The organism is Rubrivirga marina (assembly GCF_002283365.1).
GTDB lineage: Bacteria > Bacteroidota > Rhodothermia > Rhodothermales > Rubricoccaceae > Rubrivirga > Rubrivirga marina.
The window spans coordinates 601,127-658,797 of record NZ_MQWD01000001.1; the positions used below are offsets into that span (position 1 = coordinate 601,127).

Here is a 57,671-nt window from a genome sequence, read left to right on the forward strand (position 1 = left end):
CCGACCCGAAGAACAGGGCGAGCGTCGTCACGAGGCCCGTCACGAGGACGCTGTTCCAGAAGGCCCGGCCCAGCGGGATCGTCTCGAACACGAGCCGGTAGCTCTCGGCCGTCCACCTCGAGGGGAGCGGGTTGAGCGCCGCGATCTCGGCCTCGGGCTTGAGCGTCGCCAGCGCCATCCACACGAACGGGTAGGCGAAGACGACGGCGCCCACGACGAGCGCCGCCTGCGCGAGGAGGCGGGGGAGGCGGCCGCGCATCACGTAGCCTCGGCCTCGACCACGCGGCGCTGCACGAGCACCACGACCAGGATGAGCAGGGCGAATGCGAGCCCGAGCGTGGCCGCGTAGCCCATGTGGTTGAACGTGAACGCCTGGTTGTAGATGTAGAGGAGCCCCGAGAGCGTGCTGTTGAGCGGCCCGCCGCCCGTCAGCACGTACGGCTCGACGAACAGCGAGAACCCGCCGATCGTCGACAGCACGACGACCGTGACCATGTGCGGGTTGAGCATCGGGAGCGTCACCCACCGCCACGTCTGCCAGCGCGTCGCGCCCTCGACCTCGGCCGCCTCGTAGAGCGGCGCCGGGATGTTCTGAAGCCCGGCCAGGAACAGGAGCACGTATAGCCCGACGTTCTTCCAGGTCGCCACGAGCGCGATCGCGGGCATGGCCCACGCCGGCGACACGAGCCACGGCACCCGCTCGCCGCCGAGCGCCACGAGCACCTTATTCACGTAGCCGCTGTCGAACGCGAACAGCTGCGCGAACAGGATCGTCACCACGACGCCGGAGACGACGACCGGCAGGAAGTAGATCGCCCGGAAGAAGCCCTGCCCCGGCAGCTTCTTGTTGAGGAGCTCCGCGAAGAACAGCGCGACGACGATCTGGAGCGGGATGTGGATGATTAGGAACAGCCCCGTGTTCAGCATCGCCCGCGCGAACAGGTCGTCGGCGACGAGACGGCCGAGGTTGCCCAGGCCGACCCACTCCATCGGCGTCACGAGGTCCCACCGGTGGAACACGAGGACGATCGCGAAGACGAGCGGGTAGCCGAAGAAGACGGCGAGGTGGAGGAAGTACGGCGCCGCGAGGAGCGGCCCGCGCCAGTCCCGCGGCGCCCGCCTCGGCGTGGCGACCGAGGCGGGCAGGGCCTCGGCGTAGGCGACGCGCTCGACCGAGTCGATGGTAGGGAGCTCGGCCGCCATCAGTGGGCCCACTCCTGGATGACCCGGATCCGCTCGTCCGCGCTGGCCACGGCCTCGGCCGGCGTCTCGACCCCGTAGATCGCCCGCTCATAGCTCTGGGCGACGGCGTCGAGGACCTCGGTGAGCGACGGGACCGCGTCAACGCCGCGCGTGTGGGGCGCCTGCTCGGCGAACCGGCGCATGAACGGGTTGGCCTCGAAAAAGTCCGCCAGGGCGGGGTCGTCTAGGAGGCCGGCGCGGATCGGGATCTGACGCGTCGTCTCGATCAGGAGGCGGTCAGCCTCGGGCGAGACGAGGTACCGGGCGAATGCCCACGCCGCCTCGGGGTGCTGCGTGGACGAGAACACGGCGATGTTCTTGTAGTCGCCGTAGGTCACGGGCTCGCCGTCGAAGCCGTCGGGGACGGGGACCGGGGCGAAGTCGAACCGGAGGTCCGGGGCGTTCTCGACGAGCCACGCGGCCGTCCACGGGCCGGTGAACTCGGACGCGATCCGGCGCTGGGCGAACGCGTTGCCCTGCAGCGTCGAGAGCGGGAGGTGGCCCCGCTGGTAGAGCGTCTGGAAAAAGCCGTAGACCTCGCGGAGCGCGTCCTCGTCGATGGCGAGGTCGCCGTCGACGTCGAAGAACGTCTGCCCGCCGGACGCCGCGAGGTAGAGCGGGTAGACGTCGAAGTAGCGCTGCCACCAGATCGGGCGGATGTCGCGGGCGCTCATCCAGCGGTCCGTCTGCCCGTCGCCGTCCGTGTCGCCCGTGACGCGCTCGGCCGCGGCGAGGTACTCCGAGTAGGTCCGCGGCGGGCGCGTCACGCCGGCCCCCTCGAACAGGTCGACGTTGTAGATCATCAGGATCGGGTTCGTCTTCCAGGGGAGCTGATAGACGTGGCCGTCGGCGCTGACGAACCGGTCGGCCAGTTCGGACGGCGTCCGGGCGGCCATGAGGCTGTCGAAGCCCGGCATCTCGTCGAGCGCGAGCACGCCGCCGGCGCGGATAAAGTCGTTCAGGACGCCCGGCCAGATGTTCGAGCAGAGGTCGGGCGTGGTCCCGGCCACGACGGCCGCGAGCAACACTTCTTCGCTCGACTGGCCCGCCGGGATCGGCTGGGCCTCGACCTGGATGTCGGGATGCTCCGCGTTCCAGCGCTCCACCAGCACCTCTGCCCACGCGCGCTCCTGGGGGTTCTGGCTCGTCCAGTAGGTCAGGACGATCGGTCCGCCCGCCTCGGGGCTCGTCTCGGGGGTGCCGTCGTCGCACGCCGCGAACGCCCCCGAGGCGGCGGCGACCAGGAGCAGGAGCGCGACGCGGCGCATCAGAACGTGACGCTGAGGCCGACGGTGTGGACGCGACCCAGCCGCCCGCCGTCGCGGAAGGCGTAGTCCAGCTTTGCCATGCCATCCGGGTACGGGAGCGGCTGGCGGACGCCGAGGCCGAGGGCGAGGCCGCCCTCACGCTCCGGCAGGAACAGACCCTGGAACCCGCCACGGAAGAAGACCCGCTCGCGGAAGCCGTACTCGGCGCCGACGTTCAGGCTCTCGTAGTTCGACGACGGGTGGAGCGCGTCGACGGACACGCTGAGCTGGTTCATCCGCGACGCGAGCGGCCGCGAGACGACGCCGATCTTGAAGTCGAGCGGGAGGCTCCACGTGTCGAGCGCGTAGTCGGCCGGGATCTGGCCGTTCGTCCCGTCCTGGCTCGGGTCGGGGTCGACGAACGTGCGGAGGTCGCGGCCGTCGAGCTGGAGGTCGGAGCCGAAGTTGGAGATCGCGGCGCCGATGGTGAGCCCGCCGAAAAAGTCGGTCTGGAACCGCGTCCCGATGTCCACGGCGACGGCGCTGGCCGTCGAGTGCCACACGCGCTGCTGGATGTACTTCGCCGTCCCGCCGATCGAGAACCGGTCCGAGATCTGGCGGCCGTAGCTCAGCCCGACCGCGAGGTCGGCCGCGTCGAACGTCTCGCCGGTCCCCTGCTGGTTGAGCTCCGTACGGACCGTCATCTCCGGCACGCCGAGCATCGTCACCGACGCCCCCACGACGCCGCCCGCGAGCGGCACCGCCACGCCGACGTAGTCGTGACTCACGTCGCCGAGCCACTCGCTGTGGGCCGAGACGAACTCACCGGCGCGCATCTGCGCGAGCCCGGCCGGGTTCCAGTAGAGCGCCGTCGCGTCGTCGGCCGAGGCCGTGAACGCACCGCCGAGGGCCATGGCCCGGGGCCCGACGCCGATCTGGAGGAACGGCGCGGCCGTCGTGCCGGCCCGCGACACGCTCTGGGCGCCCGCCTCGGGGAGCCCGCCGCCGAGGCCGAGGAGGACGAGCGCGAGACCGACCCGCGCCCTGCGAACGAGGGGCTGTGTGGCTGGCATGGCGCTACTTGATGAGGGCGAACCGCCCGACGGACTCGCCCACGCCCGGCGCGTCGACGTGGAAGAGGTAGACCCCGTAGGCGACGTCCATCCCGTCGCGCGAGGTCAGGTCCCACGGCTCCTGCCCGTCGTCGACGGCGGCGCTGTGGGTGAGGGTCTGGACCAGATCGCCGGTGATCGTGTAGATCCGGATGGTGCACTCCGGCGGCAGGTTCATGAAGTAGATCCGCCGCTCGCCGCGCCCCACGAGGTACGGGTTCGACGGCTCGAACCGGCTCGTCGCGACGTACGGGTTGGGCACGACGTACACGTCGTCGAGCGCGTCGGCGGCCGCAGCCTCGTCGAAGGCTGGCGGCGTGAACGCGAACGCCACGCGGTCGCCGGTCGCGAACGGCTTGACGGTGTCGAAGCGGAGGACGGCGCCGGGCTGCGGCGGGACCGGCACCACGCCCGGCTCGGCGACGGGGTCGGGCGGGCGGATCCGGACCGCCCAGCCGGCCCGCCAGCGACCGCCCTGCTGCGCGGGCTCGGCGCCCGGCGTCTCGCCGTCGACCAGGATGATGAGGTCCCCGTGGTCGTACTGCCCGTTGCGGAGCGAGTCGACGTCTTCGACGAGGATCACGTCCTGCTGGCGGTCGAGCGTCCGGTTCCAGACCTGGAACGGGAGCGGGAACGCCTGCTGGCCGAACGCGAGGATGAGGCTCGTCTGCGGCGTCTGCCCGGCCTCGGCAAACCGGACCTCGAAGTCGTACGGGAAGGGGACGTAGCGAGCCGGCGTCACGACGGCCGAGACCGTCCCTGGCTCGACGATCGTGCGATAGGTCCCGCCATCGCCCTGCACGTACCGGACCGTCGAGTCGGGCACGACGATCTCGCCGGGCGCCTCGACCGCGAGGGCGAACCCGTCGGTGAGGGGCAGCTCGTTGAGGCCAGGCCGGATGGTCCCGCTCTCCCGCATCTCGCCGCTGGCGGTGTCGACCAGCTCGTAGGTCGGATTCAGGTCGGTGTCCCACACCGAGGGGTTCGTGAACCGGACCTCGTAGCGCGGCGCGTCCCGGAGCGCCGACGGCGAGACGATCGTGAGATCGACCGCCCCGGTCCCCCGCATGTCGGCGTCGTAGGAGGCGACCTCCGGCGGGACGTAGCCGGCCGCCGGCGCGCGCGGCGTCGCGACCGCCGTGTTGATGTCGGTGACGACGTTCCCCGCGATGTCGTTGTTGATGACGGCCGTCGTGATCGACGGCGAGAGCCCGTCGACGCTGCCGTCGGGCGTCGAGGGGAAGGACCCGTCGTCGTTCCGGTTCACGAGGCCTCGGTCGTAGGCCACGAGCGCGTAGTAGTACGTCTGCCCGTTGACCACGTCGCGGTCGACGTACGAGTGCCGCAACCCGGAGTCGTTGCCGAGGTTGAACTGGACGCCGTTGACCGGGACGGGGTGGAGTCCGCGGAGCCCGTTGGGCAGGTCGAACTGGGCGAGGGGCCGCTGGTAGACCGGGTTGCCGTAGGCGTCGGTGACCAAGAGCCGCTCGCGGAAGTTGGGCTCGGTGCTCTTGTAGAGCATGTAGCCCTCGAAGTCGTACTCGCGGAGGAACGGGTCGTAGCTCCGCTCCGAGCGGGAGTCCCACGAGAGCGTGACCTGCCCGTCGCCCGAGACGGCCGTGAGCGTCGGCTTGTCGGGCGGCCGTGCGAACCGGTAGTTCGCGTTGTAGATCTGCTGGACCGTCTGCTTCTTCCGTGCGAGGGCCGAGTTCTCGACGTCGCGCGGGTCGGCGAAGTCCTTGTCGGCGAAGAGGAGGGCCATCGAGAACCGCTCGGTCTGGCCGGCCGCGAGGGGGAACGGGCCGCTGGCGAAGAACATCCCGAGGTTGCGCCCCCCCTCCAGGATCACGTCGACGGGCGGGAGCGCCTCGCGGAAGACCCGGTAGTTCTCGGCGTCGTCCGTCAGCTCGTAGCGGTGGACGTCGAAGACGGAGAAGCCCGTGAGCCCGATCTGGTCCGACTCGTCCTTGTCGAGCGCGTCGAAGTTGGGCTCGCCCGCCGTCGGCCGCCCGTCGCCCTCGCCGACGTCGCGGCCGGGGTAGTTGTCGGCCTCGGGCCCGAGCCCGTCGGCGCCCACGTCGTCGAGGAGCGGCTCGCCCTCGGACCACTGGCCGTCCTCGTTGAGGTCGAGGAACTGCTCCCAGTTCATGTTCTCGTCGCCCGTCCACCAGCGGCCGTTCCGGTAGGCCACGGTCTCCTCGACCGGGCCGTAGAAGCGCTCGAAATCGTCGACGTTGTAGCGGGCCTCGACGGCGGCGCGGATGGCCTCCGCCCCCTCGACGAGGTCGCCCGGCCCGCTCTCGCGCGTCTCGTCGGTGATCCCGTCCTCGTCGTTGTCGGTCCCGTCGGTCGAGTTGCCGGGCGACTCCAGGAACGCGTAGCCGGCCGTCCCGACCGGGCTCCACTGGCCCGGCGAGCCGATCCCGTCGGCGTCGTAGGCGAAGGCGAGGTCGAGGCGCGTGTTGTAGGCGCCCTCGTCGTCGCCCGAGTCGTCGGTCCCGCCGACGCCCCAGTCGATGTACTGCGCGAACACGACGTCGTCGTAGTCGACGCCGCACTCGTTCGTGATCTCGTAGACCCAGAAGATGACGTCCTGGGCGAGCGGGTGATTCCACTGGAACCCGCGGACGGCGACCTCCAGACCCAGCCCGCCTCGGGTGTCGCCCGGACACGGGAAGAAGCGGTGCGGCTCCTGGGTGTACTCCCGGTCCGGCGCGTCGTCGAACACGAAGTAGGTCTCGACGTCGGCGTTGCGCACCCCGCGGCCGAAGAACCCGTTCCACTGGCCGGCCCAGTCGATCGGTCGGTCGGGCCACTCACCGGGCCACGTCCGCTCGTCGTCGCTGCGGGCCGGGCTGGCCTGGTACGGGTTCGAGTAGCCGGGGACGGGCGCCCAGCCCCACGGCACGCGCGTCGTCGGGTCGCGGTCGATGAACTCGCGGTAGTTCGTGCTCATCGGCGTGATCCGGTTGCCCTGCGCATCGGTCGTGGCGGCCGAGACGATGAACGCGATGCCGTCGACGTAGCTGTGGCCCGAGCCCTTGGGCCACTCGCCGGACGGCTGGTCGGGGTAGCGCGAGATCTCGCCGTAGTTGGAGTAGAGCGTCCGGACGCGGTTGCCGTCGAGGACGCCCCACTGCGTGAGTTGGGGGTTCCCGTCGTTGGGGTCGGGCTCGCGCTGCGCCGAGGCGGGCACACTCGCGGCGAGGGCGAGCAGGAGGAGCGCCCCGTAGCCCAAGCTTGTCATCCTGAGCGAACGCGAAGGATCTCGACGCCCAGGAGTGTGCCCGATGAGCCGGGGGCGACGAGCCCAAACGGTTGCGTTGAGATCCTTCACTGCGTTCAGGATGACAGGGTGGGGGGAGGGAATCATGCCGATCGTGCCTAGAGGTCGAGGCTGACGCCGACCTGGACGAGGCGGGGGGCGACGTAGAAGTCCGGGCGCCGGAGGAACTCGTCCTTCGAGTTCAGGCCGAGCGCGGCGCCGCTGTAGTAGCGGAGGTTCGGCGTGGGCAGGCCCGTGTCGGTGTAGACGTTGGTCACGTTCCGGGCGTCGAGCAGGTTGTAGACCCGGAGGAACAGGCCGGGCTCGAGGCCGCCGAGGCGGACCACGCGCGTGGCGAACAGGTCGACGGTCGCCACCCCGGGCCGGCGGGCCGAGTTCTCGACGCCCGTCCGCTGGTCGGCCTGCGTCGGCGTGTAGGGGAGCCCGGAGCCGAGCTGGGCCACGAGGCTGACGAGGCCGAACGACCGGTCGGCCTGGCCGACGGCGGCGCGGACGTTGAGCTGGTGGCGGCGGTCCCACTCGACCGGGACGAGCTGCTTGACGGGCTCGTTGCCGGCCTGCTCGGCGAGGAGCCGGTCGCGCGGGTCGGAGGCGTTGGCCTCGGCGATCTGGTACGTGTAGTCGACGTTGAGCCCGAACCCGTCGAGCGGGCGGCGCTCGAACGAGACCGTCACGCCGCGGACGTTGCCGTAGTCGCGGTTCACGTAGCGGCCGTAGCGCGAGAGCTGGAAGTCCTCGCCGACGCCGGCCGCGATCGTCTCGATCCGCGTGCCGAGGAGGTTCCGGATGTCCTTGTAGTAGACCGTGAGGTCGAGCCCGACCGTGTTCGAGAACCCCTGCTGGAGCCCGACCTCGTAGGCTACGGTCTGCTGCGGCTCAAGGTCGGCGTAGCCGAACGGGCGGCCCAGGCCGAGCTCCGGGTCGAAGATGTAGTCCGGGTTCGTGAACAGGAAATCGAAGGGCGGCATCTGGAAAAAGTGCCCGTAGGCCACGTGGACCACGCCCGCCTCGGAGATCGGGTAGGCCAGCCCGAGGCGGGGCGAGAGCTGCCACTTCGCCTCCGTCGCCCGCCGCTCCGACGTCCGCGGCTGCGTAAAGTCCGAGGGCACCTCGGTCCGCGCGTCGAAGTAGTCGAGGCGGACGCCCGCGTTGACCACGAGATAGTCGAACTCCATCTTGTCCTGGACATAGACCGAGGCCTCGATGGGCTGCTGGTCGTAGCTCACGTGCGCCGGCGTCCCGGCCGGCGGGATGTCCGGCTCGAACCCCGTCGACGCGTTGTTGAGCACGTCGAACCGGTCGAGCGCGAGGTCGTGGAGCTTGACCTCCGCCCCGCCCTTCACGAGGTGCCGCCGCGTGACCTGGCTCGTGACGTCGAACCGGCCGACCGACGTCCGCGTCTCGCGGGCGAACTGGGTCGGGCGCGCGCCGCCGAGGTAGAAGCTGAAGTTGGGGCTGAGCTCGCGGAGCGCCGTGTCCCGCGGGTAGCGCGAATCGAGCGGGTCCTCGTAGACGTATTCGTCGACGGCGTTCTGGAACGTGGCCGCCTTCAGGTCGAGAAAGGTGCTCCCCGAGAACAGGAGCGTGTAGGTCCCGATGATCGAGGCCGAGCGGCCGTGGACCGTGGTCTGCCCGTCGGGGTTGTAGCGGAAGAGGTGGTCGTAGTTCTGGCCGCGGTCGGTCTGGAGGAGCCCGTTGAGCGCGAGCCGGCCGCCGAAGACCTGGCCGGTCAGCTTGAGCTGGGCCGTCTCCTGCTCGCCCCAGTTGAGCGAGGCGAGCGTGCTGTCGCCGAGGGCCGGCACGTAGACCGTCCGCCCGTCGACCTCGACGGGGACGCGCTGGTCGGTCTCGGCGTAGACCGGCTGGACCACGCGCCGACCGTAGAGGTAGCCGTCGTTGCGGACGACGCGGCCGGACGCGAAGAACGTGAGCCGCGACCCGAAGCCGGGGACCGGGCCGCTCAGCGACCCGTTGGCCTCGACGTTGCCGGTCGCCGAGACCGATTCGGGCCGCTCGAACAGGTCGCTGGCGCCCGTCGCGTAGCCGCCGCCGTAGGCGGTCAGGCTCACGGCGTAGTCCTCGCCGCCGTCCTTCGTCACGATGTTGACCACGCCCGACTGGGCCTGGCCGTACTCGGCGTTGAACGTGCCCGAGATGACCTCGACCTCCTGGATCGCCTCGTTCTCGACCTGGAACGCGAACGACTGGTCGTACACGTCGTTGACCGGCACGCCGTCGACGAGGTAGGCCACCTCGCCGGTCCGCCCGCCTCGGAAGTGCCCCTCGACCACGCCCGCCTGGAGGTTGACGACGTCGGAGAACGACTGGACCGGGAGCGCCTCGAGCTCCTCGGACGAGATCGACGCGGCCGACGACGTCAGGTCGCGCTGGACGATCGGCCGCTCGGCACGCACGATGACCTCCTCGGTCTGGGTCGTCTCCTCCGCCAGCTCCACGTCGAGGTCGGTCGTCCGGTTGATCTGGACGCGGACGCCCTCGACCACGCGCGTCCCGTACCCGATGGCGGAGACGCGGACGCTGTACGTCCCCGGCCGGATGCCGATGACCGAGTAGTAGCCGTCGACGTCGGTCGAGGCCCCGCGGTCGGTGTCGACCACGAGGACGCTGGCGCCGATGACGGCGCCGCCGGACTGGGCGTCGACGACGCGGCCGGCCACCTTGCCGGTCTGCGCGGAGACCGCGCCGGCCAGGAGCACGGAGAGGGCGAGCATGGGCAGGGCCCACGCACGGAGAGGCGATCGCATGACGGGTCGGGCGGGTGCGTCCGGGGCAGCCACCACTGGCCACCCCGGACGGATCGACGAGGGAGCGCTACCGGACGACGGTGATCGTGAGGGCCTCCGAGTGCGAAGGCGTCCGCAGCACGAGGAGGTAGGTCCCGCTCGTCAGGTCGCGGCCGTCGAGCGCGAGGGCGTGCTCCTGGGCCGCCATCGGCTGGCGGTCGGCGAGGACAGCGACGCGGCGGCCGACCATGTCGTAGACCTCGAGCGTGACCTCGGCCGCCTCGGGCAGGGCGAACCGGACGGTCGTGCCGGCCCCGAACGGGTTCGGCGCGTTCGGGCGGAGCCAGCGGTCCTGCGCGCCCGCGACCGGGCGGTCCGGGCCGCCCTCGCCGGCGGTCGCGAAGAGCGCACCGCTCCCGATGTTCGTGATCGAGACGTCGTCCCAGTAGGTCGAGCCGGTGAACGCGTGCCAGTACCGGAGCCGGAGCTCCATGCCCACCGCGTCCTCCCGCGGGTAGACCACGAAGGCGTAGTTCGTCCAGTCGTTGTCCGCCGTCTGCGGGTAGAGCGGGATGACGTTGGGGTTGTACTCCCCGTTGAGCCGGATGTCGAGGCCCCCGAGCTCGTTGTACCCGGCCGCGCCGGACTCGAGGCTCGAGTACCACAGCGCCGTCAGCCCGACGTTGTTGTCGCCCTGGCCGATCGTCGACGGGTCCGCATTGCCTTCCGTCTTCAGCCAGTACGAGATGAGGACCGGCTCGCCCGGCGTCACCGGCACGCGCTCGGAGATGGCGACCGCCTCGGGGGCCTCGGCCGTGTTCTGCTCGATGAGCAGGCTCGACTCGCCCGTGTGGGCCTCGGCCGTGGTCCGGCTCAGGAAGAATGGCTGGGTCTCGGGCCACCCCTCCACGCCGGTCCCGGCGTCGGGGCTGTAGAAGTACCAGCCGCCGGGCACGTCGACCGTCGCGTTGAAGATGTCGCCGGGCCAGACGCCCTCGGTCCCCGTCCGGACGAAGAAGTCGTCGACGTACACCGTCCCCGTCGCGCTCGCGCCCTTGCGGAGCACGATCGTCGCGCTCGTCGCGTCGGCGGGGAACGTGATGGCGCCGAGGTCCGCCGTCGAGACGCGCGTCCAGCCGCCCGTCGAGGCGGCGTCCTGCGGGAGGTCGAGGACGATGTCTTGGCCGAGGAGGTCGTTGCCGGCCGCGTCGCGGAACGAGTAGACGAGCTGGAACTTCGCGTCGTCGGAGGCCGGGGCCGTGTTCACGCCGTCGGCCCACACGAACGCGCCGAACTCGAGGTCGGCGTTCGCCGGGAAGGCCGGGACCCAGTTCCGGATCGCCTCATCCATGGTCCACGACGACTCGCCCGACCCGGACAGCTTCAGGCTGTAGCTCGGCGAGCGCGACTGCTCCGCCGACCACGCCGCCCCGCTGCCCGAGGCGGACCAGTACGACGGCACGTCGCCCTCGAAGCCCATCTCCGAGACGAGGTTGGGCAGCTCCGCGGCGACGTCCGGCGCGTCGCCGATGAACACGTCGTCCCAGTAGGTCGTGCCCGTGAAGCTGTGCCAGTACCGGAGCCGGAGCTCCATCCCGACGGCGTCCTCGCGGGGGTAGACCACGAAGGCGTACTGCGTCCACCCATTGTCGGCTTGCTGGGGCAGGAGCGGGATGACGTTGGGGTTGTACTCCCCGTTGAGCCGGATGTCGAGGCCCCCGAGCTCGTTGTACCCGGCCGCGCCGGACTCGAGGCTCGAGTACCACAGCGCCGTCATACCGACATTGTTGTCGCCCTGCCCGATCGTCGCCGGGTCCGCGTTGCCTTCCGTCTTCAGCCAGTAGGACACGAGGACGGGCACGCCGGGCGTCACCGGCACGCGCTCGGAGATGGCGACCGCCTCGCTCGCCGTGGGGTCGAGTTGCTCGATCCGGAGGCTGTGGCCGCCGGTGTGGGCGTCCGCGTCCGTGACCGTGACGTCGAAGGCCTGGGTGTCGGGCCAGTCGCCGCCGCGCGGGAAGTTGTCCCAGTAGTAGTACCAGCCGCCCGAGACGTCGACGTTGGCGTTGAAGATGTCGCCGGGCCAGACGCCCTCGGTCCCCGTCCGGACGAAGAAGTCGTCGACGTACACCGTCCCCGTCGCGCTCGCGCCCTTGCGAACCGTGATCGTCGCGCTCGCCGCGGCGGCGGGAAACGTGATGGCGCCGAGATCGGACGTCGAAACCTCGACCCAGCCGCCCGTCGAGGCGGCGTCCTGCGGGAGGTCGAGGACGATGTCTTGGCCGAGGAGGTCGTTGCCGGCCGCGTCGCGGAACGAGTAGACGAGCTGGAACTTCGCGTCGTCGGAGGCCGGGGCCGTGTTCACGCCGTCGGCCCACACGAACGCGCCGAACTCGAGGTCGGCGTTCGCCGGGAAGGCCGGGACCCAGTTCCGGATCGCCTCATCCATGGTCCACGAGGCAGCGCCGGAGCCGGAGAGCTTGAGGCTGTAGCCCGCGGTCCGCGCCTGCTCGGCACTCCAGGTGGCCCCGGCGCCGGACGGCTGGAAGTAGGACGGAGCGGCGGCCTCGAAGCCGCCATCGCTGAGCTTGTTCTGTGCCGCGAGGCGGGCGGTCTGGGCCTGGGCCGAGGGGAGGCTCCACGCCAGAAGGGCGAGGGCAGCCGCGGGGAGTAGCAGTCGATGCATGGGAGTGGGGAGGATGGGAAGCGCTTCCAAGAGCGGACGCGCCGAGAACATGCGAGCGGTCCCGCTAGGAGGACTCGCGGACGACGAGCTGAGTCGGAATGAGCGTGGCGTCGGGAATCGAGGCGTCGGCCGTCTCCACGCCCTCGGCCAACACGCCGAGGGCCGCTTCGCCCAGCCGCTCCTTGTGGACGTGGACGGTGGTGAGGGGCGGGAAGGCGAGCGCTGCGCCCTCAACGTCGTCGAAGCCGACGACGGCGAGGTCTTCGGGCACGCGGAGTCCCCGGTCCCGGGCGGCGTCCAGGAGACCGAGGGCGAGGGCATCGTTGGCGCAGAACACGGCCGTCGGCCGGTCGGCGGGGTCGCGGTCGAGAAGCGCACTGCCGGCCCGGGCGCCCGTCGCGCGATCGGAGGGGCCGTCGTCCGTGACGAGGAGCCCATCCGGGATGGGACGGCCGGCGTCCCGCATCGCTTCGGCGAACGCGTCGCGGCGAGCGTTGGGGCTGGGGTGCGTGGGGTCGGCCCCGAGGAAGGCCACCCGTTGGTGGCCGCGCTCGACGACGTGCGCGGCCACGGCGAAGGCCCCGCCCCGGTTGTCGATCGAGACCTGCGGGGCGTCGTCCCACGCGAAGTCCGCGAGCACGTGGGGGATCGCTCGGTCGCGGAGCTGCTCGATGAGGGCCCCATCGACGCCGCCGGCGACGACGACGCCGTCGACGGAGTGCTCGGTGAGAAAGCGCGGGGCGTGCTCGCCGGGAACGTACGGGTCGGGCACGGTCGAGAGCAGGACGTAGAGCCCGCGCCGCCGCGCCTCGAACTCGGCGCCGAGGAAGACGCGGGTGTAGAACGGCTCGCTCTGGCGGAAGTGGTCCTCCCGGAGGACGAACCCCACGTTGCCGGTCCGCCGCGCCGCCAGCCCCCGCGCGCTGCGCGACGGCGCGTAGCCGAGGCGGTCGGCCGCGGCCTGGACGCGCTGGCGGGTCGCCTCGGCGACGGGCCCCTTCCCGTTCATGACGAGGGAGACCGTCGAGATCGACACGTGGGACGCCTCGGCGACGTCGGAGATGGTGGGGCGAGCGGCCATGGGGGCGAGTCGAAGCGCTTTGATCGAAGCGCTTCGAGGATAGTGATTACCTTCGCCTTGCGCAAGGGCCTGAGTGCGTGACCGGCCGCATTCGGCATGATGGAAGCCCTACCGGCCCGGAGCGCCTCCCGGCCTTTCTCTGTCCGCCTCGATGGCGAGCTCGACCGGCGGCGTCGTCTTCGCGCAGACGGTCCCCCCTTTCCCCTGTCCGCCATGCCTGGTGCCCCCTGGTCGCCCCGTTCCACCGGTCTCGTTGCGAGCTGCTTCCTGGGGCTGCTCTTCTGGTGGGGACCCGCGACTCACGCGCAGACGCTCCAGGCCGACTCGCTCGCGGTGGCGTTCGGCCTGGGCCGTGGGCAGGTCGAGGTGGGCGGGGTCTACGCGGGCGCCGAGTTCCACGACAGCCGGCCGGTCCCGGCCCGGATCAGCTTCTACGCGCCAGTCGCCAACAGCCTCGACCTGAGCACCGACTACTGGACCCGCGGCGACTCCCGACCGCTGACGCTCGTCGTCCGCGTCGACGGCCGGGCGGACTCGCTGGGGGCGACGCCCTGGGCCTACCGCTGGACGCCGTACGCCGTCACGTTCCACGAGCGGACGGCGGACTACGACAGCCGGCTGGCCTACCGGTTCGCCGACGACCTGCCCGGCGTGGTGATGCAGCTGATGCTGGTGAACCGCACCGGCCGCCGCGCCTCGTTCGAGGTCGATGCCCGCCTCACGACGACGCTCCGGACCTCGCACACTTACGCGACGCGAGCCCCCCACCGGACCGCGTTCGTGGACGACGGCGCGACCTTCCTCGCCTCGTTCGACGCCGCCGACACGGACTCCGTGGCCCTGTTCGTCGCTAACGTGGGGGCAACCCCGGACGCGACGGGCCGGCCGGCCGATGCGACGGCGGCGTTCACGTACGCGGCCTACCTCGCGCCGGGCGACTCACTCGTCGTCACCCAGATCATCGGGACGAGCCGTCAGCGGGAGAGCGCCGCGGTGCGGCGGCGGGCCGTGGCGACGTGGGCGGATGCAGTGGAGGCCACCGAGGACGGCATCCGGCGGTACGTCCGGGATCAGGGTCGCTTCGACGGGCTGGACCCGGCGCTCCGCGAAACCGACCGGCTGGCCCGCGCCCTCCTCCGCGCCGACCGCCACCACCTCGATGGGCAGGTGGTGCCGATGCCGAGCCCGGCGGAGTACAACTTCTTCTTTACCCACGACCTCCTGCTGACCGACCTCGGGGCGGTCCACTTCGACCCCGCCCGCGTCCGCGACGACCTCCGGTACGTCCAGTCGCTCGTCCGCGCCGACTCGGTGCTGCCGCACGCACGCTACTGGAAGGACAGCACGTACGTCGTCGAGTCCGCCAACGCCGACAACTGGAACCACCTCTGGGCGGTGATCCTGTCGGCGTCGTACCTCAAGCACAGCGGCGATACGGAGACCGTCGACGCGCTCTACCCGACGCTCCAGAAGAGCCTGGCGCTGATGCTCGGCAACGAGCGCGACGGGCTGATGGTCGCCGAGCGGCCGGACTGGTGGGACATCGGCCACGTGCCCGGTCCGCGCGCCTACCTGACGGCGCTCACGATCCGCGCGCTCGACGCCTACGCGTACCTCACCCTCGAGCTGGGCCGGGCCGACGCGGCACTCGCCGACCACGCTCGGCGGGCCGCCCAGATGCGTCGCGCGCTCGTGGACGACCTCTGGGACGACGAGGCGGGCTACCTCCTCAACGGCCTGGACGCGACGCGCACGGACCGTCACTACTACACCGGCTCTCTGGTGGCGGCGTGGTTCGACCTGCTCGACCCCGACCGCCGCGACACGCTCCTCGACACGGCCCGCCGCGAGCTGCTGGACGAGCACGTCGGCATGCGCAACGCGATGCCGATGGACTACCACCTCCTGACCGACGTCTATCGGTTCCAGGAAGGCGAGGTCGGGACACCCGGGCGGTACATGAACGGAGGCGTCTGGCCGCAGGGGAACGCGTGGTACGCCCTCGGCCTGATCGCCGCCGGGCGGGTGGACGAGGCGCGCGACGCGCTCACGCGCTACCTCAGCGTCGCTGGGGTGGAGGACAGCCCGAACGGCCAGCCCGCCTTCTACGAGTACCGCAACGCCGACTCGACCTCGGCCGCCTACGGGGCCGTCGACAAGCCGACGTTCCTATGGGCGGGAGGCTGGTTCCTCCACGTGCTGTACCACCTCGCCGGGGTGCGCGAGACGCCTTGGACCGTGTCTTTCAGTCCCCTCCTGCCGGAGGGGTTCGAGGCGGTCGCCTACGACCTCGCGGTGGAGGGCGGGACGGCCCGGGTGTCGTGGTCGGGCACCGGGACGGCGTTCCGACGAATCGTGGTGAACGGCGCCGAGACGGCGTCGGCGGTGCTGACCGGTCCGGCCTCGCGCATCGAGTTGGTCCGCGGCGTGCCCGAGGCGCCGTACCTCGCCTCGGCGACGGCCCTGGTGGACGACGTGTCGCGCTCGGCCGACGGGCTGGTCGTTCAGATCCGCGGAGTCGTAGGGCAGGAGGTCGCGCTGGAAATCGTCTCGCCGAGGGCTCTCTCGACGGTGCGCGTGGACGGGCGCGCGGTGCCTCCGGCGTCCGTCACGACGACGACGATGGGCGAGACGACGACAGTCCGGCTGGCCTGGACACTGGAGCGGGCCGAGGCGACGGTTACGATCACGCCCTGACCCGTCGTGGAGTCCGGATTGGCCGGTGCGAAGCTCAGGCCGCCCGCCTCGGTGCTGGGGCAGGGCGAGCCGGCCCAGAGGTACCAATCGCGCCCGTCGAAGGGGTCCTCTCGAAGCGGGAGCGGGAAGGCGCGCGGGGCGTCGACCGCCGCCTGGATCGTCGTGTGGTCGCCGGCCCCGTCCCGGGCGACGAGGCCGTAGGCCGAGAGGCCGGGTTGGGCGGCCCCACCGGAAGCGACGACCGCCAGCGCGATGAGGACGCCGCGAGCGAGGGCCCGACTCGGAAGCGCTTGCATTCGACGAGGCGGGGCGTACTATCTTGGCAACGTAACCGGTAAAGTGCAATGGCCGCCCCCCGCGCCCTCCAAGTCCACCCCGACGACAACGTGGCCGTCGCCGTCGAGCCCCTCGCGGCGGGGACGACCGTATCCGTCGGCACCGTCGAGGTCACGCTCCGCGACGACGTCCCGAAGGGGCACAAGGTCGCCCTCCGCGACCTCGCCCCCGGCGCGCCCGTGGTCAAGTACGGGGCCCGACTCGGCGACACCACCGAGGCGGTCGCGGCCGGCGCGTGGGTCCACTCCCACAACCTGAGGACGGCACTCGGCGACCTCCACGAGTACGCCTACGAGCCGACAGACCGCCCTGCGCCGGACGTCCCCGACGCGGCGCCGACGTTCCTCGGCTACCGCCGGCCCGACGGCCGCGTTGGGACGCGGAACGAGATCTGGGTCATCAACACGGTCGCCTGCGTCAACCGTGCGGCCGAGCGAATCGCGCGGACGGCGAACGCCCGCTTCGAGGGCCGCGTCGACGGCGTCCACTCGTTCCAGCACCCGTACGGCTGCAGCCAGCTCGGCGACGACCTGGACTACACGCAGCGCGTGCTCGCTGGCCTCATCCGCCACCCGAACGCGGGCGGCGTGCTCGTCATCGGCCTCGGGTGCGAGAACAACCGCCTCGACGCGCTCCTCGAACAGGCCGGCGACGTGGACCGCTCGCGCATCCGCTATTTCACATCGCAACTCGTCGGCGACGAGGTCGAGGAGGGGCTGGAGATGGTGGAGGAGTTGGTCGGCATCGTCGAGACCGACGAGCGGACCGCGTGCCCGGTCTCCGACCTCGTGCTCGGCGTCAAGTGCGGGGGGTCGGACGCGTTCTCGGGCATCACGGCGAACCCGCTCGTCGGCCGCGTCTCGGACCGGCTGACGGCGCTCGGCGGGACGGTCCTCCAGACCGAGGTGCCCGAGATGTTCGGGGCCGAGCAGCAGATCATGAACCGGGCGGCGACCCGCGAGGTGTTCGAGCAGACGGTCGACCTCATCAACCGGTTCAAGCAGTACTTCATCGACCATGACCAGCCGATCTACGAGAACCCCTCGCCGGGCAACAAGGACGGCGGGCTGACGACGCTCGAGGAGAAGTCGCTCGGGGCCACGCAGAAGGGCGGGACGGCGACGGTCACGGCCGTCCTCGACTACGGCGAGCCGACGGTCGAGGCCGGCCTTAACCTTATCTACGCGCCCGGCAACGACGGCGTCTCGGTCACGGCCGAGGTCGTGGCCGGCGCGACGGTCGTCGTGTTCACGACGGGCCGCGGCACGCCGCTCGGCTTCCCCGTCCCCACGCTCAAGGTCTCGACCAACTCCGACATCGCCGCGCGCAAGCCGCACTGGATCGACTTCGATGCCGGACGGCTCCTGGACGGCTCCGCCTCGATGGACCAGCTCACCGACGACCTCTTCGACACGATCCGCCAGACGGCCAGTGGCGAGCGCCGCGCGCGCAACGAGGAGAACGACTACCGCGAGATCGCCATCTGGAAGGACGGCGTGACGCTCTAGCCCATGACGCGACCCCGACTCCGGCTCGCCTCCGTTTGGAAGCGCTTCTCGCTCGTGCTAGCCGTCGCGCTGGCCGGCTGTGCGGAGGAGAGCGACGTCCGGGTCATCCGCCTCGGCCACGCGCTCGACACGGAGCACCCGGTCCACCTCGGGATGGAGGCCATGGCCGCCACCCTCGACTCGCTCTCGAGCGGGACCATGCGGATCGACATCTACCCGAGCCAGCAGCTCGGGTCGGAGCGCGTGATGCTGGAGCTGCTCCAGATCGGCTCGCTCGGCATGACCAAGGTGTCGTCGAGCGTGCTGGAGAACTTCGCGCCCGAGTTCCGGGTGCTCAGCCTCCCGTTCGTCTTCCGCGACGACGCCCACCGGTTCGCCGTCCTGGAGGGGGCCGTCGGAGACGAGCTCCTGGAGGCGCCCGAGCCGTACCGGCTCCGCGGCCTCGCCTTCTACGACGCCGGCAGCCGGAGCTTCTACACGGTCGACACGCCGGTGCTCGAGCCGTCGGACCTGATGGGCCAGAAGATCCGGGTGCAGGAGAGCGCGACAGCGATGGACATGGTCCGGTCCCTGGGCGGGAGCCCGACGCCGATCTCGTGGGGCGAGCTCTACACGTCGCTCCAGCAGGGCGTCGTGGACGGGGCCGAGAACAACCCGCCGAGCTTCTACCTGTCGCGCCACTACGAGGTCGCGCGGTACTACGTGCTCAACGAGCACACGGCCGTGCCCGACGTCCTCGTCGTCGGGACGACGCTGTGGGACCGGCTCTCGCCGCAGGAGCGCGGGTGGCTCCAAGAAGCCTCTGACGCCTCGGCCGAGGTCCAGAAGCGGCTGTGGCGCGAGGCGACCGAGGAGGCCCTCGAAGCCGTCGAGGCGGAGGGGGTCGAGGTCGTCACGGACGTCGACAAGGCGCCGTTCGCCGCGGCCGTGCAGGGCATGATGACGCAGTACGCGCAGGACCCCCAGATCGCCCGGCTCCTCGACGCCATCCGCACCACGCAGGCGCCCGCCGCCGCCGACTCGACCCGCACCGCCGCCGATGCGTAGCGACCCGACCGTCCTCCCGCCCGCGTCGCGGGATCACCCGCTGTACCGCGTGAAGTCGGCCGTCGACTGGGCGCTGGGGTGGTTCCTGGTGATCCTGATGGGCGTGGCCGTGGTCAACGTGCTGTGGCAGGTGTTCACGCGGTTCGTCCTCTCGGACCCGAGCGCGTTCACGGACGAGCTCGCGCGCTATCTCCTGGTGTGGGTCGGCCTGTTCGGCGCGGCCTACGCGAGCGGGAAGCGGGCCCACCTCGCCATCGACCTGCTGCGGACGCGGCTGACGGGGCGGGCCGTCCACTGGCACGGGATCTTCGTCGGCGCGGTCGTGGGGCTGTTCGCGCTGGGGGTGATGGTGGTGGGCGGCGTCCGGCTCGTGTCGCTGTCGTTCCTGCTCGGGCAGACGTCGGCGGCGCTGGGGCTCCCGCTCGGGGTCGTGTACCTCGCGCTGCCCGCCAGCGGCGCGCTCATCGTGTTCTACTTCACCGTGTTCATCGTCGAGCGGGTCCGCCGGCTCCGCGGTCTCCCGCCGACGCTCCCGGTCCTCCTCGAGACGACGGCCGAGGCCTACGTCGAGACCGCCGACACGGCCCGGGTGTCGCCGGACGAGCCCGACCTCACCCACCCCGGCGGCCCGCCGCCGCCCGCGCCCGCCGACGGCGGGCCCAGCCCCCCCCGCTGATGGAATGGCTCGACGTCGCCGTCCTCGGCGGCACCTTCGCCACCCTGCTCCTGCTCGGCGTCCCGGTCGCGTACTGCATCGGGATCGCGTCGGCCGCGGCCCTGACCCTGAGCGTGCTCCCGGGCCCGGCCGTGACGACGGTGGCGCAGCAGATGGCGACGGGGCTCGACAGCTTCACGCTCCTGGCGATCCCGTTCTTCGTGCTCGCCGGCCAACTCATGAACCGCGGCGGCATCGCGCGGCGGCTCATCGCGCTCGCGCAGGGCATGATCGGGCGGCTGCCGGGCGGGCTGGCGCACGTCAACGTCTTGGCGGCCATGCTCTTCGGGGCGATCTCCGGGAGCGCCGTGGCCGCCGCGACCGCCGTCGGCGGGACGATGGGGCCGGTCATGAAGCGCGAGGGGTACGACCCCGACTACGCCGCGGCCGTCAACATCACGTCGTCGACGACGGGGCTCATCATCCCGCCGTCGAACATCCTCATCATCTACTCGCTCGCCTCGGGCGGCGTGTCGATCGCGTCGCTGTTCCTGGCCGGCTACATCCCCGGCATCGTGGTGGGCGCGCTGATCATGCTCGTGGCGGGCGTCATCGCGGTCCGGCGCGGCTACCCCCGCTCCGACCGGACCGGCCTCGGCGAACTCGCGCGGCTGTTCGTCGACGCGATCCCGAGCCTGTTCCTGCTCGTCGTCGTGATGGGCGGGATCGTGGGGGGCATCTTCACCGCCACCGAGGCGGCCGCGGTCGCCGTGCTCTACGCCCTGATCCTGGCCTTCGTCTACCGCGAGCTCAAGGTCTCCGACCTCCCGAAGGTGCTGCTGGACTCGGCCTCGACGACGGCCGTCGTCATGCTTCTCATCGCGACGAGCCTCGCGATGTCGTGGGTCATGGCCTACACGAACATCCCGCAGACGGTCACGGCGTCGCTGCTGGCCCTCACCGACAGCCCGGTCGCGATCCTGCTCCTGATCAACCTCGTGCTGCTGGTCGTCGGGACGTTCATGGACATGACGCCGGCCGTCCTGATCTTCACGCCCATCTTCCTCCCGATCGCCATCGACCTCGGGATCGACCCGGTCCACTTCGGGATCATCATGGTCCTGAACCTCTGCATCGGGCTGTGCACGCCGCCCGTGGGGACGATCCTGTTCGTCGGCGTCGGCGTGGCGGGGACGACCATCGAACGGGTCATCCGGCCGCTCCTGCCCATGTTCCTGGCGATGGTGATCGCGCTCGTCCTCATCACGTTCGTGCCGGCGCTGAGCCTCTGGCTCCCCCGCCTCTTCGGGTACTAGACGCCCCTCCGCCCCGGAGGCGCCAGGGCACGCGCCCGTACCTTCTCATTCTCCCCCGGCCGCGAGGCCCAATGCCACAAAAAGTCCGCCTCATCGACATCGCCGACCGCCTCGGGCTGACCAAGGTGAGCGTGTCGAAGGCGCTCCGCGACCACGGCGACATCTCGGAGGAGACGCGCGAACTGGTCAAGCGGACGGCCGCGGAGATGGGCTACACCCCGAACCTCCTCGCCCGGTCGCTCTCGTCGCAGCGCTCGCACACGCTCGGGGTCGTCGTCCCGAAGATCGCCCACACGTTCTTCTCGTCGGTCATCGAGGCGGTCCAGGAGGAGGCGACGGCGCGGGGCTACGGGATCGTCCTGGCGGTGTCGAGCGAGCGGGCCGGCCTCGAGCGCCAGCACATCGAGCGGCTCCTGTCGATGCGCGTCGACGGGCTCCTGGTGTCGGTGTCGAAGGAGGCGCCGGACCTCGAGATCTACGACCGCGTCCGCCAGATGGGTGTCCCGCTCGTGTTCTTCGACCGCCAGATCGAGGGGCTCGGGTTCGGGAGCGTGACCGTCGACGACCGGGCGGGGGCGCGGCGGGCCGTCGAGCACCTCATCGGGCTGGGCCACGACGAGATCGTCCACGTGGCCGGGACGCCGGAGGTCGCCATCGGGCGCGACCGGCGGGCCGGCTACGAGGACGCGCTCCGGGCCCACGAGCTGCCCGTCCGCGAGGCCCTCATCGTGAGCGGCGGGTTCGACGAGCGGTTCGGCGCGCGGGCGATGCGCGAGTTGTTGGATCGCGGGGACCCGCCGTCGGCCATCTTCACGGTGACGCAGCCCGTCGGCCTCGGGGTCTACGGCGTACTCGCCGAGGCGGGCCTGGCGAGCGACGTCACGCTCGCCTCGTTCGGCGACGACGCCAGCAGCGTCCACCTCCGGATCGCCGACGCCATCGTCCGTCAGCCGACGGGTGAGATCGGGCGGCGGGCGCTCGGCCTGCTCCTCGACCAAGTCGAGGGGGGCGGCCTCCTCGCCATCGGGGCCGAGCCTCACGAGGTCCTGGAGGTCGACCTCATCACGAGCACGACCCCGGCGTAGGGCCTTCAGGACGTTCCCGGTTGCGCTTCCGGCGAGAGTCCCTATCTTGACTTTACCGGTAAAGCCCATGGAGATCGACGCCCTGCCCCGCCTCGACGCCTCGCTCGCCGAGGCTGAGCCCGCCCGTCCCGAGCGCGTGCTCCAGTTCGGCACGGGCGCCTTCCTCCGCGGCTTCGCCGACCCGTTCGTGGCCGAGGCCAACGCGTCCGGCGCCTTCGACGGGCGCGTGGTGATGGTGGGCTCGACGGGCAGCGGCCGGGCCGCGGCGCTCGGCGCCCAGGACGGCCTCTACACGCTCTGCGTCCGCGGCCTCCGCGACGGCGAGCCGGTCGACGAGACGCACCTCGTCACGTCGGTCTCGCGCGCCCTCGCGGCCTCCGCCGACTGGGACGCCGTCCTCGCCCTCGCCCGCTCGCCGGAGCTCCGGCTGGTCGTCTCCAACACGACCGAGATCGGCATCACCGACGACCCGGACGACCGACCGGATCTCGACCCGCCGCGGTCATTCCCAGGCAAACTGGCCGCCGCGCTCGCGGCCCGCGCCGAGGCCCACGGCTACGACGGCGGGGGACTCGTCGTCCTCCCGTGCGAGCTCATCGAGGGGAACGGCGACCGGCTCCGTGAGATCGTCGAGGCGCACGCCGAGCGGTGGGAGCTAGGCGACGCCTTCCGCGACTGGCTCGACCGCGAGGTCACGTTCTGCAACACGCTCGTCGACCGGATCGTGCCGGGCAACCCGGACGACGCCGACGCCCTGTTCGAGCGGCTCGGCTACACCGACGACCTCCTGACGGTCACCGAGCCGTACCGGCTCTGGGCCATCGAGGGCGACGACGCGCTCGCCGACCGCCTCCCCCTCGTCGGCCTCGACGGCGTCGTGGTCGCGGACGACCTCACGCCATACCGCGAGCGGAAGGTCCGCATTCTCAACGGCGGGCACACCGCGACCGTCCCGGCGGCGATCCTCTGCGGGCTCGACACGGTCTCCGAGGCGCTCGACGACGAGACCGTGGGCACGTTCGTCCGCCGCGCGATCCTGGACGAGATCGTGCCGAGCCTCCGGATCGACCCGACGATGGCCGAGACGTTCGCACACGCCGTGATCGACCGGTTCGCGAACCCGTTCGTAGCCCATGCCCTCCGCGACATCACGTTCCAGCAGACGGCCAAGCTGGGCGTCCGCGTGGCCCCGTCGATCCGCGAGTACGTCGAGACGCACGGCGAGGCGCCGCCGCTCCTGTGCTTCGGCGTGGCCGCCCTGCTCGCCGCCGTCCGCCCCGACGGCGCTGACGGCCTGTCGGCCGACGACGCCGCGGGCGACTGGGAGCGACGCTGGGCGGACGTTGATCTGGCCGACACCGACGAGCTCCGGGCATTCACGGTCGTCGCGCTGGGCCGCTGGGACCTCGACACGGTCGAGGGCGTGCCGGAGTCCGTCGCCGACGCGCTCGTCGCGATCGAACGCGACGGCTGCCGCGCCGCGCTCGCCGCCCGCCTCTGATCCTTTTTGTGCCCGAACGGAAGGGCTTCCGCATGACCCGTTCTGAGATCCTCGACTCCGTCCTCGCCAGCGGCGCCGTCGCCGTCGTCCGCATGGCCGACTCGGGCCGCCTCGTGCGGCTCGCCGAGGCCATCGCCGAGGGCGGCGTGACCGCCATCGAGATCACGATGACGACGCCGAACGCGCTCGACGTCATCGAGGCGACCGGCCGCGAGCTCGGCGACGCCGTGACCGTCGGCGTGGGGTCGGTGCTCGACGCCGAGACCGCCCGCCGCGCCGTCGACGCCGGCGCCCGCTACGTCGTCAGCCCCGTGTTCAAGCCCGAGATCGTCGCCGAGGCCCACCGCCTCGACGTGCCTGTGATGCCGGGGTGCTTCACGCCGACCGAGATCCTCACGGCGACGGAGGCCGGCGCTGACGTCGTCAAGGTGTTCCCGGCCGACGTGTTCGGGCCGACGTTCTTCAAGGCCGTCCTCGCGCCCATGCCGCACCTCCGGATGATGCCGACCGGCGGGGTCTCGCTCACGAACGCGGGCGACTGGATCCGGGCCGGCGCCGTGGCCGTCGGCGTGGGGAGCGCGCTCCTCGACAAGCAGGCCATCGCCGACGGCGACTGGGCCACGCTCACCCAGAAGGCCCGGACCCTCCGCCAGTCGGTCGAGGCGGGCCGGGCCTCCATCTCCACCGCCTCGCGCTAACTCATGAAAGTCGTCACGCTCGGCGAGATCATGCTCCGGCTCTCGACGCCGGGCTTCACCCGGTTCGTCCAGGCCCAGTCGTTCGACGCCACCTACGGCGGCGGCGAGGCCAACGTGGCCGTGGCCCTCGCGAACTACGGATTCGAGAGTTACTTCGTCTCCAAGCTGCCGGCCCACGAGATCGGGCAGGCCGCCGTCAACCACCTCCGGCGGTTCGGGGTCTCGGACCGGTTCATCGTGCGCGGCGGCGACCGCGTGGGGATCTACTTCCTCGAGACCGGCGCGAGCCAGCGGCCGAGCAAAGTCATCTACGACCGCACCGACGCGGCCGTGACGACCCTGACCCCCGACGAGCTCGACCTCGGCGCCGTGTTCGAGGGGGCCCGGTGGTTCCACTTTACGGGCATCACGCCCGCCCTCGGCGAGACGGCCCGGAAGACCGTCGTCGCGGCGGCGAAGGCGGCCAAGGGCGCCGGCGCGACCGTCTCGTGCGACCTCAACTTCCGCAAGAAGCTGTGGACGACTGAGGAGGCCCAGGCCACGATGCGCCCTCTCATGGAGCACGTCGACGTCTGCATCGCGAATGAGGAGGACGCCGACAAATGCCTCGGGCTGACAGCTGGCGAGACGGACGTCCACGGCGCGGAGCTCGACGAGGCGGGGTACGTCGACTTGGCGAAGCGGCTCAAGCGAGAATTCGACTTCGAGGCCGTCGCCATCACGCTCCGCGAGTCGTTCTCGGCCAGCCACAACGGCTGGAGCGCGATCCTCCACGACGACAAGGACTGCGCCGAGCCCGTCCGCTCGACGCGGTACGACATCCAGATCGTCGACCGGGTCGGCGGGGGGGACTCGTTCGCGTCGGGCCTCATCGCGGGGCTCTTGCAAAAGGGCGACACGCGCGAGGCGCTCGAGTTCGCCGTCGCCGCGTCGTGCCTCAAGCAGACGATCCCGGGCGACTTCAACCTCGTCAGCCGCGCCGAGGTGGACGCCCTCGTGGCCGGCGACGGCTCCGGGCGCGTTCAGCGCTAGTCCGCTCACTCCCCCTCGCCATGCCTCAACGCGTCACACGTTGACACAGTAACCGGTTACGCCAGGAGGCCTTCGACCTCGGCTTCCGCTGACTCCACCGTTCCCACCTCCACCATCCCCCCTACGACCCATGAGACTCTTGCTCCTTCTCGCCGCGCTCCTGCTGGCCGTCGCGCCCGACGCTCAGGACGCTGCCTCCGTCAACTGGTCGCTCACCGAGGCCGACGGCCTCGCGGTGACGGCCGAAGAAGGCGGCGCCGTCGGCAGCGACGTGACGTCGATGACGCTCGTCGCCCGCGACTACACCGGCACGCTCACCGGCGACGCCAACGGCCCGCTCGGGCCGTACCAGCGGTGGTACCTCGACGGCGCCGAGTGGCCCGTCGAGAGCGCCCCCGACCCGGCGCGCTACGTCGAGTTCGCCGTCACGGCCGCCGACGCGACCACCCTCACGCTCACCGACATCGACCTCGTGATGAACGCGGGCGGGACCGGCGAGCTCGACGCGAGCCTGTTCTACGACACCGACCCGTCGTTCTCCGCGCCCACCCCGCTCGCGACCGACGTCGACGTCTCGCGCGACGCCGTCGGGGACTTCAGCTTCGACATCTCCGAGGAGTTGGCCGCGGGCCAGACGCTCTACGTCCGCGTGTACCCGTGGCTCGGCGGTGGCAACCCGAGCAGCGGGCGCTACCTGTTCCTCCAGGACGTCACGATCTCCGGCACGAGCGAGACGGCCGGTGGTGGCGATGACGTCGACGGCGTGTTCTGGTCGCTCTCGGCGGCCGACACGACCTCGGTCACGTCCGCCTCGGCCGGCCTCGGGGGCGCGCCCGTCCGGTCCGCCGACGTCGAGGTCCGCGACTACACGGGCGACCTCCGCGACGCCGACGACGCCGTCGGCCCCTACGGCCCGTTCCAGCGCTGGTGGCGCGGCGACGGGATCCAGTGGCCCGTCGAGGAGGCCATCGACCCGGCCCGCTACATCGAGTTCGCCGCCGGCGCGGAGGCCGGGGAAACGTTCTACGTCGACGGCGTCTCGCTCTACGCCCACGGCGACGGCACGAGCGAGATGCGCGCGAGCGTGTTCTACGCGACGAGCGCCGACTTCTCGAACCCGGTCGCGCTGGAGGAGGACTTCTCGGCCGACGACGGCGACGTGGCCGGGGCGATCATCCTCCGCGAGTACGACCTCGACCTGGCCGTGCCCGCGGGCGACTCGATCTACGTCCGCGTCTACCCGTACCTCGGCAGCGGCGACCCGAGCGTCACGCGCTACCTCATGCTCCAGGCCATGACCATCTCGGGCTCGACCATGGAGCCGGTCGAGAACGAGGGCGTCTTCTGGTCGCTCTCGGCGAGCGACACGACGTCGGTCACGTCGGCCGGCCCGGACCTCGACGGCGCCATGGTCCGCGCCTCGGCCCTCGAGGTCCGCGACTACGACGGCGACCTCCGCGACGCGGGCGACGCCGTCGGCCCGTTCGGCCCGTTCCAGCGCTGGTGGCTCGGCGGCGAGGATTGGCCGGACGAGGACGGCCCGGTTGCGGACCGCTACGTCGAGTTCCCCGCGGGCGCCGATGACGACATGCGCTTCCGCGTCGACTCGCTCTCGGTCTACATCCACGGCGACGGGACGAGCGCCATGCGCGCCCAGGTCGCCTACTCGACGAACGCCGACTTTTCCGACCCCGTGGTCCTGGAGGAGGAGCTTGAGGCCGACGACGGCGACACGGCCGGCGCAATCATCCTCCGCTCGTACGAGGTCGGCGAGATCGCGTCCGACTCGATCTATGTTCGGATCTACCCGTGGGTCCGCTCGAGCTCGGTCGGCTCGGGCCGGTACCTCCTGCTCCAGGCCATGACGATCTACGGCGAGGCCGTGGGCGGCATCGCGACGGAGCGGGCGCCAGAGGCCGGTCGTCTCTCGCTGCTCCCGGCCGCGCCGAACCCGGTGACGGGCTCGACGACGCTCCGCTACGAGCTCGCCGAGGCCGCCGAAGTCGAGGTCGTCGTGGTCAACGTGCTCGGCCAGCGCGTCTCGACGCTCGCCTCGGCCCCGACGCCGGCCGGCGCGCACGCCGTCACGATCGACGCCTCGGGCCTCGCCGCCGGCGCGTACTTCGTGCAGGTGCGCGCCGACGGTGAGGCGCAGACCCGCCCGTTCGTCGTCGTCCGCTAAGCGATATCCCACCACAGGCCCGGCGGCCTCTCCGCCGCCGGGCCACCTGATTATGACCGGACCGCAGTCCCGCCGCCAGTTCGTCCGCCGCGCCGCGCTCGGCGCGGGCGGGCTCGCCGTGCTCCCCGGCCTCGCCGCTGGCTGCACGGGTGTCCCCGCCTCGGTCACCGAGGCGGGCGGGGCCGACGCCAACGCGTGGGACCGCGTGCCCGAGATCCTCGCCCGCATCCGCCCGCCCCAGTTCCCCGACCGCGATTTTTCGATTGCGGAGTATGGGGCTGTGGAAGGGGAGAAGGCCACCGACGCCTTCCGCGCTGCCGTCGAGGCCGCGCACGGGGCCGGCGGCGGTCGCGTGGTCGTCCCGCCCGGAGACTGGCTGACGGGCCCGATCCACCTCCTGTCGAATGTCGAGCTCCACGTCTCCGACGGCGCCACGCTCGGCTTCTCGACCGACCCCGCCGACTATCTCCCGGCCGTCTGGACGCGCTGGGAGGGCGTCGAGCTGATGAACTACTCGCCGCTGATCTACGCCTTCGAGCAGGAGAACGTCGCCGTCACGGGCGGCGGGACGCTCGACGGCCGCGCGGGCGGGACGGACTGGTGGACCTGGAAAGGGCCGTGGAAGGACAACCGCCACGGCTGGACCGAGGGGATGCCGCAGCAGCGCGAGGCGCGCGACCGGCTCTTCGCACAGGCCGAGGCGGGCGTCCCCGTCGAGGAGCGCGTCTATGGCGAGGGTGACTACCTCCGCCCGAGCTTCGTCGAGTTCTACCGCTGCCGGAACGTGCTGATCGAGGGCGTGACCGTCGTCCGCTCGCCCATGTGGCTCCTCCACCCGACGCTGTGCACGAACGTGACGGTGCGCGGGGTGACGGCTAACTCGCACGGGCCCAACAACGACGGCTGCAATCCCGAGTCCTGCACCGACGTCCTCATCGAGGGCTGCTTTTTCGACACCGGCGACGACTGCATCGCCCTCAAGTCTGGCCGGAACGCCGACGGGCGGCGGCTGGCGGCGCCCATCCAGAACGTCGTCGTACGCGACTGCACGATGCGCGACGGGCACGGCGGCGTCGTGATCGGGAGCGAGATGTCGGGCGGCGCGCGCGACGTGTTCGCCGAGCGGTGCCAGATGGACAGCCCGAACCTCGAGCGCGTGCTCCGGATCAAGACCAACTCGGTCCGGGGCGGCGTGGTCGAGGGCGTCTACATGCGCGACGTCACGGCCGGCCAGGTGGCCGACGCCGTCGTCCGGGTCAACTTCCTCTACGAGGAGGGCGACGCCGGCGACTTCCCGCCGACCGTCCGCGACATCGACGTCCGCCGCGTGACGAGCGAGCGGAGCGAGCGGGCGCTCTACCTCATCGGCTACCCCCACGCCCCCATCCGCGACGTGACGATCTCGGACTGCCGCTTCGCCGGCGTCGCCGAGGACAGCGTCGTCGAACACGTCGAGGGGCTCGTGCTCCGCGACGTCACCATCCTCGACCGCGACGCCTAGCGTCTCCCACCATGCGACTCGTCCTACTCCTCGCTCTCTTGCTGGCCGCGCCCGCCTCGGTGGCGCAGTCGACCTACTTCGTGGCCCCGAACGGGAGCGCGCTCGGCTCCGGTGCCATCGGGTCCCCGCTGACGCTCCCGGCCGCTCTCTCTCGCGTGGCGCCCGGCGACACCGTCTACGTCCGCGGCGGAGCCTACGCCTCGTCGTCGTCGATCCGGTTCCAGACGAGCGGCGCGGACGGCGCCTACGTCCACGTCTGGGCCTACCCCGAGGACGACGAGCGGCCCGTCTTCGACTTTACCGGCGCGAGCAAGGGGTTCGACGTCCAGGCCAGCTATCTCCACCTCAAGGGGATCACGGTCGAGAACTCGAACGACAACGGGATCCAGCTCTCTGGCGAGGCCGCGAGCCACAACATCGTTGAGCAGATGATCGCCCGCCGCAACGGCGACTCCGGCATCCAAGTCAACGACGGGGCCGCCTACAACCTCCTCCTCAACAACGACTCGTACGAGAACTACGACGCGGGCAACCAGGGCGAGAACGCCGACGGCTTCGCCGTCAAGTTCGGCGTGGGCGAGGGAAACGTGCTCCGCGGCAACCGCGCCTGGGCCAACTCCGACGACGGCTACGACTTCTGGAGCCTCGACGACCCCGGCCAGGGCGGCGTCCTCATCGAGGGCAACTGGGCCTTCCGCAACGGGTTCAACACCTGGGGCGTCACGGGCTTCAACGGCGACTCGAACGGGTTCAAGCTGGGCAAGGGCGAGGGGCCGCACACGCTCATCCGCAACCTCGCCTGGGACCACCGCGCCAACGGGTTCGACGTGAACGGCAACGCGAGCGGCGTGACGGTCTACCACAACACGGCGTACCTCAACCGCGGCGTCAACTTCCAGTTCGACGACGACCCCCAGATCGACGAGCAGGCGCCGTACGTCCTGCGCAACAACGCGTCCGTCGCCGCGAGCGTCCGCATGGACCCGTCCGTGGCCGACGACGAGGCCAACTCGTGGAACGCCATCGTCGACCTCGCCACCCCGGCCGACTTCGTGAGCCTCGACGACACCGGGGCCGACGGGCCGCGCGGCCCCGACGGCAGCCTGCCCGACCTCGGCGGCTTCCTTCACCTGGTCGAGGGCAGCGACCTCATCGACGTCGGCGTCGACGTGGGCCTGGAGTTCGCGGGAACGGCACCCGACCTCGGCGCCTACGAAGCGGGCCTCGTCACGGCGGCCGACGACGAGCCCGAGGCCGGCATCGTGCTGTCTCACGCCGGCGCCAACCCGGCGCGCGGGCTCACCCGGGTGGCCGTCACGCTCGACGCCAGCCGCGTCGTCCGCCTCACGCTCCACGACGCGCTCGGCCGCGAGGTCGCCGTCGTCGCCGACGGGCCGCTCCCGGGCGGTCGCCAGACGCTGGCGGTCGACCTCGCCGGGCTCACCCCCGGCGTCTACGTGGCCCGCCTCCAGGCCGGCGATGCCGTCCGCGCCCTCTCGCTCACCGTCGTCCGCTAGCCATGTCCTCCCCCTTCTCGCTCGAGGACAAACGCGCGCTCGTCACCGGCGCTTCGCGCGGGATCGGGCAGGGCATCGCCGTCGCGCTCGCCGAGGCCGGCGCCGACGTCGTCTGTGCCAGCACGCGCCGCGCCGGGACCGACGAGACCGCCGAGGCGGTCCGCCAGCGGGGCCGTCGCGCGTGGCAACTCGAGGCCGACCTCTCGGACCGCGAGGCCGCCGCCGCGCTCGCCGAGGCGGCCGAGGCCGAGGCCGGCCCGATCGACATCCTCGTCAACAACGCCGGCACCATCCGTCGCCACCCGGCCGTCGACTTCCCGATGGCAGACTGGGAGTTCGTGCTCCGGACCAACCTCGACGCGACGTTCGTGCTGTGCCAGGCCGTCGGCCGCGGGATGGTCGAGCGCGGGCGGGGGAAGATCGTGAACGTGGCGTCGCTGTTGAGCTTCCAGGGCGGCGTCACGGTCCCGGCCTACACCGCCTCGAAGCACGCCGTCGCCGGGCTCACGAAGGCGCTCGCCAACGAGTGGGCGCCGAGCGGCGTGACGGTCAACGCCATCGCGCCGGGCTACATCGCCACCGACAACACGCAGGCACTCCAGGACAACGAGGCCCGGAGCCGCCAGATCCTCGAGCGGATCCCCGCCGGCCGTTGGGGCGACCCGGCCGACCTCGGCGGGGCCGCCGTCTTCCTCGCCTCGCCCGCCTCCGACTACGTCAACGGCCACGTCCTCGTGGTCGACGGCGGGTGGATGGCGCGCTGACGGCCGGACGACGCTCTCGACTCCCCTTCTCCAGACCTCCCGTCTCCCCATGGCCCTCCACACGCTCCCTGACGCCGAACGCACGAAGCGCCTGACCACCGACGAACTCCGGAGCCACTTCCTGGTCGACGACCTCTTCCAGGACGGCGCCGTGACCTTCAGGTTCGCCGACCTCGACCGCGTCGTCCTCGCCGGCGCCGTCCCAACCGGCGGCTCCCTCGACCTCGGCATGCCCGACGAACTGGCGGCCGACTCGTTCTGCGAGCGCCGCGAGGTGGGCATCCTCAACATCGGCAGGGCCGGGACAGTGACGGTCGGCGATGACAGCTACTACCTCGGCAACCGAGACCTCCTCTACGTCGGGCGCGGGAGCGGGGCGATCTCGTTCGCCAGTGACACCGCCGGGTCGCCGGCCCGGTTCTACGTCGTCAGCTACCCCGCCCACGGCGCGCACCCGACGACGCTCGTCCGCAAGGCCGACGCGGAGCTCGAGGAGCTCGGGAGCGCCGAGCAAGCCAACCGGCGCGACCTGTTCAAGTACGTCCGTCCCGGTGGCGTCGAGAGCGCCCAGCTGGTCATGGGGATCACCGAGATCCAGGAGGGCAGCGTCTGGAACACCATGCCCGCCCACACGCACGCGCGGCGGACGGAGGTGTACCTCTACTTCGACGTGCCCGAGGGCGACGTCGTGTTCCACATGATGGGCGAGCCACAGGAGGTGCGGACCGTCGTCGTGCGTGACGGCGAGGCCGTCCTGTCGCCGGGTTGGTCGATCCACGCCGGTGCCGGGACGCGGGCCTACACGTTCTGCTGGGCCATGGGCGGCGAGAACCAGGACTTCGGCGACATGCAGTTCGTCGGCATGGAGGATATCCGGTAGCCGAGCGGCAACGGACGCGGCTAAACCTCCTTCAGGGTTCCTTGACAAAGCGCTTCCGCCCCCCTAGCTTAACCGGTAACTGAACTGGAGTCTCACCCGTTAGCTCGGCCTCACAGGGCCCCTTCCGGCCCACCCTTCGGAAGCGCTTTCCTCCCCATGCGACTCTCGACCTCCTTCCTAAGCCGGCTCGCCGTGGTCCTCTGTCTGGGTCTCGGCCTCGCCGTTTCGGTCTCGGCCCAGGGAACGATCCGCGGCGTCGTCACCGACTCCCTCAGCGACGGGACGCTCCCCGGCGCCAACGTGTTCGTCATGGAGACGGCCCTCGGCGCTGCGACCGACATCGACGGGGCGTACCGGATCCAGCGCGTCCCCACCGGGAGCTACAGCGTCCGCGTGTCCTACGTCGGGTACGAGACGCGGATGATCCCCGTGACGGTCGTCGACGGGCAGACGGTGGAGCTCGACGTGGCCCTCCGGTCGAGCACGAACCTGGGCGAGGTCGTCGTGTCGGGCCAGCTCGAGGGCCAGCAGCAGGCGATCAACCAGCAGCTCTCATCCAACACCATCGTCAACGTGGTGTCGGAGGAGAAAATCCAAGAGCTCCCGGACGCCAACGCGGCCGAGTCGATCGGCCGGCTCCCGGGCGTGTCGGTCCAGCGCTCGGGCGGCGAGGCCAACCAGATCACGCTCCGCGGCCTGAGCGGGGCGTTCACGAACGTGACCGTCGACGGCGTCAAGCTGTCGCCGACCGACGCGGCCTCCCGGTCCGTCGACCTCAGCGCCATCTCACAGGGCTCCCTCGCGGGCATCGAGTTGTTCAAGGCCCTCACGCCCGACAAAGACGGCGACGCCATCGCCGGATCGGTCAACCTCGTGACGCGGCGCGCGCCCGAGAGCCGCGAGCTCCGCGTCGACGTCCTCGGCGCGTACAACGAGCTGGCGGGCGACGTCGGCCAGTACGACGCCGACTTCCGCTACGGCGAGCGGTTCTTCGACGGCCTCCTCGGCCTCCAGCTCTCGGGCAACCTCGAGCGCCGGAACCGGAGCCGCGAGGAGTACGACCCGTCGTTCGACTGCTCGATCAACGACTTCACGGTTTGCCAGATCGAGGACCTCCAGCTCGACTACACCGACGAGATCCGGACGCGCCGGGGCGGCGGCGCCATCCTCGACGTCGCGACGCCCGACGGCGGGTTCGTCAAGCTCAGCGGGCTCTACAACCAGACCACCCGCGACTTCATCACCTACGGCCGGAACTACCCCACCACGGGGGACCTCCTGTTCTACACGGCCCGCGACCGCGAGCAGTCGATCCAGCTCTTCAACAGCGCGCTGACGGGCGAGAACTACGTCTTCGGGTTCAACACGACGTGGGGCGCCTCGTTCTCGCGCTCCGAGTCGGACTTCCCGTTCGACTACGAACTCGCGTTCACCGAGCCGTCCACGACCGACGCCGACGGGACGCCGCTCTCGGGCATCTCCCCGGTGCCCACCGAGGTCCGCCGAGGCGCGCCCGAGGGGATCATCCCGTACGCGCTCAACAACTTCGAGCGGGCCTACCTCTACTCGGCGTTCTCCCGCAACGAGGACGCCTACGACGAGGACCGCGCGGCCTACCTCGACCTTGAGCGGGAGTACACGCTCGGCAGGTCGGTCCGCGGCGCGTTCAAGGTCGGCGGGAAGTACCGGAGCAAGAGCCGGGGCCGGAACCGGACCGAGATCTTCTCGCCCTACTACAACGAGCCGTTCCCACGCTTCACCCGGATGCCGGACGGGTCGATCGTGCCGAAGGACTTCGCGGGGTCGGCGTTCGAGGACCTCGTCCTGTTCAACGACCGGCTCATCCTGGCGACCAACTTCCTCGGTGGCGGGGCGCGGGAGGAGGACCTTTTCGGCCGGTTCACGCTCACGCCGGTCCTCGACCGCGACCTCGTCCGGGCGTGGTACGACTTGAACATCAACGGCTTCACGGACCAGGCCGGGCGGAACCCGGAGTACGAGGAGAACCTCGAGCCGGCCGTCGACTTCTACGACATCACCGAGCGGGTCTCGGCGGCGTACGCCATGAACACGTTCGACCTCGGCCGCCGCGCGACGCTGATCGCCGGCGTCCGCGTCGAGCACGAGGACAACGACTACGCCAGCCGGTTCGCCCCGACGGGCCTCCAAGGCGTCCCGGTCCCGACCGGCGCCATCCGCGACACGACGTCGGCATTCGAGCAGACGGTCTGGCTCCCGAACGCGCAGCTGGCGCTCCGCCCGACCGACTTCCTGACGGTCCGGCTGGCGGCCTACCGCGCGCTCGCCCGGCCCGACTTCAACAACCGGCTGGCCAACGCGGTCGCCCGGAACAACGGGTTCTTCTTCCCCGGCAACAGCATCACGCTGGGCAACCCGAACCTCCGCACGGCGACGGCCTGGAACTATGAGCTGAACACGAGCTTCTTCGGCCCCCGTCTCGGGCTGTTCTCGGTCTCCGGCTTCTACAAGCGGATCGACGACTACTTCCAGACCATCAACGGGCTTTCGTACACGGGCAACGCCGTGTTCGACTCGCTCGGGATCGACTACCGGAGCCCGTACGGCGAGAGCGTCCGGTACCAGCTCCGCGTCCCGTTCAACCTCGACACGCCGACGGAGGTCTACGGCGTCGAGGTGGAGCACCAGACGAACCTGAGCTGGCTGCGCGGCCCGCTCTCGGGGATCGTGCTCGGCTACAACTTCTCCGTCGTCCGGTCCACGACGTCGGTTCCGCGCGTCCGCGTCGAGACCGAGTACATCGAGCGGCCGCCGTTCCCGCCCATCGCGCAGGTCACGTACGTGCCGTACGAGCAGGAGCAGAAGCTCCAGGAGCAGCCGGACTTCTTCGCCAACGTGTCGCTGGGCTACGACTTCCGCGCGTTCTCGGCCCGGCTCTCGGTCTTCCACCAGGACCGCTACAACACGTCGTTCGCGGGGAACGAGCGGACCGGGTTCGACAACCTCCGCAGCGGCTACACCCGCGTCGACCTCGCCTTCAAGCAGGCCGTCGGCGAGCGGGTCCGGCTGCTCCTCAACGTCAACAACCTGACCGGCGTCGAGGAGAGCGCGCTCCGTTACAGCTCGTTCCTCGACCGGACGCTCATCAACGACAGCGAGATCTACGGCACGACGGTCGACTTCGGCTTCCGGCTGGACTTCTAGCCGGCCCCGCCCGCCTCGGCCCCGAGGCGGGCCTCCGCCCTCGGGCACTCTCTCACACCACCCCTCCCCTCATGAGACCCATGCTACGCACCCCGGCCGTCGCGGCCGTCCTCCTGCTGGCGGCCGGCGCCGCCACAGCGCAGACGGCGCCCCAGACCTGCCCCGCCACCGACGACGTCTGCGTCGTCCAGAACGGCCAGACGCTGAACAACGTCATCGACGCCGACACGACGGCGACCGGCGACCGGATCCGCGACGGCCGCGTCTACCAGCTCCAGCGCGACGGGATCTACCTCATCGACTCCGGCATCAACAACGTCGGCTGGCACCTCCGGATCGTCGGGGCCGAGGGCGAGGGCGCGCTCCCGCAGGTCTACACCGCGCCCAACGCCACGAGCGGCAACCGCGTCGGCGACGTGTTCCTCCAGGAGGGCGACATCACGTTCCGCGACTTCGACTTCGCGGGCGTCCTCCCGCCCGAGGCCGGCGGCACGCTCCCGTTCATGTCGACGACGTTCGTCCGGACCAACGCGTCCGGGTACGACCTCGTCATGGACAACCTGACCGTCGTCAACCTCGAGGCCCAGATCGTCCGGACGCAGGCGGCCCTCCGCAAGTTCGAGATGACCAACTCGATCTGGGCCAACTCCGGCTGGCTCGGGACCGACGGGACCAACTTCGGCGCGGGCAAGGGGATCGACCTCCGCGACGGCTCGATCGACTCGCTGATCTTCCGGAACAACACGTTCATCAACTACACGGACCGGATCATCCGCCACCGCTCGAGCACGGGGCCGGTCCAGAACATGGTCTTCGACCACAACACGATCCTCAACGCGGTCTCCTACCACGGGACGCTCGCGCTGGGCCAGGTGGGCAACTCGGTCCAGATCACGAACAACCTCTGGGTCGACTCGTTCGTGGCCGGTGAGGACTCGAGCGACGTCGTCCGCCAGTCGGAGTTCGACGAGTCGGGCGAGGTCTACGCCTCGAACGGCCAGGCCAAGCTGACCTGGATCCTCTCGGAGCCGAACGAGACGACGACCTGGACGGTCGCGAACAACTACTACGCGGTCTCCGACGAGGTCGCGGCGTTCTACGAGACGTTCGGCGACGGCGGCGGCGACGACGGCAACCCGGACAACGGGACCGACGGCGACAACGACATCATCGGCCCGGGCTCCCCGCTCACGGACCACATCCGGAGCCGGATCTCGAACCCCGACCTGGCCTTCCAGGAGATCGACGTCGAGCTCACGGACCGGCCCGACGCCCCGGTCGCCATGGTCACGTGGTACCGCACGGAGACCGGGCGGACGAAGGACACCTCGACGTTCGACGTCGAGACCGACGACTACGACCGCCGCGACCTCGCCTACTTCATCGGCGACTTCGACCCGTCGTACCCGACGACCTCGCCGGCCTACACCGCCGCCGACAACGGGTGCCCGGTGGGCGACCTCTCGTGGTTCCCCGAGGTCGACGTCGAGGCGTGCCTCATGGGCGTCGCCAACGAGGGCGACGTGGCCCGCGCCGCGCTCGGCCTGACGAACGGCCCGAACCCGTTCCGCGACGCCACGACGATCCGGTTCACGCTGCCGGCGGCCTCGGACGTCGCGCTCGACGTGTTCGACGCGCTCGGCCGCCGGGTCGGGACGCTGGCCTCGGGCCCGCTCGCCGCCGGCGACCACACGGTCCGCTGGGCCGCCACCGACGCCGCGTCCGGTGTCTACGTTGTCCGCCTCCAGGCCGGCGACGTCGTGGCCTCGCACCGCGTCCTCGTCGTCCGCTAACGCCGACAGGCTGGCGCCCGCCGCCAGCCGCTTCTCTGCGGGTCCCGCTCCCACGTCGGGGCGGGACCCGCGTGTCTACAGGGCCCCCCTCTCCCCATGTCCGCCGAGCCCCTCCGCCTCCACCCCGACCGGTTCTTCTCGCCCGACCCCGCCGTCCGGCGCGTCGCCCGCGAGCTGTACGAGACGGTCGCCGACCTCCCGCTCGTCTGCCCGCACGGCCACGTCCCGCCGGCGCTCCTCGCCGAGGACGCGCCCTTCCCGGAGCCGACGGCCCTCCTCCTCACGCCGGACCACTACATCTTCCGGATGCTCTATTCGCAGGGCGTCTCGATGGAGGCCCTGGGGATCCCGACCCGGGACGGGACGACGGTCGAGGCCGACCCGCGCGCCGTGTGGCAGCGGTTCGCCGACCACTACCACCTCTTCCTCGGCACGCCCACGCGGGCCTGGCTCGACCACACGTTCGCCCAGGTCTTCGGCATCGACGTCAAGCTGAGCGGCGAGACGGCGATGGACGTCTACGACGCCATCGACGCGAAGCTGGGCGAGCCCGACTTCCGCCCGCGCGCGCTCTTCGACCGGTTCAACATCGACGTCCTCACGACGACCGACGGCGCGGCGGACACGCTCGAGCACCACCGCGCCATCCGCGAGTCGGAGTGGGACGGCCGGGTGCTCCCGTGCTTCCGGCCCGACGCCGTGTTCCGGATCGCCGCGCCCGAGTGGGCCGCCGAGATGGTCCGCCTCGGCGACGCCGCGGGCGTGGAGGTGACGGACTACGCCGGGTTCATCCGCGTGCTCGAAGAGCGCCGGGCGTTCTTCAAGTCGATGGGCGCGACGTCGACCGACCACGCCGTCGTCGACCCGCTCACGCACCGGCTCGACGACGCCGAGGCCGACCGGCTCCTCCAGCGCGCGCTGAGGGGCGAGGCGACGGCGGCCGACCAGGCCGCGTTCGAGGCCCACATGCTCATGGAGATGGCCCGGATGAGCGTGGAGGACGGGCTCGTGATGCAGCTCCACCCGGGCTCCTTCCGCGACCACAACCCTGCCGTCTTCCGCCGCTTCGGGCGCGACATGGGGGCCGACATCCCGCTCGCGACGGAGTACACGCGCAACCTCCGTGCGCTCCTCAACGTCTACGGCACCGAGCCGGGCTTCACGCTCGTCGTGTTCACGCTCGACGAGAGCACCTACAGCCGCGAGCTGGCCCCGCTCGCCGGGCACTACCCCGCCATGCGCCTCGGCCCCGCGTGGTGGTTCTTCGACTCGATCGAAGGCATGCGGCGCTACCGCCAGCGCACGACGGAGACGGCCGGGTTCTACAACACCGCGGGCTTCAACGACGACACGCGGGCGTTCCTCTCGATCCCGGCCCGCCACGACCTCTCGCGCCGCGTCGACGCGGACTACCTCGCGGGCCTCGTCGCCGAGCACCGGCTCGACGAGAGCGATGCGCACGGGCTGATCCAGGCGCTCGCGGTCGGCCTCGCGCGCGACACGTACAACCTCGGCGAGGGCACACCCGAGTCGTTGCTCGAGCTGTCGTCCGACGGCGAAGCCCGGTAGCCGTGAACGCCGTCCCGATCCTCGCCGAACGGTTCGGCTGGAGCGTCCTGCTCGCCGCCGCGCTCGTGCTCGCGGGCTGGGCGTCGGCGGCAGCCGCCCAGATCCCGGCGTTCCCGGGCGCCGAGGGCTACGGCATGTGGACCGTCGGCGGCCGCGGCGGCGACGTCTACCGCGTCACGACGCTGGAGGACTACGACGAGGGCGAGACGCCCATCCCCGGCTCCCTCCGCGAGGCCGTCGAGGCGGAGGGACCACGCACCGTCGTCTTCCGCGTGACCGGGACGATCCGCCTGAAGCGACGGTTGGAGGTCTGGAACCCGTACCTCACCGTCGCCGCGCAGTCGGCGCCGGGCGAGGGCGTGACGCTCGCGGACTACGGCGTCGAGGTGTGGGCGCCGGAGGTGATCCTCCGCTACCTCCGCGTGCGGCCGGGCGACCTCGCGCACGAGGAGCAGGACGCGATCAACCTCCGCAACGGGCCCGCCATCGTCGACCACTGCTCGGTGAGCTGGGCCACCGACGAGACGCTCAGCATCATCCACCGCGCGTCGGCCGTCACGGTCCAGCACTGCCTGATCGCCGAGAGCCTCAACCGGTCGGTCCACCACAAGGGCGCGCACGGCTACGGCACGCTCATCACGGCCACGGGCGACGTCTCGGTCCACCACTCGGTCTACGCCTTCCACGAGAGCCGGAACCCGCGGCCGAAGGACGTCCGCCTCGACTTCCGCCACAACCTGATCTACGGGTGGGGCGACCAGCCGGGCTACGCCTACGAGGACTTTCTCCAGATGAACCACGTCGGCAACGCCGTCGAGCCGCTCGCCTACTCGCGGGCGCCCGACTGCGCGTTCAACGTGGGCGGGGCGAACGCGCGGATCTACGCCGCCGACAACCTCCGCCTCGGGCCCGAGGCGGGCCTGGTGAATCAGGGCCTCTGCGCCTCGCGCGGCTACGGTCCGGAGATCCTCGCTGTCGTTCGCGTCGACACACCGTTCCCGGCGCCGGCCGTCACGCCGACGCCGACGGAGAAGTTGAAGGGCGAGCTCCTTGAGACCGTCGGCGCGACGCGGCCGGCGCGCGACGCCGTCGACCGGCGGGTCCTCGGACAGATCGAGCGGGGCGAGGGCGAGATCATCGACTCCCAGTCGGAGGTCGGCGGCTGGCCGGAGCTGGCGGCCGCCGAGCCGCCCGTCGACGACGACGCGGACGGGATGCCGGACGCCTGGGAGCGCGCCCACGGCCTCGACCCCGCCGAGGGTGACGACCACCGCGGCGACGCCGACGGGGACGGCTACACGAACCTTGAGGAGTGGCTGAACGAGACGGACCCGCAGACGCCGGCCCGCTGGATCGCCCCGCCGACGTTCGCGCCCGCCCCGGGCACGCCCTTCACCGACTCCCTCGTCGTGATGGTTTCGGCCGGTGCATGGCCGGCCCACGTCACGCGCGATGGGACGGAGCCGACGGCCGCCTCGCCGCGCGCCGCCGGGCCGATCACGCTCACGGAGACGGCTCACCTCCGGGCGCGCGTGGTCGAGCCCGGCGCCGCGACGGCGACGGCCGTCGCGCTCTACCCCCGCCTCGACTGGCGCCCGGCCACGGCGCGCCCCGCCCGCACACGCCCCGGCCTCGCCGCCGCCGTCTACGACTCGCCCGACTGGGACGAGGGCCCGCAGACGGCTGACCTCGACCCGGTCCGCACGGGGACCGAGGCGGACGTAGACGCCGTGCTCGCGCGCCCCGAGCCGACCGGCGTCGTCCTCGGCGGCTGGCTCGACGTGCCCGCCGACGGGATCTACACCTTCTGGTTCTCCGACCACCCGCGCTCGCGGCTCCTGATCGACGGCAAGGCCGTCTCGCCCGGGATGCCGTCTGGCGAGCGGCCCGCGCGGCTCGCGCTCCGCGCCGGCCTCCACCGGTTCGGCGTGCGGAGCCTCCACGAGGAGCCCCAGCGCGACCCGTCGCTGACGTGGGCCGGCCCCGGCTTCGAACGTCGGCCCCTCGACCCCGCCTTCCTGTCCCACTCTCCGTCCGACCTGTGACCCACCGACTCCCGCTCCTCGCCGTCCTGCTCGCGGGCTGCACCGCCGCGCCGCAGGCCCAGGCCCCTCCCGCTCCGGAGGCCGGCTGGGCCGCCGCCATGACTGAGGCCGTCATGGCCCGCCGCCCGCTCGTCCGCGAGCGCTGGGACTACGAGACCGGCACCGTCCTCCGCGGCGTCGAGGAGCTCTACGCCGAGACCGGCGACGAGCGCTACGTCGACTACATCAAGTCGAACATCGACGCCTACGTCCAGCCCGACGGCTCGATCGAGACGTACCGGATCGAGGACTACAACCTCGACAACATCAAGGCCGGCAGCGCCCTGTTCCTCCTCGACGCGACGACCGACGACCCGCGCTACCGCACCGCCGCCGACCTCCTCAAGCGCCAGCTCGACGAGCAGCCGACGACGAGCGAGGGCGGCTACTGGCACAAGCAGCGCTACCCCTTCCAGATGTGGATGGACGGGCTCTACATGGCCGAGCCGTTCGCTGTCGACTACGCCCTTGAGTACCTCGAGGGCGAGGCCCGCGAGGAGGCGCTCGACCACGCCGCGCTCCAGTTCCTTCTCGCCGCGCGCTACCTCCGCGACCCCGCCACCGGCCTCTACTACCACGGCTGGGACGAGGCCAAAGAGCAGATCTGGGCCGACCCGCAGACCGGCCGCTCGCAGGAGTTCTGGGGCCGCGCGATGGGCTGGTACGCCATGGCCCTGGTCGACGTGCTGGAGGACTTCCCGGAGACGCATCCCGACCGCGGCGCGCTGCTCGACCTGCTCCAGGACTACGCCGAGGCGGTCGCGAACGTGCAGGACCCGGTGTCTGGCGTCTGGTGGCAGGTCCTCGACAAGTCCAACTGGGAAGGCAACTACCTCGAGTCGTCGGCCTCGGCCATGTTCACGTACGCCCTCCTCAAGGGCGTCCGCCTCGGGCTTCTGGACCGCGACCGCTACCTCCCGCGCGCCGAGCGGGCCTACCACGGCCTGATCCGGGAGTTCATCCGGCCGGGCGACGACGGCATGATCTCGCTGACGCGGGTCGTCAGCGTGGGCGGCCTCGGCGGCGACAACGACCGGGACGGGAGCTTCGAGTACTACCTCTCGGAGCCCGTCGTCGCCGACGACCCGAAGGGGACGGCCCCGTTCATCCTGGCGAGCCTCGAGATGGAGCGGCTCGGCCTCCTCCCCCAGTAGACCGATGCGCACGCTCCTCACGCTCGCCCTGCTCGCCTCGGCGGCCGCGTCGGCCCAGCCGGCCGTGACCGTGACCGTCGAGAACCCGACCACCACCGCCCGCCCCGACGAGGTCGTCGAGGTGGACTGGGCAGCGCTCGCGGACGCGCTCCCCGCTCTCTCCGTCAACGCCGTCCGCGCCGTCGACGCGTCCGGGGCGGAGCTGGTCTCGCAGCCGCTCGACATCGACCAGGACGGGACGCCCGAGCACCTGCTCGTCCTGACGAGCCTTTGGCCGAATGAGACGCGGTCCTTCCGCGTGGAGGCCGCCGCGCCTGCCGAGGCGTACGCGCCGCGCGTCCACGTCCGCCACGACGACTACCGCGACGACATGGCGTGGGAGAGCGACCGCGTCGCCTGGCGGACCTACGGGAAGGGCCTCTGGGAGGCCGACGAGTTCGAGCCGCTCAACTCGTCCGGCATCGACGTGTGGCTGAAGCGGACGCGCGACCTCGTCACCGAGGCGTGGTACGAAAAGGGCCACGACGCCTACCACATCGACACCGGCGAGGGCGCCGACTTCTACTCCGTCGGGACGACGCTGGGCGCCGGCGGGACCGGCGTCTGGGCCGATGGCGAGCTGCATCGGGCCGAGAACTTCGACGACTGGCGGATCCTCGCAGACGGCCCCATCCGCGCCGTGTTCGAGATGGACTACGGCCCGTTCGACGCGGGCGACACGTCGGTGAGGGAGACGAAGCGGATCGCGATTGACGCCGGGCGGCACCTGTTCCGCCAGGAGGCGACCTACAGCGCGGCCGTGCCCGCCGTCGTCGGGCTCGTGGACCGGCCGGAGGGCGTCGTGTCCTCGTCGCGACCCGGCGACGGGTGGACGTGGGTCGCGCTGTGGGGGCCGGTCGAGCGGAAGAACGGCGGGCACGGCGACCTCGGCACGGCCGTGATCGTCCCGACCGACGCCATCGAGGCGATCCGCCACGAGGGCCGGCACGACCTCGCCCTGATCCCGGCCACGCCCGGCGAGCCTGTCGTGTCCTACGCCGGCGCCGGCTGGACCGCCAGCGGCGACGTCGGCTCGGTCGAGGACTGGTGGGCGCTCCTCGACGCCGAGGCCGCCCGCCTCTCTGCCCCCATCGTCGTGACCGTGGGCGACTAGCGACCCCGCCCGCCTCTGCCCCATGACTGCCCGTCCGCCATTCCAGCTTCTCGGCCTCGCGCTGCTGGCCGCCCTCGCCGGCTTCGCGTTCGCCCCGCGGCCCGTCCACGTGTTCGTCGCGGGCGACTCGACGGCGGCCGACAAACGCGCCGAGCGACGGCCCGAGACGGGGTGGGCCGAGCGGCTCCAGAGCTACTTCGACACGGACGACGTCCGCGTGGTCAACCTCGCGCGGAACGGGCGGAGCACGCGGACCTTCCTCGAGGAGGGCCGCTGGGCGTCGCTGCTGGAGGAGGTCCGGCCGGGCGACGTCGTCCTCATCCAGTTCGGCCACAACGACCAGTCGGAGAGCAAGCCCGACCGCTACACGCCGCCGGATGCGTTCCAGGCCAACCTCCGCCGGTTCGTCGCCGACGTCCGCGCGAAGGAGGCGACGCCCGTGCTCATGACGCCGGTCGTCCGCCGCCGCTTCGACGACGCGGGCCGGTTCCACGACGTCCACGGCGAGTACCCGGACCTCACGCGGGCCATCGCGGAGGAGACCGGTGCGCCGCTCGTCGACCTCCACCGGTCGAGCGAGGCGGCGCTGCGCGCGTGGGGCGCCGAGGGCTCGAAGGACCTGTTCCTCGTCTTCGGCCCCGGCGAGCACGCGAACTACCCCGACGGGCTCGACGACAACACGCACTTCTCCCCGCTCGGCGCGTCGGTGATGGCCCGGCTCGCGGCCGAGGGGATCCGCGACGCCGGGCTCGGGCTGGCCGACCACCTGCTCCTCGACGCGCCGCCCGCCTGGGACGCCGTCGTCGGCGACCCAGCCGGCCTCGGGCCCGAGGCGGAGGGAGCCAGGCGGTTCGAGACGATCGGCGCGGCGCTCGACGCGATCCCCCCCGAGCGCGACGGGCCGTACCGCGTGCTCGTCGGCGACGGGCGGTACCGCGAGAAGCTGACCGTCACCGACCCCGAGGTCCACCTCGTGGGAGAGAGCCGCGACGGAGCGGTCCTGACCTACGACGCCCACGGCGACACGCCGGGGCCCGACGGCGAGCGCCTCGGGACGTGGGGGAGCGCGACGCTCACCGTCCGGGCGCCCGGCTTCCGTGCCGAGACGCTGACCATCGAGAACGCCTTCGACTACCCGGCCAACGCCGCCCTCTCGGACGACGACCCGGCCAAGGTGGCGAACCCGCAGGCCGTCGCCCTCATGCTGGACGAGGGGAGCGACCGGGCCGTCCTCTCCGAGGCCACGGTCACCGGCTACCAGGACACGTTCTTCGCCGAGTCCGGCCGCGCCTACGTCTGGCGCTCGCTCGTCTCCGGCCACGTCGACTTCCTCTTCGGCGGCGGGCAGGTCGTCTTCGACGAGTCCGTGATCGTCTCGCGCGACCGGGCCGACAAGAACCCGACGGGCTACGTGACCGCCCCGAGCACGCGCGTCGGGTACCCGTTCGGGTTCCTGTTCGTCGACAGCCGGCTCGAGAAGGAGCCCGGCGTCGAGGCCGGGTCCGTCCGCCTCGGGCGGCCGTGGCACCCGGGCAACGACTCGACGGCCAACGGGAGCGCCGTGTTCGTCCGGACGTGGATGGACGACCACGTCGGCGCGGACGGCTACGCGCCGATCTCCGGCCGCGGCCCCGACGGCGAGCGGATCTGGTACGACCTCGAGCCGACCTCCCGCTTCTTCGAGTGGGGGACGACCGGCCCCGGCGCCCACGTCGGCCCGCGGCGTCCGCAGCTGACGGGCGCGCAGGCCGCGGGGTACACGCCCGGGCACGTCCTCGACGGCTGGCGACCGGCCCGGTCGCTCTACTAACGGCGACCGTCCGGGGGCGTGTCCGCCGGTGCGAATGGGAGCGTCGCCAGACCCGGGGCGGCCGGTGGGCATCGGGTACGTTCGGGGCGCCACCTCCCCCCACTCGTGATGCTCGCTCTCCTCCGGGTCTCCGCTCTCGCCCTCCTCGTCCTCTCCGCGTGCTCGCCGGCGCCGGCCGGGGGCCGGGTCCTCGCTGAGCCTCCCGCCCAGCCCGACCCCGGCGCCCGCTACCTCGTTTACCTGCACGGCCGGATCGTCGAGGACCAGGGCGAGCGCCCGACCCACCCCGACTTCGGGACCTACGAGTACCGCGCCGTCCTTGAGGCCCTCGCCGACTCCGGATTCGTCGTCCTCAGCGAACCGCGCGCACCGAACACGGACGTCTGGGCCTACGCCGCCCGCGTCGCTGACCAGGTCCGCGGGCTCATCGAGGCGGGCGTGCCGGCCGACCACGTCACGGTGGTCGGGTTCTCGAAGGGCGGAGGGATCGCGGTTCACACGGCGGCCCGACTCGGCGAGCCCGAGGTCCGGTTCGCGTTCCTCGCCGCCTGCGGCGACGGGGTGTTCGCCCCGGAGCTCCAGGTGTCGGGCCGCGTCCTCTCCGTCGTCGAGGCGAGCGACGACCTCGCGGCGCCGTCGTGCGAGCCGCTCCTCGAGCACGCCGCCGATGTCCCCCAGCGGGCCGAGGTCACGATCGCGACGGGCGAGCGGCACGGGGCGTTCTACCGGCCCCGTGCCGAGTGGCTCGGCCCCGTCGTCGCGTGGGCCCGGGGAGAGGGGATCGCGGACGAGGGCCCTGACCTCGGCGCCCTCGCGGACGAGGTGGAACGACTCGCCGCGCCCGCCGAGGGCCGCGTCGGCGTCGGGATCGCCCTGCTCGGGAGCGACGAGGCCGTGGTCGTCGGGGAGGGGCGGCACCCGATGCAGAGCGTGTTCAAGCTGCCCCTCGGGATGGCCGTCCTCGCGGCCGTCGACCGCGGCGAGCTGTCGCTCGACCGGCGCGTCGCCGTCACACTGGCCGACTTCGTCTCGGACCGCCAGCACAGCCCGATCCGCGACCGGCACCCCGACGGCGTCGAGCTCTCGGTCGGCGAGCTCCTCGGGGCGGCCGCCGGGGGCAGCGACGGGACGGCGGCGGACGTGCTCCTCGACCTCCTCGGCGGCCCGGCCGAGGTCGAGGGGTTCCTCCGCGGGATCGGGGTCGAAGGCGTCGATGTGGCCGTGACGGAGAAGGACATGGGACGGGACTACGACGCGCAGTACCGGAATGGGGCGACGCCGGCCGGCGCCCTGGCCCTCCTCCGGGCCCTCCACGCCGGGCGGGGCCTGTCGCAGGAGAGCCGCACGCTCCTCCTCCGCGTCCTCACTGAGACGACGACGGGCCCTAACCGGCTGCGCGGCCGGCTCCCGGAGGGCACGCCCGTGGCCCACAAGACGGGGACGTCGCGGGCGCGCGACGGCGTGACCGCGGCGACCAACGACGTCGGCCTCGTGACGCTGCCGGACGGGCGGCGCCTGGCCGTCGCCGTGTTCGTGTCGGACTCGCCGGCCGACGACGCGACGCGCGAGCGGGTCATCGCCGACGTGGCCCGAGCGGCCTACGACGCTTGGGCGAGGTAGCACAACGGTTTGGCGGGGCACGGTCCAGTGAGCGGGGCCTACCTTCCGACCGCCCACCGCTCCCGCCATGCCCCGTTCCGACGACCGCCACCCCGACCGCGTCGGCGCCGTGACGGCCGTGCTCGGCGAGGCCGCCGCGGGCGACCTCTCGCAAGATGAGCTCGTGGCCCGGCTCCTGCCCATCGTCTACGACGAGCTCCGCGGGATCGCGCGGGCCCAGCGGCGCCGCTACGACGTCGACGGGTTCCAGACGACGGCGCTCGTCCACGAGGCGTACCTCCGGCTGGCCGGACACACCCTCGTGCCCGAACGGGCCTACGTGTTCGCCGCCGCCGCGCGGGCCATGCGGAACGTCCTCGTGGACCACGCCCGGCGGCACCACGCGCTCAAGCGCGGAGGCGGCGAAAAGCCCATGGGCCTGACGACGGCCGGCGGCCTGCCCGATGGCGACCTCGACGCGCTCGCCGAGCGGGTCCTCGACGTCGACGAGGCGCTGGGGAAGCTGGCCGCGCTCGACGAGCGGGCCGCGCGCGTCGTCGAGTGCCGCTACTTCGGCGGGCTCACGTTCGAGGAGACGGCCGCCGCGCTCGACGTCTCGGAGGCCACGGCCAAGCGGGACTGGCGCCGCGCCCGCGCGTGGCTCCACCGCGCGCTCGTGGAGCGTGACCCGGACACGCCGGGAGCTGCGGAGGGAGCGTACAGACCCCCCCGCTCCGATGCCGCCTGACGCCCCCGCCGACCCCGAGGCCACCCGGTGGGCCCGCGTCGCCGAGGCGTTCGACGTCGTCGCGGACCTTCCCCGGGAGGAACGGCCGGCCGCGCTCGACCGGCTCTGCCGCTCCTCCGACGGCCAGCCCGACACGGCGCTTCGCGCCGAGGTGGAGAGCCTTCTCGCCGCCGACGCCGAGGCCACGACCGGGACCGACGGCCTCGACCTCGGCGCACACGACGCGGCGGTCCTCCTGGACGACGGCCCGATCGTCGGCGAGCGCGTCGGGCCGTGGCGCGTGGTCCGCGAGATCGGCCGGGGCGGGATGGGCCGCGTCGACCTGGTGGAGCGGGCCGACGGGGCGTACGAGCAGCGGGCGGCGCTGAAGCGGCTCGGGCTCGTGGCGCCGAGCCGGGTCCGCCGGTTCCTCCGCGAGCGGCAGATCCTGGCCTCGCTCGACCACCCCGGGATCGCCCGGCTCCTCGACGGCGGCGTCGCCGACGACGGCGCGCCCTACCTCGTCATGGAGTACGCCGAGGGCGAGCCGATCACGGCCTACGCCGACCGCCGAGGGCTCGGGCTCCGTGCGCGGCTCCGCCTGTTCGTCCAGGTCTGCGACGCCGTCGCCTACGCGCACCGGCACCTCGTCGTCCACCGAGACCTCAAGCCGTCGAACGTCCTCGTGGGCGAGCGCAGCACGCCGACCGTCGAGGACACGCCGACCGGCACCGCCGACGGCGTCCCGCCGGGCGCCCGCGTGGCGCTCCTCGACTTCGGCGTGGCCCGCCTCCTCGACGCCGATGCCGACGACCCGCTGACCGTCGAGGGGCCCGTGGCGCCCCTCACGCCCGGCTACGCAGCGCCCGAACAGGTCGCCGGCGGCCCGATCACGACGGCGGCCGACGTGTGGGCGCTCGGCGTGCTCCTGTACGAGCTCCTCACGGGCCGGCGCCCCATCGAGGGCTCGACGCGCGAGGCCTGGGCCGAGGCCGTCCGCACGACCGACCCCCGCCCGCCCAGCGGGGTCGCCGATTCGACGACCGAGGCGAAGCGGCTCCGCGGCGACCTCGACGCGATCGTCCTCACGGCGCTCCGGCGCGAGCCCGAGGCCCGCTACGCGAGCGCCCACGACCTCGCGGCCGACCTCCGGCGGTACCTCGCGGGCGAGCCCGTGACCGCGCGGGCGCCCTCGGCGTGGTACCGGGCGCGGCGGTTCACGGGGCGCCACAAGACGGCCGTGGCGTCGGCGGTGCTCGTGGCCCTCGCCGTCGTCGCCGGCGGCGCGACGACGGCGTGGCAGGCCCGCGAGGCCCGCGCCGCCGCGGCCGAGAGCGCGGCCACCGCCGACTTCCTCGCCGGCATCTTCCAGGGCGCCGACCCGACGGCCTCGGGCGAATCGCTCCTCGCGCTCGACCTCCTCGAGCGCGGCGCGCGGCGGATCGACGCGGAGCTGGCTGGCCAATCGGCCGTCCGGGCCGGCCTCTACCTCGTCGTCGGCGACGCCTACCTCGGCCTCGGGCGGCCCGACTCGGCCGTGGCCTTCGCCCAGCGCGCCCTCGCGCTCCGGCAATCGGACGGCGCCGCGCCCGACGCCGTTGAGGCCGTCCGCGCCCGCCTCCTCTTCGCCCGTGGCCTCTACCCCATCGACCCGACCGGAGCCGGCGACGTCTTCGAGTCGGCCGTGGCCGACGCGCGCGCGACCGGTGACGACGCGCTCGTCCTCGACGCGCTCGAGACGCAGGCCACCCTCGCCGGCAACCAGGTGATGACCCCGCAGGAGACGGTCGCGACGCTCGAGGAGGCCGTCGCGCTGTGCCGGCGGCTGGAGGGCGAGGAGAGTCCCCGCCTCGGGCGCCTGCTGGCCCTCCTCGCCATGCAGGTGGCCTCGGCACACCAGCACGGGCGGAGCGAGCCGCTCCTCCGCCAGGCGCTCGCGGTGCTCCCCGCCGAGACCGAGCCGTACGAGCGGTCGGTCGTCCTGCTCGACCTCGCCAGCCTGCTCAACGCGATGGGCCGGCAGGACGAGGGCGCCGCGGCAGTCGACGAGGCGCTCGCCCTCCGCCGGCGCGTCCTCGGCGACGACGACGTCCGCACGGCGGAGGCCCTCGGGGTCCGCGCGGAGGTCGCCGGCGACGGCCCCGAGGCGGCCGAACGCGACGCGCGGGCGGGACTCGCCATCACAGAGCGGGCCGGCAACCAGACCATCGCGATCGAGATTCTCGCCTCGCTCGGGTCGGCCCTCATGGCCCAGGAGCGGTACGACGAGGCCGCCGAGGTCTACCGGCGCCGGTTCGAGCGGGTCGGCGCGGTCCTCGGGACCGACGGCACACGCTACGCCGCCGCCTCGGGCAACGTGGGACGCGCGCTCCACGCCGCCGGCCGCTACGACGAGGCCGCCGCGGCGTGGGACGAGTCGATCCGCCTCACCACGGCGACCTACGGCGCCGAATCGGCCGTCGTGGCGTCGACGTACCTGGCGGCCGGCCACACGGCGGCGGAGGCCGGCGACGCGGCCGAGGCCGGGCGCCTCTATCGGGAGGCGTTCGACCGGAGCCGCGCCTTCGACGCCTCCAGCCGAACGCGGGCCCACGCGGCGATGCTCCACGGTCGAGCGCTCCTCGACCTTGGCCGGGCGGAGGACGCCATCGGCCCGCTCCGCTCGGCCGTCGAGGCCCGGGACGTCCTCTCGCGTCCGGCCCACCGCGTCCGCTCCGAGTCCGACGACGACCGGGCGGTGGCACTGCTGGGCGAGGCGCTCCTCGCGACGGGCTCGCCCGAGGCCGCCGTGCCGCTGCTCGAGGAGGCCCTCCCGGCGCTCGTGGCCGACCTCGGGCCGGACGACGACGCGACCCGCCGGGCACGACGGGCGCTCGACCGGGCCCGCTAGCCGCCCTCGTCGCCGGTCAGCACTCGGTGAACCGGACGGAGACGTTCGTGGCGAGCCCGCCCTGCGACGTCTCCTTGAACCGGTCGGACATGCCCTCGGCCGTCTCGCGGAGCGTCCGGATGACGGCGTCGAGCGAGACCTTCGCGCGGTCTGGCGCGCCGGCCAGCGCCAGCTCGGCCGCGTTGATGGCCTTGACGGCGCCCATCGTGTTCCGCTCGATGCAGGGGATCTGGACGAGCCCCGCGACGGGGTCGCACGTCATCCCGAGGTGGTGCTCCATGGCGATCTCGGCGGCCTGGAACGCCTGCGCGGGCGTCCCGCCCTCGGCCTCGCACAGCGCCGCCGCGGCCATCGCGCTCGACACGCCGACCTCCGCCTGGCACCCGCCCATCGCGGCCGAGATCGTGGCCCCCTTCTTGAAGAACGTCCCGACCTCGCCGGCCACGAGGAGGAAGTCGAGGACCTGCTCCTCCGTGACCTCCTCGTCGGAGAAGCAGACGAGGTAGAACAGGACGGCCGGGATGACGCCCGCCGCCCCGTTCGTCGGCGCGGTGACGACGCGGCCGAGGTTCGCGTTCTCCTCGTTGACGGCGAGCGCGAACGCGCTGACCCACTGGAGGGTCTGCTTGAAGGAGAACGGCCGGCCGCGGATGGCGGCGATCCACTCGGCGGACGTCTGCGCGTCGTCGTCGGGGAGGAGCCGGCGGTTGATGCCGGCCGCGCGGCGCTCGACGCCGAGGCCGCCGGGGAGGACGCCCTCGGTGTGGCACCCGCGGAAGACGCCCTCGCGCATGACGGCCCAGAGGGCGCGGAGCCGCTCGCGGATCTCGTCGTCGGTCCGCCACGCGCGCTCGTTCTCCCACACGCTGTCGGCGATGCGGCAGTCGGCCTCGCGGCAGTGCTCGAGCATCTCGGCCGGGACCTGCGCCGGGCGCGGCAGCCGGATGCCGGCGGCCTGCGCCCGCGCCTCGCCCTCCGCCACCACGAACCCGCCGCCGACCGAGTAGTAGGTCGACGCCCGCTCGGCGCCGTCGACCACGGCCACGCACGTCATCCCGTTGGCGTGGCCCGGCAGGCGCTCTGCCGGGTGGAAGACCGTGTCGGCCTCGGGGTCGAACGGGACCGCGCGCCCCCCGAGGCGGAGCTGCCGGTCGGCCCGAAGCGCTGCGACGGTCTCCCCGATCCGCTCGACCTCGATGGTCACGGGGTCGTGGCCGAGGAGCGCGAGCCAGACGGCCTGGTCGGTGCAGTGGCCGCGGCCCGTGAGCGCGAGCGAGCCGTAGAGGTGGATCTGGACGCGCTCGACGCGGTCGAGGACGCCCGCCTCGGCGAGCTCGGCGAGCCACCGCTGGACGGCCCGCCACGGGCCCAGCGTGTGCGACGACGACGGCCCGACGCCGATCTTGAGCATGTCGAAGACGCTCAGCGCCTCCGGAGCGGGGGTCTCGGTCATGGGCGCAAGGTCGGCACGCCGGAGGCGCGCACCGTTGCCTTTCGCTGAACTCCGAGCCGCGGGCCCGCGAGCGCCCCGCCGGTCGTCGTACGCTGTGGGGCCCCGTCCCCTCCCCTTCTCATGGCCGCCTACAAGCCCGACGGCTACTCCAGCGTCTCGGTCTATCTCCTCGTCGACGAGCCCCAGCCCGTGATCGACTTTCTGACAGACGCGCTCGACGCCGAGCTGCTGCGCCGGTTCGACCTGCCCGACGGCCGGCTGGAGCACGCCGAGGTCCGGATCGACGACACGGTCGTGATGATCGCCGAGGCCGGCGCGGGCTTCCCGGCGTTCCCGGTGTGGCTCCACGTCTACGTCCCGGACGTGGACGAGACCTTCCGTCGCGCCATCGGGGCGGGCGGGACGGCGGTCCAGCCGCCGATGCAGAAGGGCGACGGCGACCGGCGGTGCGGCGTGCGCGGGCCGGCGGGCAACACGTGGTGGGTCTCGACGCAGGTGGGCGAGCCCAACTGAGCGCGCCTCCGGGCCCCCCTACGCCGCCCCGAGCACGGCGGCAGCGTCCACCGCGTCCGGCAGCGGGCCGACGTGGGTGAGCTTCCGCGCGGCCATCCGCGCGCCGGCTCGAGCACAGTCCGACGGGTCCTGCCCCGCGAGCCACGCGGCCAGGAAGCCGGCCCAGAAGGCATCGCCCGCGCCCGTCACGTCGGCCGCCTCGACGGGCTCGGCGGGGACCTCGACGAGGTCGTCGTCCCACGCCACGAGCGCGCCGTCGGCGCCCCGCGTGAGACAGACGAGCGAGGCGCCGAGGCCGAGGAGGTGGCCGACGGCCGCGTCGTCGCTGGCGGCGTCGCGGCCCCAAAGCCGCGTGAGGTCGTCGCGGCTGCACTTCACGAGCGGGCTGAGCGCGAGAACCCGGCGCGCGGCGTCCTGCTGGTGGGCTCGTCGCACGTCCGTGTCGGGCGCGAAGTTGACGTCGATCGAAACCGCCAGCCCGAGCGCGCGGGTGCGCGCGGCGGCGTCGAGCAGCGTCGCGCGGGCGGGCTCGCGGCTGAGGGCAAAGCCGGACGTGTGGAACAGCCGGGCCCGCCGGAGGAGCGCGTCCGGGAGCTGGCTCGGCCAGAGGAGCCGGTCGGCCGTGCGGTAGGCCACGAAGTCGGGCGTCCCGGCCGAGCGGGCGACGGCCACGAGGCTCGTCGGCTCGTCGCGGACCGCGAACCGGGCGTCGACGCCCACGCGTTCGGCGGCGGCCGTCAGAAACTGCCCGAGCCCATCGTCGCCGACGGACGCCACGAGCGCGACGGGCACGCCCAAGCGAGCGAGGTTGCTCGCGAGGTTCGCCGGGCTCCCGCCGGCGTGGCGCTCGAACACGGCGGCCCCCCCGAGGTCGTCTGTGGGCTCGCTCGTGATCAGGTCGGCCAGCACCTCGCCGGCGACGACGACGAGCGGCGCCGCGGCCTCGGGCGTTGATTCGAGCATGAGGGCGGGCGTCCAATCCCCGAGGCCACCCTCGAGGGCGGCGCCGCCGAGGACCGCACCGGCGGCGCTCCAGGCGAGCGGCGTCGTGCCGAGACGCTCGCCACGCTCGGCGTCGAGGTATTCGGGGAAGGCCTCGCCGTTGGCGGCCGCGACACGGTCGAGGAGGGCACGAGCGTCGTCGGCCCGCCCCGCCTCGGCGAGCGCGGCCACCCACCAGCCGTTGACCATTGGCCAGCACCCGCCGTTGTGGTAGTGCCCGGGCCGGTTTGAGAACCGGTCTCGGACGGTCCCGCGCAACGTCGCCCATCCGTCGTCGCCCTCGCGGATCTGAGGGGCGAAGGCGGGCACGAGCCGGGGCGCGGCCTCCTCGGCGAGCGCCAGCCCGTGATCGAGGAGCGCGTCCCGGCGATCGGGCCAAAGGTCCGCGAGGACGGCCAGCGCTGAGCCGAGCGCGTCGAACCGCCGGACGTAGCCGCCGGGCGTGAGTGCGGCGAGCGGGTGCGACCTCTCGCCGTCCGAAAGCGAGGAGCGGTAGGCCGCCGGGTGGTAGGCCGCCTCAGCGTCGCCCGCCGCGTGCGGCCAGAACGTCGCCTCGATGAGGGCGTGGAGTCGGTCGGCCCGCGTGGCGACCGAGGCCGGCGACGGCGCCCAGGGCGCCCACGCGCGGAGCGCCAGCAGACGGAGCACCTGGTCGTAGAGGAGGTACCCGTGGAGGTCGTACTCGTCGGCCCAGTCGCCGGACTGCGGGACGTAGACGAGCCCGCGCGCGTTGACCTCCCAGGCGTCGAGGAGGTTGAGCACGCCGCCGATCGCGGGCGCCCACCGCGCGGCCCACGCCGCGTCGCCCGAATGCTGGGCCCAGCGCGCCGCGCCGAGCACGGCCCACGGTCCCGCATCGACGCGCCCCGCCAGCCCACCGTAGCTCACCGCTTCCGTCGCGCCGTCTACCACCGACACGTTCGACGGGACCTGCCCCTGCGGCCCGACGTGTGCGAGGAGCGTCTCGACCGTCTGGCGGAGGCCGTCGGCGAGCGCGTCGTCGCCCGAGACGAGGCCGGCGAGGCCGCAGATCACGCCGTCGCGCGCCCACACGCGGCGGTAGTTGGTCCGGTCCGTCGGCGAGGCGAGATAGCCCGCCTCGGTGAGCGACTGGCGCAGAAGGTCGAGCGCGGTCATCGGCCGGTCCATACGTGCTGTCGGAGGTCCATCCACGCGACCACGACCACGTGGGGGACGGTCAGAGCCGCGATCCCGACGAGGTAGGCGCCGACACTCGCGACCCGCCCGCGGAGCGCGTCCGCGAACACGAGGCCGATGAGGGCGAGCGCGCCGAGCGTCGCGGGCGCGGCGTACAGCGAGAGCCGCCGTGCCGATCCGTCGGCCACGAGCGGCCCGAGCCGGGCGAGGTGCCGGACCGCGTGCCACAGGCAGAAGTACACGCCGACGCTCCACAGCGGCGGGAGCACGGCGAAGAACACGGCGAGGCCGGCGACCTCCGCCAGATCCAGCCCGAGCGACCGCCACGCGCGGCGTCGGCGGCCCACGACCGCGCCCCACATGGCATAGACGCCGATCAGCACACCGAGGCCGACCCACACGACCGCAGACGGAATGCCGAGCACGAGCCGGCGCGCGGCCTCGGCGCCGTCGGGCTGGAGCGCCGCCGCCATCGCCCCGACCACCTCGGCGTAGACCTCGGGGTGGGCCGCCAGCGGGACGGCCATCGGCAGCGCCCCGCGGACGGCGCCGGCCAGCACGCGCTGCGCCGGGCCCGCGAGGTGCGCGTCCCACCCGAGCGCCCGGAGCGCGTAGACGTCACCCTGTCCCCAGTGCGCCCACGTCAGCAAGACGAAGCCGACGGCGGCCGCCGTCGGCGCCGCCCACCACGCCGCGAGAACGAGCGCGCCGAGCGCGAGGTACGCCACGCAGAGGCGCGCGAGCGGACCGAGGCGGAGGGGCTCACCCCGCATCGCGAACGGAACGAGCGGGTCGACGGCGCCGTGCGGCAGCCCCAGGACGACGGCGCTCGACACCCACGGGAGGGCGAGCACGGCGGCCGGGGCATCGGCGAGAGCCGGTGTCAATGCCAGGGAGCCTAGCACGCCCCCCCAGGCCAGCGCGAGGCCGCCCCACCGCCACGCGAACGGGAACGTCACGCCGGTACCGGCCGCGCGCGCCGCAGCCTGCCCACCGTCTCGGGAAGGGCGTCGCGCTCCAGCATCACGAGCCCCTGCGCCACGAGTTGGGCGGTCACGAAAAAGAACAGGCCCTCCTCGAACGGGAGCCCGGCCACCTCCCACCCCGTCCGCGTCGCGTCGGTGATGTCCCAGATCCCGAGCCCGATGGCCACCCGGTCGGCGAGGCAGAAGTAGAACGCCGTCGGGACCACGGCCCACGCCACGAGCCGCCGCCGCGCCCAGATGAGGTGCCCGCCCAGTCCCCACATCAGCGCGAGGATCGGGAAGGCCCAGGCCAGGATCAGCCCGAGGTAGAGCCAGCGGCCGCCGGCCACCACGCAGGCCACCCCCACCACCGACAGCACCGCGAACACGGCCGTCCCCACGACGCGCGCCGTCACGTTCGGGGCCGCCGGCTCGGCCGGCCAGCGCGCCTGGAGGAGCCGCACGACCAGCCCCACGATCACGGACTCGATCACGAAGAAGGCGTACTCCTCGACCGGCACGTAGCCGATCGTCGCCCAGACACGGTCCGGAGGGTACGTCCACACCTCGTTGGCCACGAGGAAGTTGTCCCAGGGCGTCGTGTAGACGAACGCGATGCCCGTGATGAGCGCGAGCGGCCACCACGGCTCGCGCGTCCGCCCCTGCAGGAGCGCGAGCGCCGCGAGGACCGGGAGCGTAAAGACGAAGTGGAACTGGAGGTACGTCACCGGCCGCGCAGAGGAGGGCAACGCCAACGGTGGCCGGCGCGCGCGGTTGCCGCCCGTCCCGTCGGGTGTTTCCGGACTCGCGCGCCCCCACCCTACCAGAACAGCCCGACCACGACCGCCGTGAGCCCGACGAGCACGGCCGACTGAACGCGGTAGTTCTTCCACGCCGGGACGCCCTTGAGCTCCTCCGTCTCGGCACGGAAGAAGGCGGGCGTCCACATGAGCCCCTCCGTCTTCTCGGCCGGCGGCGGCGCCGTCCGGAGGCTCACGATCACCATGGCGGCCATCGAGATCAGGAGCAGGATGGGCGCGAGGTAGAGGAAGTTGAACCGGAGGACGTCCGTGATGCTCAGCACCAAGAAGATCACCGAGGCGGTGTGGCCCGCCACCAGCCCCGCGAGCGCGCCGTGGCCGTTGGCCCGCTTCCAGAACACCCCGAGCACGAAGAGGGCGATCGCCGGCGGCGCCACGTAGGCCAGCGTCGACTGGAGGTAGTCCCACAGCGTGTCGGCCCGCGTGATGATGGGGCTCCAGACAATCGCGACCACCATGCAGATGGCCGTCACGATCCGCCCGATCCGGGCCAGGGCCTGGGGCGACGTGCTCGGCCGGTACTTCTTGACAAAGTCCATCGTGACCAGCGTCGAGGCCGCGTTGAGCGTCGAGTCGACGCTCGACATGATGGCGGCGACCATGGCCGTGAGCACGAGCGCCCGGAACCCGGCGGGCAGGAGGTCGAAGAGGAGCGTCGGGAAGATCTGGTCCGGGTTGGCGACCATCCCCTCGGGGTAGAGCACGCGCCCGAACGTGCCCGGCATCACCATGAGGAACAGGATGGGCAGCTTGAGGAGCCCGCCGAAGAGCGCGCCCCAGCGGCCGTGGTCGAGGTTCTTGGCGCCGAGCACGCGCTGGACCATGAACTGGTTGGTCGTCCAGAAATAGAACCCGAGGAGGAAGACGCCCGTGATCAGCCCGAGCCACGGCATGTCGGGGCTCGAGAGGGGCTGGATGAGCGAGAGCTTCTCCTCCGGCGTCACGGCCACGACGGCGTCCCAGCCGCCGGAGCGCTGCCACGCCATGAACGAGACGGCCGCGGCGCCGACCAGCAGGAGCGTCCCCTGGATGGCGTCGGTGTAGACGACGGCCTTGAGCCCGCCCGCGATCGTGTAGGCGCCGGCGACGAGGGCGAGGATCGTCATCGAGCCCCAGAGCGGGAAGTCGGGGTAGAGGAGTTGGACGACGAGGGCCCCCGCGTAGAGCGCCGCGGCCGTGTCGACGATGACCGACAGGAAGATCGAGATGGCCGAGAAGTAGGTCCGGCTCCGCCCGTCGAACCGCTTCTCGAGGAACTCGGGCATCGTGTAGATCCCGCTCTTGAGGTAGAACGGGAGGAAGAACAGCACGAACACCACGAGCACCAGGGCCGCCATCCACTCGTAGTTGTAGACGGAGAGCCCGATGCCCCCGTACGCCGCGCTCGCCATCCCGATCATCGACGACGACGACAGGTTTGAGGCGACGAGGCTGATCCCGATGAGCCCCCACGTCAGCGAGCGGCCCGCCAGGAAGTAGTCCTCCCCGTCGTCGGTGTGGCGCGAGAAGTACAGGCCGATGCCGAAGATGACGACACCGTAGGCCAGGACGACCGCGATGTCGAGCGTCGTCAGAGTGAACTCGGGCATGGGCAATCGGTGGAGTGAGCGTGAAGGTACCCGAGTTGCGGAAGCGTTTCCACTCCGCGCTTCTCAGCGTTTGGCCTCGTCCCTCCACTCC

Annotated in this window: 38 protein-coding genes (1 of these 38 cut by a window edge); 25 read left to right on the forward strand and 13 right to left on the reverse strand. The window is 72.2% G+C overall.

The features are described from left to right. From BSZ37_RS02410 to BSZ37_RS02445, 8 genes are all read right to left on the reverse strand, one after another. Nucleotides 1–259, reverse strand: the 5' portion of a protein-coding gene (locus BSZ37_RS02410; protein ID WP_095509009.1) for a carbohydrate ABC transporter permease. 563 nt of this gene lie to the left of the window's left edge; the window shows 259 of its 822 coding nt (coding positions 1–259); it begins with the start codon at nucleotides 257–259; its stop codon lies off the left edge, out of view. Then, nucleotides 259–1,203 (reverse strand): carbohydrate ABC transporter permease, encoded by a 945-nt coding sequence (locus BSZ37_RS02415; protein WP_095509010.1) that lies wholly within the window; start codon nucleotides 1,201–1,203, stop codon nucleotides 259–261. The genes BSZ37_RS02410 and BSZ37_RS02415 overlap by 1 nt, the downstream gene beginning before the upstream one ends. Then, nucleotides 1,203–2,510 carry an ABC transporter substrate-binding protein gene (locus BSZ37_RS02420; RefSeq protein ID WP_095509011.1) on the reverse strand — a complete coding sequence of 436 codons (1,308 nt, stop codon included), beginning with the start codon at nucleotides 2,508–2,510 and terminating at the stop codon, nucleotides 1,203–1,205. Before BSZ37_RS02420 ends, BSZ37_RS02415 begins: the two co-directional genes overlap by 1 nt. Continuing rightward, the gene (locus BSZ37_RS02425; protein WP_095509012.1) at nucleotides 2,510–3,562 is read right to left on the reverse strand and encodes a PorV/PorQ family protein; all 1,053 of its coding nucleotides are present in this window, start codon (nucleotides 3,560–3,562) and stop codon (nucleotides 2,510–2,512) included. The genes BSZ37_RS02420 and BSZ37_RS02425 overlap by 1 nt, the downstream gene beginning before the upstream one ends. A 4-nt stretch (nucleotides 3,563–3,566) precedes the next feature. Then, complete coding sequence (locus tag BSZ37_RS02430; protein WP_095509013.1) at nucleotides 3,567–6,848, reverse strand: hypothetical protein; 3,282 nt, start codon at nucleotides 6,846–6,848, stop codon at nucleotides 3,567–3,569. Nucleotides 6,849–6,985: 137 nt separating this feature from the next. Further along, nucleotides 6,986–9,619, reverse strand: coding sequence for a TonB-dependent receptor (locus BSZ37_RS02435; RefSeq protein WP_218830370.1), 2,634 nt, complete (start codon nucleotides 9,617–9,619; stop codon nucleotides 6,986–6,988). A 100-nt stretch (nucleotides 9,620–9,719) separates the two neighbouring features. Beyond that, on the reverse strand, nucleotides 9,720–12,317 hold the full coding sequence (locus tag BSZ37_RS02440) for a T9SS type A sorting domain-containing protein (protein WP_095509015.1): 2,598 nt from the start codon (nucleotides 12,315–12,317) through the stop codon (nucleotides 9,720–9,722). A 64-nt stretch (nucleotides 12,318–12,381) separates the two neighbouring features. Continuing rightward, nucleotides 12,382–13,398, reverse strand: coding sequence for a LacI family DNA-binding transcriptional regulator (locus BSZ37_RS02445; RefSeq protein ID WP_095509016.1), 1,017 nt, complete (start codon nucleotides 13,396–13,398; stop codon nucleotides 12,382–12,384). 213 nt (nucleotides 13,399–13,611) lie between these two features. Here BSZ37_RS02445 and BSZ37_RS02450 point away from each other — a divergent pair, with 213 nt between their 5' ends. From BSZ37_RS02450 to BSZ37_RS02565, 24 genes are all read left to right on the forward strand, one after another. Beyond that, the gene (locus tag BSZ37_RS02450; RefSeq protein ID WP_143537536.1) at nucleotides 13,612–16,095 is read left to right on the forward strand and encodes an MGH1-like glycoside hydrolase domain-containing protein; all 2,484 of its coding nucleotides are present in this window, start codon (nucleotides 13,612–13,614) and stop codon (nucleotides 16,093–16,095) included. Nucleotides 16,096–16,439: 344 nt separating this feature from the next. Further along, nucleotides 16,440–17,939, forward strand: a complete 1,500-nt coding sequence (locus tag BSZ37_RS02455; protein ID WP_095509018.1) for a UxaA family hydrolase — start codon at nucleotides 16,440–16,442, stop codon at nucleotides 17,937–17,939. Between the two features lie 3 nt (nucleotides 17,940–17,942). Continuing rightward, nucleotides 17,943–18,986, forward strand: a complete 1,044-nt coding sequence (locus BSZ37_RS02460) for a TRAP transporter substrate-binding protein (protein ID WP_095509019.1) — start codon at nucleotides 17,943–17,945, stop codon at nucleotides 18,984–18,986. Then, on the forward strand, nucleotides 18,979–19,662 hold the full coding sequence (locus BSZ37_RS02465; RefSeq protein WP_218830371.1) for a TRAP transporter small permease: 684 nt from the start codon (nucleotides 18,979–18,981) through the stop codon (nucleotides 19,660–19,662). Before BSZ37_RS02460 ends, BSZ37_RS02465 begins: the two co-directional genes overlap by 8 nt. Then, nucleotides 19,662–20,957 carry a TRAP transporter large permease gene (locus tag BSZ37_RS02470; protein WP_095509020.1) on the forward strand — a complete coding sequence of 432 codons (1,296 nt, stop codon included), beginning with the start codon at nucleotides 19,662–19,664 and terminating at the stop codon, nucleotides 20,955–20,957. Before BSZ37_RS02465 ends, BSZ37_RS02470 begins: the two co-directional genes overlap by 1 nt. A 71-nt stretch (nucleotides 20,958–21,028) precedes the next feature. Then, nucleotides 21,029–22,042, forward strand: a complete 1,014-nt coding sequence (locus BSZ37_RS02475; protein WP_095509021.1) for a LacI family DNA-binding transcriptional regulator — start codon at nucleotides 21,029–21,031, stop codon at nucleotides 22,040–22,042. Nucleotides 22,043–22,109: 67 nt separating this feature from the next. After that, entirely contained in the window at nucleotides 22,110–23,543 is a 1,434-nt protein-coding gene (locus BSZ37_RS02480) for a tagaturonate reductase (protein ID WP_095509022.1), read from the forward strand. A gap of 32 nt (nucleotides 23,544–23,575) precedes the next feature. Next, nucleotides 23,576–24,241, forward strand: a complete 666-nt coding sequence (locus BSZ37_RS02485) for a bifunctional 4-hydroxy-2-oxoglutarate aldolase/2-dehydro-3-deoxy-phosphogluconate aldolase (RefSeq protein ID WP_095509023.1) — start codon at nucleotides 23,576–23,578, stop codon at nucleotides 24,239–24,241. 3 nt (nucleotides 24,242–24,244) lie between these two features. Continuing rightward, entirely contained in the window at nucleotides 24,245–25,273 is a 1,029-nt protein-coding gene (locus tag BSZ37_RS02490) for a sugar kinase (protein WP_095509024.1), read from the forward strand. Between the two features lie 130 nt (nucleotides 25,274–25,403). After that, the gene (locus BSZ37_RS02495) at nucleotides 25,404–27,455 is read left to right on the forward strand and encodes a T9SS type A sorting domain-containing protein (protein ID WP_143537537.1); all 2,052 of its coding nucleotides are present in this window, start codon (nucleotides 25,404–25,406) and stop codon (nucleotides 27,453–27,455) included. Nucleotides 27,456–27,507: 52 nt separating this feature from the next. Further along, nucleotides 27,508–28,956: a glycoside hydrolase family 28 protein gene (locus BSZ37_RS02500; protein ID WP_095509026.1), complete on the forward strand. Its 1,449-nt coding sequence runs from the start codon at nucleotides 27,508–27,510 to the stop codon at nucleotides 28,954–28,956. Nucleotides 28,957–28,967: 11 nt separating this feature from the next. Beyond that, a complete protein-coding gene (locus BSZ37_RS02505; RefSeq protein ID WP_095509027.1) occupies nucleotides 28,968–30,473 on the forward strand; it encodes a right-handed parallel beta-helix repeat-containing protein in 1,506 nt (501 codons plus the stop codon). A 2-nt stretch (nucleotides 30,474–30,475) separates the two neighbouring features. Then, a complete protein-coding gene (gene kduD / locus BSZ37_RS02510) occupies nucleotides 30,476–31,237 on the forward strand; it encodes a 2-dehydro-3-deoxy-D-gluconate 5-dehydrogenase KduD (RefSeq protein WP_095509028.1) in 762 nt (253 codons plus the stop codon). Nucleotides 31,238–31,286: 49 nt separating this feature from the next. After that, nucleotides 31,287–32,117 carry a 5-dehydro-4-deoxy-D-glucuronate isomerase gene (gene kduI, locus BSZ37_RS02515; protein ID WP_095509029.1) on the forward strand — a complete coding sequence of 277 codons (831 nt, stop codon included), beginning with the start codon at nucleotides 31,287–31,289 and terminating at the stop codon, nucleotides 32,115–32,117. A 156-nt stretch (nucleotides 32,118–32,273) separates the two neighbouring features. Further along, nucleotides 32,274–35,300 (forward strand): TonB-dependent receptor, encoded by a 3,027-nt coding sequence (locus tag BSZ37_RS02520; protein WP_095509030.1) that lies wholly within the window; start codon nucleotides 32,274–32,276, stop codon nucleotides 35,298–35,300. A gap of 80 nt (nucleotides 35,301–35,380) precedes the next feature. Next, nucleotides 35,381–37,093: a T9SS type A sorting domain-containing protein gene (locus tag BSZ37_RS02525; protein WP_095509031.1), complete on the forward strand. Its 1,713-nt coding sequence runs from the start codon at nucleotides 35,381–35,383 to the stop codon at nucleotides 37,091–37,093. Between the two features lie 96 nt (nucleotides 37,094–37,189). Next, entirely contained in the window at nucleotides 37,190–38,662 is a 1,473-nt protein-coding gene (uxaC, locus tag BSZ37_RS02530; RefSeq protein WP_095509032.1) for a glucuronate isomerase, read from the forward strand. A gap of 2 nt (nucleotides 38,663–38,664) precedes the next feature. Continuing rightward, nucleotides 38,665–40,707 (forward strand): chitobiase/beta-hexosaminidase C-terminal domain-containing protein, encoded by a 2,043-nt coding sequence (locus BSZ37_RS02535; RefSeq protein ID WP_095509033.1) that lies wholly within the window; start codon nucleotides 38,665–38,667, stop codon nucleotides 40,705–40,707. Beyond that, nucleotides 40,704–41,900 (forward strand): glycoside hydrolase family 88/105 protein, encoded by a 1,197-nt coding sequence (locus BSZ37_RS02540; RefSeq protein ID WP_095509034.1) that lies wholly within the window; start codon nucleotides 40,704–40,706, stop codon nucleotides 41,898–41,900. The genes BSZ37_RS02535 and BSZ37_RS02540 overlap by 4 nt, the downstream gene beginning before the upstream one ends. Before the next feature lie 4 nt (nucleotides 41,901–41,904). After that, complete coding sequence (locus BSZ37_RS02545; protein WP_095509035.1) at nucleotides 41,905–43,053, forward strand: DUF4861 family protein; 1,149 nt, start codon at nucleotides 41,905–41,907, stop codon at nucleotides 43,051–43,053. 22 nt (nucleotides 43,054–43,075) lie between these two features. Next, on the forward strand, nucleotides 43,076–44,863 hold the full coding sequence (locus BSZ37_RS21795) for a pectinesterase family protein (protein WP_095509036.1): 1,788 nt from the start codon (nucleotides 43,076–43,078) through the stop codon (nucleotides 44,861–44,863). 108 nt (nucleotides 44,864–44,971) lie between these two features. After that, complete coding sequence (gene bla, locus BSZ37_RS22310; protein WP_095509037.1) at nucleotides 44,972–46,483, forward strand: class A beta-lactamase; 1,512 nt, start codon at nucleotides 44,972–44,974, stop codon at nucleotides 46,481–46,483. 67 nt (nucleotides 46,484–46,550) lie between these two features. Next, a complete protein-coding gene (locus tag BSZ37_RS02560; RefSeq protein WP_095509038.1) occupies nucleotides 46,551–47,210 on the forward strand; it encodes an ECF-type sigma factor in 660 nt (219 codons plus the stop codon). Further along, on the forward strand, nucleotides 47,200–50,079 hold the full coding sequence (locus BSZ37_RS02565; protein WP_095509039.1) for a serine/threonine-protein kinase: 2,880 nt from the start codon (nucleotides 47,200–47,202) through the stop codon (nucleotides 50,077–50,079). The genes BSZ37_RS02560 and BSZ37_RS02565 overlap by 11 nt, the downstream gene beginning before the upstream one ends. A gap of 16 nt (nucleotides 50,080–50,095) precedes the next feature. On the opposite strand, the gene BSZ37_RS02570 is transcribed toward BSZ37_RS02565, so the two are convergent. After that, on the reverse strand, nucleotides 50,096–51,532 hold the full coding sequence (locus tag BSZ37_RS02570) for an L-serine ammonia-lyase (protein ID WP_218830372.1): 1,437 nt from the start codon (nucleotides 51,530–51,532) through the stop codon (nucleotides 50,096–50,098). Between the two features lie 120 nt (nucleotides 51,533–51,652). Here BSZ37_RS02570 and BSZ37_RS02575 point away from each other — a divergent pair, with 120 nt between their 5' ends. Beyond that, nucleotides 51,653–52,045 carry a VOC family protein gene (locus BSZ37_RS02575; protein WP_095509040.1) on the forward strand — a complete coding sequence of 131 codons (393 nt, stop codon included), beginning with the start codon at nucleotides 51,653–51,655 and terminating at the stop codon, nucleotides 52,043–52,045. A gap of 18 nt (nucleotides 52,046–52,063) precedes the next feature. Here BSZ37_RS02575 and BSZ37_RS21380 read toward each other — a convergent pair whose 3' ends face one another. The 4 genes from BSZ37_RS21380 to BSZ37_RS02595 all read right to left on the reverse strand — a co-directional run bounded on the left by BSZ37_RS21380 (nucleotide 52,064) and on the right by BSZ37_RS02595 (nucleotide 57,580). Beyond that, nucleotides 52,064–54,184, reverse strand: coding sequence for a PfkB family carbohydrate kinase (locus BSZ37_RS21380; protein WP_143537538.1), 2,121 nt, complete (start codon nucleotides 54,182–54,184; stop codon nucleotides 52,064–52,066). Continuing rightward, a complete protein-coding gene (locus BSZ37_RS02585; protein ID WP_179299445.1) occupies nucleotides 54,181–55,164 on the reverse strand; it encodes a Brp/Blh family beta-carotene 15,15'-dioxygenase in 984 nt (327 codons plus the stop codon). Before BSZ37_RS02585 ends, BSZ37_RS21380 begins: the two co-directional genes overlap by 4 nt. Further along, nucleotides 55,161–55,898, reverse strand: coding sequence for a lycopene cyclase domain-containing protein (locus BSZ37_RS02590; protein ID WP_179299446.1), 738 nt, complete (start codon nucleotides 55,896–55,898; stop codon nucleotides 55,161–55,163). Before BSZ37_RS02590 ends, BSZ37_RS02585 begins: the two co-directional genes overlap by 4 nt. A gap of 92 nt (nucleotides 55,899–55,990) precedes the next feature. Next, nucleotides 55,991–57,580, reverse strand: coding sequence for a sodium:solute symporter (locus BSZ37_RS02595; RefSeq protein WP_095509043.1), 1,590 nt, complete (start codon nucleotides 57,578–57,580; stop codon nucleotides 55,991–55,993). Nucleotides 57,581–57,671 lie beyond the last annotated feature (91 nt).

Bases quoted from the DNA above. Each gene is read 5' to 3' on its own strand.
- BSZ37_RS02460 (WP_095509019.1), top strand. From the start codon at position 17,943: ATGACGCGACCCCGACTCCGGCTCGCCTCCGTTTGGAAGCGCTTCTCG.
- BSZ37_RS02545 (WP_095509035.1), top strand. From the start codon at position 41,905: ATGCGCACGCTCCTCACGCTCGCCCTGCTCGCCTCGGCGGCCGCGTCG.
- BSZ37_RS02495 (WP_143537537.1), top strand. From the start codon at position 25,404: ATGAGACTCTTGCTCCTTCTCGCCGCGCTCCTGCTGGCCGTCGCGCCC.
- BSZ37_RS02430 (WP_095509013.1), bottom strand. From the start codon at position 6,848: ATGACAAGCTTGGGCTACGGGGCGCTCCTCCTGCTCGCCCTCGCCGCG.
- BSZ37_RS02575 (WP_095509040.1), top strand. From the start codon at position 51,653: ATGGCCGCCTACAAGCCCGACGGCTACTCCAGCGTCTCGGTCTATCTC.
- BSZ37_RS02450 (WP_143537536.1), top strand. From the start codon at position 13,612: ATGCCTGGTGCCCCCTGGTCGCCCCGTTCCACCGGTCTCGTTGCGAGC.
- BSZ37_RS02445 (WP_095509016.1), bottom strand. From the start codon at position 13,398: ATGGCCGCTCGCCCCACCATCTCCGACGTCGCCGAGGCGTCCCACGTG.
- BSZ37_RS21795 (WP_095509036.1), top strand. From the start codon at position 43,076: ATGACTGCCCGTCCGCCATTCCAGCTTCTCGGCCTCGCGCTGCTGGCC.
- BSZ37_RS02480 (WP_095509022.1), top strand. From the start codon at position 22,110: ATGGAGATCGACGCCCTGCCCCGCCTCGACGCCTCGCTCGCCGAGGCT.
- BSZ37_RS02420 (WP_095509011.1), bottom strand. From the start codon at position 2,510: ATGCGCCGCGTCGCGCTCCTGCTCCTGGTCGCCGCCGCCTCGGGGGCG.
- BSZ37_RS02455 (WP_095509018.1), top strand. From the start codon at position 16,440: ATGGCCGCCCCCCGCGCCCTCCAAGTCCACCCCGACGACAACGTGGCC.
- BSZ37_RS02500 (WP_095509026.1), top strand. From the start codon at position 27,508: ATGACCGGACCGCAGTCCCGCCGCCAGTTCGTCCGCCGCGCCGCGCTC.
- uxaC (WP_095509032.1), top strand. From the start codon at position 37,190: ATGTCCGCCGAGCCCCTCCGCCTCCACCCCGACCGGTTCTTCTCGCCC.
- kduI (WP_095509029.1), top strand. From the start codon at position 31,287: ATGGCCCTCCACACGCTCCCTGACGCCGAACGCACGAAGCGCCTGACC.
- BSZ37_RS02560 (WP_095509038.1), top strand. From the start codon at position 46,551: ATGCCCCGTTCCGACGACCGCCACCCCGACCGCGTCGGCGCCGTGACG.
- BSZ37_RS02485 (WP_095509023.1), top strand. From the start codon at position 23,576: ATGACCCGTTCTGAGATCCTCGACTCCGTCCTCGCCAGCGGCGCCGTC.
- BSZ37_RS02435 (WP_218830370.1), bottom strand. From the start codon at position 9,619: ATGCTCGCCCTCTCCGTGCTCCTGGCCGGCGCGGTCTCCGCGCAGACC.
- BSZ37_RS02415 (WP_095509010.1), bottom strand. From the start codon at position 1,203: ATGGCGGCCGAGCTCCCTACCATCGACTCGGTCGAGCGCGTCGCCTAC.
- BSZ37_RS02525 (WP_095509031.1), top strand. From the start codon at position 35,381: ATGCTACGCACCCCGGCCGTCGCGGCCGTCCTCCTGCTGGCGGCCGGC.
- BSZ37_RS02475 (WP_095509021.1), top strand. From the start codon at position 21,029: ATGCCACAAAAAGTCCGCCTCATCGACATCGCCGACCGCCTCGGGCTG.
- BSZ37_RS02470 (WP_095509020.1), top strand. From the start codon at position 19,662: ATGGAATGGCTCGACGTCGCCGTCCTCGGCGGCACCTTCGCCACCCTG.
- BSZ37_RS02565 (WP_095509039.1), top strand. From the start codon at position 47,200: ATGCCGCCTGACGCCCCCGCCGACCCCGAGGCCACCCGGTGGGCCCGC.
- BSZ37_RS02570 (WP_218830372.1), bottom strand. From the start codon at position 51,532: ATGACCGAGACCCCCGCTCCGGAGGCGCTGAGCGTCTTCGACATGCTC.
- bla (WP_095509037.1), top strand. From the start codon at position 44,972: ATGCTCGCTCTCCTCCGGGTCTCCGCTCTCGCCCTCCTCGTCCTCTCC.
- BSZ37_RS02505 (WP_095509027.1), top strand. From the start codon at position 28,968: ATGCGACTCGTCCTACTCCTCGCTCTCTTGCTGGCCGCGCCCGCCTCG.
- BSZ37_RS02465 (WP_218830371.1), top strand. From the start codon at position 18,979: ATGCGTAGCGACCCGACCGTCCTCCCGCCCGCGTCGCGGGATCACCCG.
- BSZ37_RS21380 (WP_143537538.1), bottom strand. From the start codon at position 54,184: ATGACCGCGCTCGACCTTCTGCGCCAGTCGCTCACCGAGGCGGGCTAT.
- BSZ37_RS02440 (WP_095509015.1), bottom strand. From the start codon at position 12,317: ATGCATCGACTGCTACTCCCCGCGGCTGCCCTCGCCCTTCTGGCGTGG.
- BSZ37_RS02425 (WP_095509012.1), bottom strand. From the start codon at position 3,562: ATGCCAGCCACACAGCCCCTCGTTCGCAGGGCGCGGGTCGGTCTCGCG.
- kduD (WP_095509028.1), top strand. From the start codon at position 30,476: ATGTCCTCCCCCTTCTCGCTCGAGGACAAACGCGCGCTCGTCACCGGC.
- BSZ37_RS02490 (WP_095509024.1), top strand. From the start codon at position 24,245: ATGAAAGTCGTCACGCTCGGCGAGATCATGCTCCGGCTCTCGACGCCG.
- BSZ37_RS02595 (WP_095509043.1), bottom strand. From the start codon at position 57,580: ATGCCCGAGTTCACTCTGACGACGCTCGACATCGCGGTCGTCCTGGCC.
- BSZ37_RS02520 (WP_095509030.1), top strand. From the start codon at position 32,274: ATGCGACTCTCGACCTCCTTCCTAAGCCGGCTCGCCGTGGTCCTCTGT.